This window comes from Pseudomonas sp. ITEM 17296 (assembly GCF_028895205.1).
In the GTDB taxonomy this organism is placed as follows: Bacteria; Pseudomonadota; Gammaproteobacteria; order Pseudomonadales; family Pseudomonadaceae; genus Aquipseudomonas; species Aquipseudomonas kermanshahensis.
This window is the reverse complement of record NZ_WJRS01000011.1, coordinates 114,292-170,696: the sequence shown is the minus strand read 5'-3', so window position 1 is coordinate 170,696 and position 56,405 is coordinate 114,292. Positions and strand designations below refer to the sequence as shown.

Annotated in this window: 53 protein-coding genes (2 of these 53 only partly in view); 29 read left to right on the top strand and 24 right to left on the bottom strand. The window is 63.2% G+C overall.

Going from position 1 to position 56,405, the window contains the following annotated elements; all coding sequences use genetic code 11:
- Positions 1–555 carry the 5' portion of a 5-oxoprolinase subunit PxpA gene (locus GIB19_RS14850; protein ID WP_027593498.1) on the bottom strand. It extends 204 nt beyond the left edge of the window, so only the first 555 of its 759 coding nucleotides appear in the window; it begins with the start codon at positions 553–555; its stop codon lies beyond the left edge, outside the window.
- 120 nt (positions 556–675) lie between these two features.
- On the opposite strand from GIB19_RS14850, the gene GIB19_RS14845 reads away from it, so the two are divergent.
- The 4 genes from GIB19_RS14845 to GIB19_RS14830 all read left to right on the top strand — a co-directional run bounded on the left by GIB19_RS14845 (position 676) and on the right by GIB19_RS14830 (position 5,232).
- Positions 676–1,593, top strand: a complete 918-nt coding sequence (locus tag GIB19_RS14845; RefSeq protein WP_027593499.1) for a LysR family transcriptional regulator — start codon at positions 676–678, stop codon at positions 1,591–1,593.
- A gap of 155 nt (positions 1,594–1,748) precedes the next feature.
- Positions 1,749–3,815, top strand: coding sequence for a maltose alpha-D-glucosyltransferase (gene treS, locus GIB19_RS14840; RefSeq protein ID WP_186680110.1), 2,067 nt, complete (start codon positions 1,749–1,751; stop codon positions 3,813–3,815).
- Positions 3,816–3,898: 83 nt separating this feature from the next.
- Complete coding sequence (locus GIB19_RS14835; protein ID WP_274887002.1) at positions 3,899–4,528, top strand: riboflavin synthase subunit alpha; 630 nt, start codon at positions 3,899–3,901, stop codon at positions 4,526–4,528.
- 2 nt (positions 4,529–4,530) lie between these two features.
- Complete coding sequence (locus GIB19_RS14830) at positions 4,531–5,232, top strand: YoaK family protein (protein ID WP_099429155.1); 702 nt, start codon at positions 4,531–4,533, stop codon at positions 5,230–5,232.
- Between the two features lie 42 nt (positions 5,233–5,274).
- Here the strand turns inward: GIB19_RS14830 and proP are convergent, their stop codons facing one another.
- The 6 genes from proP to glaH all read right to left on the bottom strand — a co-directional run bounded on the left by proP (position 5,275) and on the right by glaH (position 12,925).
- On the bottom strand, positions 5,275–6,777 hold the full coding sequence (proP, locus tag GIB19_RS14825) for a glycine betaine/L-proline transporter ProP (protein ID WP_027593503.1): 1,503 nt from the start codon (positions 6,775–6,777) through the stop codon (positions 5,275–5,277).
- Positions 6,778–6,919: 142 nt separating this feature from the next.
- Positions 6,920–7,894, bottom strand: coding sequence for a porphobilinogen synthase (hemB, locus tag GIB19_RS14820; RefSeq protein ID WP_027593504.1), 975 nt, complete (start codon positions 7,892–7,894; stop codon positions 6,920–6,922).
- Positions 7,895–8,111: 217 nt separating this feature from the next.
- Positions 8,112–9,005, bottom strand: a complete 894-nt coding sequence (locus GIB19_RS14815) for a PA4780 family RIO1-like protein kinase (protein WP_027593505.1) — start codon at positions 9,003–9,005, stop codon at positions 8,112–8,114.
- A gap of 119 nt (positions 9,006–9,124) precedes the next feature.
- Complete coding sequence (gene gabP, locus GIB19_RS14810; RefSeq protein WP_027593506.1) at positions 9,125–10,516, bottom strand: GABA permease; 1,392 nt, start codon at positions 10,514–10,516, stop codon at positions 9,125–9,127.
- A 158-nt stretch (positions 10,517–10,674) separates the two neighbouring features.
- Positions 10,675–11,925, bottom strand: a complete 1,251-nt coding sequence (gene lhgO / locus GIB19_RS14805; protein ID WP_099429153.1) for an L-2-hydroxyglutarate oxidase — start codon at positions 11,923–11,925, stop codon at positions 10,675–10,677.
- Between the two features lie 22 nt (positions 11,926–11,947).
- Positions 11,948–12,925, bottom strand: a complete 978-nt coding sequence (glaH, locus tag GIB19_RS14800) for a glutarate dioxygenase GlaH (RefSeq protein WP_085272973.1) — start codon at positions 12,923–12,925, stop codon at positions 11,948–11,950.
- Between the two features lie 196 nt (positions 12,926–13,121).
- Here glaH and csiR point away from each other — a divergent pair, with 196 nt between their 5' ends.
- Positions 13,122–13,820 (top strand): DNA-binding transcriptional regulator CsiR, encoded by a 699-nt coding sequence (gene csiR, locus GIB19_RS14795; RefSeq protein WP_027593509.1) that lies wholly within the window; start codon positions 13,122–13,124, stop codon positions 13,818–13,820.
- A gap of 4 nt (positions 13,821–13,824) precedes the next feature.
- On the opposite strand, the gene GIB19_RS14790 is transcribed toward csiR, so the two are convergent.
- The gene (locus tag GIB19_RS14790) at positions 13,825–14,256 is read right to left on the bottom strand and encodes a multidrug/biocide efflux PACE transporter (RefSeq protein ID WP_274886999.1); all 432 of its coding nucleotides are present in this window, start codon (positions 14,254–14,256) and stop codon (positions 13,825–13,827) included.
- A 93-nt stretch (positions 14,257–14,349) separates the two neighbouring features.
- Here GIB19_RS14790 and GIB19_RS14785 point away from each other — a divergent pair, with 93 nt between their 5' ends.
- The 4 genes from GIB19_RS14785 (at position 14,350) to GIB19_RS14770 (ending at position 20,467) form a co-directional block, all read left to right on the top strand.
- Entirely contained in the window at positions 14,350–15,204 is an 855-nt protein-coding gene (locus tag GIB19_RS14785; protein WP_238213438.1) for a LysR family transcriptional regulator, read from the top strand.
- Positions 15,205–15,517: 313 nt separating this feature from the next.
- Positions 15,518–17,263 carry a caprolactamase subunit beta gene (gene capB, locus GIB19_RS14780; RefSeq protein ID WP_027593512.1) on the top strand — a complete coding sequence of 582 codons (1,746 nt, stop codon included), beginning with the start codon at positions 15,518–15,520 and terminating at the stop codon, positions 17,261–17,263.
- Between the two features lie 13 nt (positions 17,264–17,276).
- Positions 17,277–19,361, top strand: a complete 2,085-nt coding sequence (gene capA, locus GIB19_RS14775) for a caprolactamase subunit alpha (protein WP_274886997.1) — start codon at positions 17,277–17,279, stop codon at positions 19,359–19,361.
- A gap of 149 nt (positions 19,362–19,510) precedes the next feature.
- Positions 19,511–20,467 carry an AraC-like ligand-binding domain-containing protein gene (locus GIB19_RS14770; protein WP_238213434.1) on the top strand — a complete coding sequence of 319 codons (957 nt, stop codon included), beginning with the start codon at positions 19,511–19,513 and terminating at the stop codon, positions 20,465–20,467.
- A 27-nt stretch (positions 20,468–20,494) separates the two neighbouring features.
- On the opposite strand, the gene GIB19_RS14765 is transcribed toward GIB19_RS14770, so the two are convergent.
- Both GIB19_RS14765 and GIB19_RS14760 read right to left on the bottom strand, forming a co-directional pair.
- The gene (locus tag GIB19_RS14765; protein ID WP_186680124.1) at positions 20,495–21,388 is read right to left on the bottom strand and encodes a DUF2950 domain-containing protein; all 894 of its coding nucleotides are present in this window, start codon (positions 21,386–21,388) and stop codon (positions 20,495–20,497) included.
- Positions 21,385–22,851 (bottom strand): DUF3300 domain-containing protein, encoded by a 1,467-nt coding sequence (locus GIB19_RS14760; protein ID WP_274886996.1) that lies wholly within the window; start codon positions 22,849–22,851, stop codon positions 21,385–21,387. Before GIB19_RS14760 ends, GIB19_RS14765 begins: the two co-directional genes overlap by 4 nt.
- A gap of 204 nt (positions 22,852–23,055) precedes the next feature.
- Here GIB19_RS14760 and GIB19_RS14755 point away from each other — a divergent pair, with 204 nt between their 5' ends.
- Positions 23,056–23,307 (top strand): hypothetical protein, encoded by a 252-nt coding sequence (locus GIB19_RS14755; RefSeq protein ID WP_027593517.1) that lies wholly within the window; start codon positions 23,056–23,058, stop codon positions 23,305–23,307.
- 81 nt (positions 23,308–23,388) lie between these two features.
- Positions 23,389–24,108 (top strand): TorF family putative porin, encoded by a 720-nt coding sequence (locus GIB19_RS14750; protein ID WP_027593518.1) that lies wholly within the window; start codon positions 23,389–23,391, stop codon positions 24,106–24,108.
- On the opposite strand, the gene GIB19_RS14745 is transcribed toward GIB19_RS14750, so the two are convergent.
- Both GIB19_RS14745 and GIB19_RS14740 read right to left on the bottom strand, forming a co-directional pair.
- A complete protein-coding gene (locus GIB19_RS14745) occupies positions 24,105–24,977 on the bottom strand; it encodes a DMT family transporter (protein ID WP_274886993.1) in 873 nt (290 codons plus the stop codon). The genes GIB19_RS14750 and GIB19_RS14745 overlap by 4 nt on opposite strands.
- Before the next feature lie 100 nt (positions 24,978–25,077).
- Positions 25,078–25,488, bottom strand: coding sequence for a RidA family protein (locus GIB19_RS14740; protein ID WP_274886991.1), 411 nt, complete (start codon positions 25,486–25,488; stop codon positions 25,078–25,080).
- A 191-nt stretch (positions 25,489–25,679) separates the two neighbouring features.
- Between GIB19_RS14740 and GIB19_RS14735 the strand changes: the two genes are divergently transcribed.
- Entirely contained in the window at positions 25,680–25,997 is a 318-nt protein-coding gene (locus GIB19_RS14735) for a hypothetical protein (RefSeq protein ID WP_274886989.1), read from the top strand.
- 50 nt (positions 25,998–26,047) lie between these two features.
- On the opposite strand, the gene GIB19_RS14730 is transcribed toward GIB19_RS14735, so the two are convergent.
- Positions 26,048–26,260, bottom strand: a complete 213-nt coding sequence (locus GIB19_RS14730) for a PLDc N-terminal domain-containing protein (protein WP_027593522.1) — start codon at positions 26,258–26,260, stop codon at positions 26,048–26,050.
- 228 nt (positions 26,261–26,488) lie between these two features.
- On the opposite strand from GIB19_RS14730, the gene GIB19_RS14725 reads away from it, so the two are divergent.
- Positions 26,489–27,496: a GlxA family transcriptional regulator gene (locus tag GIB19_RS14725; protein WP_027593523.1), complete on the top strand. Its 1,008-nt coding sequence runs from the start codon at positions 26,489–26,491 to the stop codon at positions 27,494–27,496.
- Between the two features lie 6 nt (positions 27,497–27,502).
- Here GIB19_RS14725 and GIB19_RS14720 read toward each other — a convergent pair whose 3' ends face one another.
- The gene (locus GIB19_RS14720) at positions 27,503–28,174 is read right to left on the bottom strand and encodes a TetR/AcrR family transcriptional regulator (protein WP_027593524.1); all 672 of its coding nucleotides are present in this window, start codon (positions 28,172–28,174) and stop codon (positions 27,503–27,505) included.
- 180 nt (positions 28,175–28,354) lie between these two features.
- On the opposite strand from GIB19_RS14720, the gene GIB19_RS14715 reads away from it, so the two are divergent.
- Positions 28,355–29,239: a DMT family transporter gene (locus GIB19_RS14715; protein ID WP_274886986.1), complete on the top strand. Its 885-nt coding sequence runs from the start codon at positions 28,355–28,357 to the stop codon at positions 29,237–29,239.
- Between the two features lie 8 nt (positions 29,240–29,247).
- Here GIB19_RS14715 and GIB19_RS14710 read toward each other — a convergent pair whose 3' ends face one another.
- Positions 29,248–30,132, bottom strand: a complete 885-nt coding sequence (locus GIB19_RS14710) for a hypothetical protein (protein WP_099429141.1) — start codon at positions 30,130–30,132, stop codon at positions 29,248–29,250.
- A gap of 217 nt (positions 30,133–30,349) precedes the next feature.
- Between GIB19_RS14710 and GIB19_RS14705 the strand changes: the two genes are divergently transcribed.
- The 5 genes from GIB19_RS14705 (at position 30,350) to GIB19_RS14685 (ending at position 35,402) form a co-directional block, all read left to right on the top strand.
- Positions 30,350–31,330, top strand: a complete 981-nt coding sequence (locus GIB19_RS14705; protein WP_274886984.1) for an aliphatic sulfonate ABC transporter substrate-binding protein — start codon at positions 30,350–30,352, stop codon at positions 31,328–31,330.
- Between the two features lie 16 nt (positions 31,331–31,346).
- Positions 31,347–32,738, top strand: a complete 1,392-nt coding sequence (locus tag GIB19_RS14700; RefSeq protein WP_186680174.1) for an LLM class flavin-dependent oxidoreductase — start codon at positions 31,347–31,349, stop codon at positions 32,736–32,738.
- 106 nt (positions 32,739–32,844) lie between these two features.
- Positions 32,845–33,681 carry a bifunctional allantoicase/(S)-ureidoglycine aminohydrolase gene (locus tag GIB19_RS14695; protein ID WP_027593529.1) on the top strand — a complete coding sequence of 279 codons (837 nt, stop codon included), beginning with the start codon at positions 32,845–32,847 and terminating at the stop codon, positions 33,679–33,681.
- Positions 33,682–33,782: 101 nt separating this feature from the next.
- A complete protein-coding gene (locus tag GIB19_RS14690; protein WP_027593530.1) occupies positions 33,783–34,388 on the top strand; it encodes an START domain-containing protein in 606 nt (201 codons plus the stop codon).
- Positions 34,389–34,478: 90 nt separating this feature from the next.
- The gene (locus GIB19_RS14685) at positions 34,479–35,402 is read left to right on the top strand and encodes a LysR substrate-binding domain-containing protein (protein WP_274886981.1); all 924 of its coding nucleotides are present in this window, start codon (positions 34,479–34,481) and stop codon (positions 35,400–35,402) included.
- Positions 35,403–35,450: 48 nt separating this feature from the next.
- Here the strand turns inward: GIB19_RS14685 and GIB19_RS14680 are convergent, their stop codons facing one another.
- Both GIB19_RS14680 and GIB19_RS14675 read right to left on the bottom strand, forming a co-directional pair.
- Complete coding sequence (locus GIB19_RS14680) at positions 35,451–36,869, bottom strand: amino acid permease (protein WP_274886980.1); 1,419 nt, start codon at positions 36,867–36,869, stop codon at positions 35,451–35,453.
- A 379-nt stretch (positions 36,870–37,248) separates the two neighbouring features.
- Positions 37,249–37,671: an Lrp/AsnC family transcriptional regulator gene (locus GIB19_RS14675; protein WP_027593533.1), complete on the bottom strand. Its 423-nt coding sequence runs from the start codon at positions 37,669–37,671 to the stop codon at positions 37,249–37,251.
- A 193-nt stretch (positions 37,672–37,864) separates the two neighbouring features.
- On the opposite strand from GIB19_RS14675, the gene GIB19_RS14670 reads away from it, so the two are divergent.
- Positions 37,865–38,917: an ornithine cyclodeaminase gene (locus GIB19_RS14670; protein ID WP_099429136.1), complete on the top strand. Its 1,053-nt coding sequence runs from the start codon at positions 37,865–37,867 to the stop codon at positions 38,915–38,917.
- A gap of 33 nt (positions 38,918–38,950) precedes the next feature.
- Positions 38,951–39,910 carry a citrulline utilization hydrolase CtlX gene (ctlX, locus tag GIB19_RS14665; RefSeq protein WP_172960355.1) on the top strand — a complete coding sequence of 320 codons (960 nt, stop codon included), beginning with the start codon at positions 38,951–38,953 and terminating at the stop codon, positions 39,908–39,910.
- 111 nt (positions 39,911–40,021) lie between these two features.
- Here the strand turns inward: ctlX and sodC are convergent, their stop codons facing one another.
- The 6 genes from sodC to pobA form a co-directional block, all read right to left on the bottom strand.
- A complete protein-coding gene (sodC, locus tag GIB19_RS14660) occupies positions 40,022–40,537 on the bottom strand; it encodes a superoxide dismutase family protein (RefSeq protein ID WP_027593536.1) in 516 nt (171 codons plus the stop codon).
- Positions 40,538–40,657: 120 nt separating this feature from the next.
- Positions 40,658–41,605 carry a FecR domain-containing protein gene (locus GIB19_RS14655; protein ID WP_274886979.1) on the bottom strand — a complete coding sequence of 316 codons (948 nt, stop codon included), beginning with the start codon at positions 41,603–41,605 and terminating at the stop codon, positions 40,658–40,660.
- Positions 41,602–42,117, bottom strand: coding sequence for a sigma-70 family RNA polymerase sigma factor (locus GIB19_RS14650; protein ID WP_085274256.1), 516 nt, complete (start codon positions 42,115–42,117; stop codon positions 41,602–41,604). The genes GIB19_RS14655 and GIB19_RS14650 overlap by 4 nt, the downstream gene beginning before the upstream one ends.
- A 53-nt stretch (positions 42,118–42,170) precedes the next feature.
- Positions 42,171–43,052 (bottom strand): LysR substrate-binding domain-containing protein, encoded by an 882-nt coding sequence (locus tag GIB19_RS14645; RefSeq protein WP_085274280.1) that lies wholly within the window; start codon positions 43,050–43,052, stop codon positions 42,171–42,173.
- Positions 43,053–43,122: 70 nt separating this feature from the next.
- Positions 43,123–44,928 (bottom strand): gamma-glutamyltransferase, encoded by a 1,806-nt coding sequence (gene ggt / locus GIB19_RS14640; protein WP_274886976.1) that lies wholly within the window; start codon positions 44,926–44,928, stop codon positions 43,123–43,125.
- Positions 44,929–45,207: 279 nt separating this feature from the next.
- Positions 45,208–46,395 carry a 4-hydroxybenzoate 3-monooxygenase gene (gene pobA, locus GIB19_RS14635; protein ID WP_027593541.1) on the bottom strand — a complete coding sequence of 396 codons (1,188 nt, stop codon included), beginning with the start codon at positions 46,393–46,395 and terminating at the stop codon, positions 45,208–45,210.
- Positions 46,396–46,567: 172 nt separating this feature from the next.
- On the opposite strand from pobA, the gene GIB19_RS14630 reads away from it, so the two are divergent.
- The 3 genes from GIB19_RS14630 to GIB19_RS14620 all read left to right on the top strand — a co-directional run bounded on the left by GIB19_RS14630 (position 46,568) and on the right by GIB19_RS14620 (position 48,832).
- On the top strand, positions 46,568–47,446 hold the full coding sequence (locus tag GIB19_RS14630) for a helix-turn-helix domain-containing protein (protein ID WP_099429132.1): 879 nt from the start codon (positions 46,568–46,570) through the stop codon (positions 47,444–47,446).
- Positions 47,447–47,513: 67 nt separating this feature from the next.
- A complete protein-coding gene (locus GIB19_RS14625; RefSeq protein ID WP_027593543.1) occupies positions 47,514–47,912 on the top strand; it encodes a MerR family transcriptional regulator in 399 nt (132 codons plus the stop codon).
- A 20-nt stretch (positions 47,913–47,932) separates the two neighbouring features.
- A complete protein-coding gene (locus tag GIB19_RS14620) occupies positions 47,933–48,832 on the top strand; it encodes a hydroxymethylglutaryl-CoA lyase (RefSeq protein WP_274886974.1) in 900 nt (299 codons plus the stop codon).
- Positions 48,833–49,361: 529 nt separating this feature from the next.
- On the opposite strand, the gene GIB19_RS14615 is transcribed toward GIB19_RS14620, so the two are convergent.
- Positions 49,362–49,892: an MgtC/SapB family protein gene (locus tag GIB19_RS14615; protein ID WP_238213352.1), complete on the bottom strand. Its 531-nt coding sequence runs from the start codon at positions 49,890–49,892 to the stop codon at positions 49,362–49,364.
- A gap of 154 nt (positions 49,893–50,046) precedes the next feature.
- Between GIB19_RS14615 and GIB19_RS14610 the strand changes: the two genes are divergently transcribed.
- From GIB19_RS14610 to GIB19_RS14590, 5 genes are all read left to right on the top strand, one after another.
- On the top strand, positions 50,047–50,286 hold the full coding sequence (locus GIB19_RS14610) for a DUF3203 family protein (protein ID WP_027593546.1): 240 nt from the start codon (positions 50,047–50,049) through the stop codon (positions 50,284–50,286).
- A 121-nt stretch (positions 50,287–50,407) separates the two neighbouring features.
- Positions 50,408–51,811: a cytochrome c oxidase accessory protein CcoG gene (gene ccoG / locus GIB19_RS14605; protein WP_274886972.1), complete on the top strand. Its 1,404-nt coding sequence runs from the start codon at positions 50,408–50,410 to the stop codon at positions 51,809–51,811.
- 52 nt (positions 51,812–51,863) lie between these two features.
- Positions 51,864–53,273, top strand: coding sequence for a GntR family transcriptional regulator MpaR (gene mapR / locus GIB19_RS14600; RefSeq protein WP_027593548.1), 1,410 nt, complete (start codon positions 51,864–51,866; stop codon positions 53,271–53,273).
- 57 nt (positions 53,274–53,330) lie between these two features.
- Entirely contained in the window at positions 53,331–54,986 is a 1,656-nt protein-coding gene (locus tag GIB19_RS14595; RefSeq protein ID WP_274886971.1) for a PAS domain-containing sensor histidine kinase, read from the top strand.
- 64 nt (positions 54,987–55,050) lie between these two features.
- Positions 55,051–56,405: the 5' portion of a hybrid sensor histidine kinase/response regulator gene (locus tag GIB19_RS14590; protein ID WP_274886970.1), read on the top strand. It continues 715 nt past the right edge of the window; 1,355 of the gene's 2,070 nt are visible here — the first part of the coding sequence; it begins with the start codon at positions 55,051–55,053; its stop codon lies off the right edge, out of view.

Here is a 56,405-nt window from a genome sequence, read left to right as displayed (position 1 = left end):
CACGTTGCGGGTGAACACGATGGAGCCGCTCATATCGTACTCGCGGTCGGCATAGAACTCGCGCACCACCGGCTGGCCAAGTTCTTCGGCAATACGGCAGATCACCGAGCCTGGCATGCAGTACAACAGCAATTGCGGCTCGACCACGCGCAGGTTCTGCACCAACAGCCGGGCCGCCACCTCATCGCGCGCCAGGTGCATGTACAACGCGCCGTGGGGCTTGATGTGCTGCAAGGTCACACCTTGCGCACGGGCGATTTCACGCAGCGCACCCAGTTGATACAGGATGTCGTCGACCAGCTCCTGGGCGGTGGCATTGATGTGCCGGCGGCCGAAACCGACCAGGTCACGAAAGCCTGGGTGTGCACCGACGCCCACGCCCAGCGCCTTGGCCCGCTCGACAGTGCGGCGCATGGTGCCGGGGTCGCCGGCATGGAAGCCGGTGGCGATGTTGGCGGAGCTGATAAAAGCCATCAGCTCGTTGTCGACGCCATCACCGATGGTCCACGGGCCGAAGCCCTCACCCATGTCCGAATTGAAATCCACCACCTGCATGAACGTATCTCCTGGCACTTGTGACTGCATGCAAGCCACGTTAGATTTTCCACACCCCCTTGGGAAGATCTATAAACAGATAGGGTGTCTTCTGAAAATCAGATACACCGGGAGCCAACCGTGTCATTGACCCTGCGCCAGGTCCGCTACTTCGTCGCCACTGCCGAGATCGGCCAGATTTCACAGGCGGCGATCCACCTGAATATTTCCCAGTCGGCGGTGACCACCGCAATCAAGGAACTCGAGGCGATGCTCGGCGTGCTGCTGTTCCAGCGCTCGGCCCAGGGCATGAGCCTGACCGAGGCGGGCCGGCACTTTCTGAACCGCGCCTACGTGATTTTGCGCAGCGTCGACGATGCGCTGAACAGCCCGCTGCCAGACGTGCGCGCCAGCGGACTGCTGCGCCTGGCGGCGAGCTATACGGTGATTGGCTACTTCTTGCCACACCACCTGCAACGCCTCGAACACTGGCACCCGGACGTGACCCTGGAAGTGCACGAGCAAGAGCGCAGCGCGATCGAGCAAGGGCTGCTGGAGGGGCGCTTCGACATGGCCGTGGTGCTCACCGCCAACCTCACCCACCCGGATATCGTCTCGGAAACCCTGTTCAACTCCGAGCGCCGGCTGTGGCTGCCCGGCCACCACCCGCTGTGCGAGCGCTCGGCGGTGAGCCTGGCCGATGTGGCCAGCGAACCGTTCATTCTGCTGACCGTGGACGAAGCCGAACAAAGTGCCATGCGTTACTGGGAGCAGGCCGGGCAGCGGCCCAGCGTGCGCGTGCGGACCAGCTCGGTGGAGGCCGTGCGCAGCATGGTTGCCAATGGCAGCGGCGTGGCGATCCTCTCTGATTTGGTGCACAGGCCCTGGTCGCTGGAGGGCAAACGGATCGAGACGGTGACCATCAGCGACCCGGTCACGCCGATGAGCGTGGGCCTGGCCTGGCATCGCGAGCGGGCGTTCAGCCCGGCGATGCAGGCGTTGCGCAACTACTTTCATGGTGCATTTCTGGCACCGCAGCAGTTGTCGGCGCGCCGTTGAACCGGGGGGCTGCTTTGCAGCCCAATCGCCGGCAAGCCGGCTCCCACTGGGGCGACGCAAGCTTGAAGATTGCAGCCACTCCGTTTCACGCCGAACGTTCCGCCTGCAACGCCGTCATAACTGTGGCCGGTGCCGACACGCAGAGAGGACGCGAGATGACCCAACCCGACCCGTCATACATCAAGTGGCTCGAAGACCGTTCCATGCTCAAGGCCTCCCAGGAACGGGCCCGCCTGTATTCGGGGCAATCGCGCCTATGGCAGAACCCCTACGCCGAAGCCCAGCCCCGCCGCGCCACTGAAATCGCCTCGGTGTGGCTGACGGTCTACCCAGACGCCATCATTGCCCCGGAGGGCGGCTCGGTGCTGGCGGCCTTGGCCCACGAGGCGCTGTGGAAGCGTTTGTCGGAAATTGGCATACAAGGCGTGCACACTGGCCCGATCAAACAGTCCGGCGGCGTGCGTGGCCGCGAGTTCACCCCCAGCGTGGACGGTAACTTCGACCGCATCAGCTTCGACATCGACCCGCTCTACGGCAGCGAGCAGGACTTGATCCAGATGAGCCGCATGGCCGCTGCGCACAACGCTGTGACCATCGATGACCTGATCCCTTCGCACACCGGCAAAGGTGCCGACTTCCGCCTGGCTGAGCTGGCCCACGGGGCCTACCCTGGGCTCTACCACATGGTCGAAGTGCGCGAGGAAGACTGGCCGCTGCTGCCCGAGGTGCCCGCAGGCCGTGATGCGGTCAACCTGTTGCCGGCTGTGTGCGACGAGCTCAAGGCCCGCCACTACATCGTCGGCCAGTTGCAGCGGGTGATCTTCTTCGAGCCAGGGGTCAAGGAGACCGACTGGAGCGTCACCCCGCCCATCACCGGCGTCGATGGCAAGACCCGGCGCTGGGTGTACCTGCACTACTTCAAGGAAGGCCAACCGTCGCTCAACTGGCTCGACCCAACCTTCGCCGCCCAGCAGATGATCATCGGGGATGCCCTGCATGCGCTGGACTGCCTGGGCGCGCGGGGCCTGCGCCTGGATGCCAATGGTTTTCTCGGGGTGGAAACGCGGCTCCAGGGCACCGCCTGGTCCGAAAGCCACCCGCTGTCGATCGTCGGCAACCAGTTGATTGGCGGCATGATTCGCAAGGCGGGCGGGTTCAGCTTCCAGGAGCTTAACCTGACAATCGACGACATAGCCCAGATGTCCACGGGCGGCGCCGATCTGTCCTATGACTTCATCACCCGCCCCGCCTACCAGCATGCACTGCTGACCGGCGACACCGAGTTCTTGCGCCTGATGCTCAAGGAAATGCACGCGTTTGGCATCGACCCGGCTTCCTTGATCCACGCCCTGCAAAACCATGACGAGCTGACCGTCGAACTGGTGCACTTCTGGACACTGCATGCCCACGACATGTACCTGTTCAAGGGCCAGACTCTGCCTGGCAGTATCTTGCGCGAGCACATACGCGAAGAAATCTATGAGCGCCTGTCTGGCGAACATGCCCCCTACAACTTGCGCTTCGTCACCAATGGCATCAGTTGCACCACCGCCAGCCTGATCACCGCCGCGCTGGGTATCCGCGACCTTGCGCAGATCGACGCAGCGGATATCGAGCGCATCCAGAAAATCCACCTGCTGCTGGTGATGTACAACGCCATGCAGCCCGGTGTGGTCGCACTGTCCGGCTGGGACCTGGTCGGCGCCCTGCCCTTGCCTGCCGAGGCGGTGGCCGAACGGATGCTCGATGGCGACACCCGCTGGATCCACCGTGGCGGCTACGACCTGGCCGGGCTCGCCCCCGACGCTGAGGCGTCGGTGCGCGGCATGCCCCGGGCGCGGGCGCTCTACGGCAGCCTCGACAGCCAGCTCGAGAACAGCGACTCGTTCGCCAGCAAGGTGAAAAAACTGCTGGCCGTGCGCCAGGCCTATGGCATCGCCACCAGCCGCCAAGTGCTGGTGCCCGAGGTCAGTAGCCCTGGTTTGCTGGTGATGGTGCACGAGCTGCCAGCGGGGCGCGGCATCCAGATCAGCGCACTGAACTTTGGCCAGACGGTCATTGCCGAGGAGCTGCTCTTGACCGGCTTCACACCGGGAACGGTGGTGGACATGATCAACGAGACGGTCGAGGGGGATTTGACCGAAGATGGGCGCTTGATGGTCAACCTGGAGCCGTACGAGGCGCTGTGCCTGCGCATCGTGAACAGCAGCGGGCATGTGTGAGGGGCAGCGGCCGCCTTGCTTTTACCGCTTCAGAGGCATAGCTTCCGGGGGACTTCATTTTCCCGTGCCCAGGAGCAATTTCCATGTACACCGGCATCGTCCAGGCCGTTCGCCCGCTGCTTGCTGTGACCCCTTACCCAGGCCACCGGCAGTTCACCGTCGACCTCACCCCTGAACTGCTCGACGACCTCAAGATCGGCGCCAGCGTCAGTGTCGAGGGCACGTGCCTGTCAGTCACCGAGATCGACGGCACCCAGGTGAAGTTCGACGCCATGAATGCCACCCTCGAACGCACCAACCTGCGCTGCCTGACGGCCGGCCAAAGCGTGAACATCGAGCGCTCGGCGAAGATGAACGCCGAGGTTGGCGGCCACCTGATGGCCGGGCACATCGCCACCACCGCCGAGATCGTCGAACAGGTGATCGAAGAGACCGGTGCGTTCATCCGTTTCCGCATGCCAGCGCAATGGGCCAAGTACGTATTCCCCCGCGGCTTCCTGGGGGTCAACGGTTGCAGCCTGACCGTCGCCGATGTCGATGACAACGTCATCACCATCAACCTGATCCCCGAGACCTTGCGCCAGACCACCTTCGCCCATTACAAGGCTGGCGAGCTGCTCAACATCGAAGTGGACCACCAGACCATGGTGCTGGTCGATGTGGTCGAGCGAACGCTCAAGGGCACGCTGGCCCGCGAAACACTGCCGCGCTGAGCATGCTGCCCAACGCACTGCCCGCCCGCAACGCACGACGGCTGAAGCTGCAGGCCCTGCGCGGTCGCGTGGGCCTGGGGCTGGTCGCCGCGCTGTCGGTACTGGCCGGCATGACGGATGCTATCGGCCTGCTGGCGCTGGGTGATTTCGTGTCGTTCATGAGTGGCAACACCACCCGTCTGGCAGTGGCCATCAGCGAGGCGGACCTGGCCATGGTGCTGCGCCTGAGTGGCGCGGTGCTCGGCTTTGTCGCAGGCAATGCCCTGGGCGTGATACTGGCCCGGGCTTGCCGACGCCGCGCCTGGCCGGTGCTGCTGGTGGTCGCCGTACTGCTTGGCATGGCGGCGGCCTGGCCCCTGCCCGCCACGTTTCCGGCGCTGCTGGCAGCGACGCTGGCGATGGGCATGATCAATGCCGTGGTCGAACAAGTGAATGGCCTGCCGATCGGCCTGACCTATGTCACCGGCGCCCTGTCCCGCTTCGGCCGCGGCTTGGGGCGGTGGTTGCTGGGCGAGCGGCGCAACGGCTGGCGGGTACAGCTGGTGCCTTGGGCTGGCATGCTGCTGGGCGCCGCACTGGGCGCCTGGCTTGAGCACCAACTGGGCCTGCAGGCGCTGGCAGGCAGTTGCGCGCTGGCGTGCCTGCTGGCCCTGGTGACACGGTTCATTCCGCGCTCTTGGCAACGCGGCTACATGCCGCGTTAACCAAACGCTGCGGGTAGCGCCGAAAAACCCTCGGCCCGTCCCTTAATCGATGCGCGGGTGTTGCTGCACCAGCAATTTGCGCTTGGCCTCAAGCTCGGCGATCTGCGTGTCGATGTCCTCGATCTTCTGCTCGATATTGTCGTGGTGCTCCTGCAACAGCTCGCGCGCTTCATCGATGTCCGACGCGGCAGGCGCTGCGCCGCGCAGCGGCTTGTTGGCGGTCTCTTTCATGGTCAGGCCAGTGATCAGGCCGATGGCCGCGATCACCATCAGGTAGTACGCCGGCATGTACAGGTTGCCGGTGCTTTCCACCAGCCAGGCCGCCAAGGTCGGGGTAAGCCCCGCGATCAGCACCGAGATGTTGAAGGCACTGGCCAACGCGCTGTAGCGGATATGCGTGGGGAACATCGCCGGCAACGTCGACGCCATCACGCCGATGAAGAAGTTCAGCAGCACGGCAATGATCAACAGCCCGGCAAAGATCAGCCCGAGCGCGCCGCTGTTGATCAGCATGAAGGCCGGGATGGCCAGCGCGAACAGGCCGACACTGCCGACCATGATGAAAGGCCGGCGGCCGAACTTGTCGCTGAGCAGGCCGATGATCGGTTGCACGAACAGCATGCCGACCATGATCGCGATGATGATCAGCACCCCGTGGTCTTCGCTGTAATGCAGGTTATGCGACAGGTAGCTGGGCATGTAGGTGAGCAGCATGTAGTACGTGACGTTGGTGGCGATCACCACGCCAATGCAAGTCACCAGGCTGCGCCAGTGTTGGGTGGCGACTTCCTTGAACGACACCTTGGGGCCGGAGGCCAGGCCTTCGCGGTCGCCTTGTTCGAGCTTCTCGACGTGTTGCTGGAACGCCGGTGTTTCTTCCAGCGCATGGCGCAGGTAGAGACCAATGATGCCCAGCGGCAGGGCCAGGAAGAACGGCAGGCGCCAGCCCCACTCAAGGAACTTCTCCTCGCCCAGCACGGTGGAAATCAACACCACCACACCTGCGCCGAGCACAAAGCCTGCGATCGAGCCGAAATCCAGCCAGCTGCCGAGGAAGCCGCGTTTGCGGTCGGGTGCGTACTCGGCGACGAAAATCGACGCCCCGGTGTATTCACCGCCCACCGAAAAGCCCTGGGCCATCTTGGCCAGCAACAGCAGGATGGGCGCCCAGATGCCGATGGTGGCGTAAGACGGTATCAGGCCGATGGCAAAGGTGCTCAACGACATGATCACGATGGTCGCGGCGAGAATCTTCTGCCGGCCGAACTTGTCGCCCAACGCGCCGAAGAACAACCCACCCAGCGGGCGAATCAGAAACGGTACCGAGAACGTCGCCAGGGCGGCGATCATTTGCACACTAGGGTCGGCGTTGGGGAAGAACACCTTGCCGAGCGCGTAGGCGACGAAGCCATAAACGCCGAAGTCGAACCACTCCATGGCGTTGCCCAGTGCGGCAGCGGTGATCGCTTTGCGCATCTTGGCGTCGTCGACGATGGTGATATCTTTCAAGCCAATTGGCTTGACGCTTTTCTTGCGAGATTTCATGCCCATTTCCTTGTCACTGAATGCTCTATGGCATCAGAGACAAAGGGACACAAAATAATTCAGCGCTTAGTAAATTTTTTGTGGCTAGAGGCCATCTCAGGGTAATCGCGGCCCTTGGAGGGCCGCGAATACCTTTTACTGATCAGATGCCTTCGCGGGCCAGGTCCATGGCGAAGTAGGTCAGGATCAGGTCGGCACCGGCGCGCTTGATGGCACCGATGCTCTCACGCACCACGCGCCCTTCGTCGATGGCACCGGCGAGGCCGCCGAACTTGATCATCGCGTACTCGCCACTGACCTGATACGCCGCCAGCGGCAGGCGCGAGGCCGCGCGGATGTCGGCGATCACGTCCAGGTAGGCACCGGCCGGCTTGACCATCAGCACATCGGCCCCTTCCTGCTCGTCGAGCAACGATTCGCGCACGGCTTCGCGGCGGTTCATCGGGTTCATCTGGTAGCTCTTGCGGTCGCCTTTGAGCGCAGTGCCGCCCGCTTCGCGGAAGGGGCCATAGAGCGACGAGGCGAACTTGGTCGAGTAGGCCATGATGGCGGTGTCATGGAAGCCTGCGGCATCCAGGGCGCCGCGAATCGCCTGGACCTGGCCGTCCATCGCCGCCGATGGCGCGATGAAGTCGGCACCGGCTGCGGCCGCGACCACGGCCTGCTTGCCCAGGTTGGCCAAGGTGGCGTCATTGTCCACGCCGTGGTCGTGCACCACGCCGCAATGGCCATGACTGGTGTATTCGCAGAAGCAGGTGTCGGACATCACGATCATTTCCGGCACGGTGTCCTTGCAGATCCGCGCCATGCGCGCCACCAGGCCGTTTTCGTTCCAGGTGTCACTGCCAACCTCGTCCAGATGGTGCGAGACACCAAAGGTCATCACCGACTTGATGCCGGCGCGGGCGTAGCGCTCGATTTCCTGCGCCAGCAGCTTTTCAGGGATGCGGTTGACGCCAGGCATGCTGGTGATCGGCACGAAATCGTCAATGCCTTCTTCGACGAAGATCGGCAGGATCAGGTCTTCAAGGCGAAACTCGGTTTCCTGGAAGATCGAGCGCAGGGATTCGTTCTGGCGCAGACGGCGCGGACGAACGGAGGGGAAACGGTTGGACATGACAGCTCCAGGGAATATGGACGGCGTACACCATATGCCTGTTGAGCTTCAGTGAAAAGGCTGAATGACGAGATTGTGTCTTGCGGTGGGGGTAATAGCGGGAGTTTGCAGCGCGTGTGCCGGCCCCTTCGCGGGTAAACCCGCTCCCACAGGGGTGGGGGCGCCCATCAGGTACAGCGCTTTGGGTAAAAGCGGCGCTGTACCTGTGGGTGACTGTTTACTGCAACCAGGGCGGTGGCGGTTCTTCGCCCTTGACCGGGCCGCGCTCGGCATCGGCCAGCGCCGCCCGGCGGCGGGCGTCGTCGAGCCGTGCGGCGTCGATTTCACGCAACACGCCATCCACATCGGCAGCCTCGTCATCCTCCTCGTACTCGCCGGTCAGCGGGCTGTCCGGTTTCAACTCGCCGGCCTCGTACAACGCCCACATTTCCTGCGCGTAACGGGTGCTCTTGAGCTCGGGGGCGAAGCGGCCGAAGTACAGCGCCATGTTGCCCACATCACGTTGCAACATGCTGAACGCATGGTTGTTACCGGCCGCATCCACCGCCTGCGGCAAGTCGATGATCACCGGGCCTTCCGGGCCAAGCAGCACATTGAACTCGGACAAGTCACCATGCACCAACCCCGCGCACAGCATCAACACGATCTGGCGGACGACGAACGCATGGAACTCGCGGGCCTCGTCGGCTTCCAGGTGCACGTCGTTAAGGCGTGGCGCGGCATCGCCATCGGCGTCCGTCACCAGTTCCATCAACAGTACGCCATCCTGGAAATCATAAGGCTTGGGCACCCGGACACCGGCACTGGCCAGGCGGAACAGGGCCGCCACTTCGGCGTTCTGCCAGGCATCCTCGGCCTCTTTGCGGCCGTACTTGGAGCCTTTGGCCATGGCCCGGGCCTGGCGGCTGTTGCGGACCTTGCGGCCTTCCTGGTACTCGGCGGCCTGGCGGAAGCTACGTTTGTTGGCTTCTTTGTAGACCTTGGCGCAGCGCACTTGGGTACCGCAACGCACCACGTAGACGGCTGCTTCCTTGCCGCTCATCAAAGGTCGCAGTACTTCGTCGACCAGGCCGTCTTCGATCAGGGGTTCGATTCTTTTTGGAGTCTTCATCAGGCTTGAGTTCTGGGGTCCTGTGGCCGAGCCGTGGAGGTGGCGGTCATCCTCTCACAGCCTGATGGATCTTGCTCGTCTGTGATGCAACGTTCGTCTGTTCAGGGTGTTTCGGGCGCCTAGGCGCCCTGCCCCACAGCACTGCCTTGCGCCACCCGCGCCCGTCGGCGGGTGATCAACAACCCCGAGCACACCACGAACACCGCCAGCACCATTGTCGAAACCACTTCAAGGCGATGATCCGGGCGGAACAGCATCAGCACCAGCACGCTGCTGATGAACAGGATCACGCCCCAGGTCAGCCACGGGAACAGCCACATGCGGTAGCTCAGCGTCTTGCCCTGGGCGGTCAGGCGCTTGCGCAGGCGCAGCTGGGAAATGGCGATAACCAGATAAACCAGCAAGGCAATGGCGCCGGAGCTGGCCATTAGGAAGCCGAACACCTTGGCCGGCACCAGGTAGTTGGCGATCACCGCCAGGAACGCCGCCCCGGTGGACAACAGCACCGCGACAATCGGCGTACCGCTGCGGCTGGTCACCTGGGCACAGGCCGGCGCGTCACCCCGGCGGCTCAACGAATAGACCATGCGTGAGGCGGTGTACAACGACGAGTTGAGGCAGCTGGTCACCGAAGTCAGCACGACGAAGTCGATGATGGCCTTGGCATGCGGCACGCCGAGCGTATCCAGCACCGTGACATACGAGCCTTCAGTGGCCAGCCGTGGGTCGGTCCAGGGCACCAGCGCGATGACGATGAAGATCGACAGGATGTAGAACAGCGTGATCCGCCAGATCACCGAGTTGGTGGCCTTGGAGATGTGCTTGCCCGCCTCGTCGGACTCTGCAGCGGCAATGGTCACCACCTCGGCCCCAAGGAACGAGAACATGGTGATCAGCATGGCGCTGAGCACCGCGCCAAAGCCGTTGGGCATGAACCCACCGGTATCCCACAGGCGCGAAACACCGCTGACACCGGAGCTGGGCAGCAGGCCGAAAATGGCACAGGCACCCAGAATGATGAAGGCGACGATGGCAATGACCTTCACCAGCGCCAGCCAGAACTCGAATTCACCGTAGTTTTTCACGCTGAACAGGTTGGTGGCGGTCAGCAGCAGCGTGATCACCAACGACAATACCCAGATCTCCATCTGCGGCACGTAGGTGTTGATGATGGTGGCGGCAATGTTGGCTTCGATGGGGATGATCAGCACCCAGAACCACCAGTACAGCCAACCGATGGTGTAGCCGGCCCACTTGCCGATGGCAAGGTCGGCATAGGTGGAGAACGAGCCGGTGTCCGGCGAGGCGACTGCCATTTCCGCCAGCATGCGCATCACCAGCACCACCAACCCGCCGGCCAGGATATAGGCCAGGATGGTTGCAGGCCCGGCTTCGGCGATGGCCCGCCCAGAGCCAACGAACAGGCCGGCGCCGATCACCCCGGCAATGGACAGCATGGTGACATGCCGCGATTTCAATCCATGACTCAAATTGTTCTTGTCTGTTTGCATGGTCTTACCTTCTTATTCTTGTCATGCCCGCGCTAGGCCGTCAGCACGCATGGCTAGCGAACGCGGGCGCGAAAAAGCCCGCCCTGCCCTAAATGGTGAGTAGGGCAAGGACGGGTTGAGTAAAACGAAACGCAGATCCGCCGGGGTTAGCTGCCGCCTCAGCCGGCAGCGCGCTGCTTGCCCGCCAGGTCAGGCTTGAGCGAGCCGCCCCCTTGGCGGCTGACTTGTTCGCAGACCTTCTCGACGATGTAGGCGCCGATCGGAATCGCAGAGGTGGCGGCAGGCGACGGCGCATTGCACACGTTCACGCTGCGCGCGGAGTTGACGAAGAGGAAGTCGTCGATGAGCTTGCCGTCGCGTGACACCGCCTGTGCCCGCACACCCGCCGGGTATGGCGTGAGGTCGTCCTTGGTGATGCTCGGGCAGTACTTCTGCACCTGCTTGAGGTAGCCGCCCTTGAACAGCGAGTTTTTCATCTCGATCAGGCCCGGCCGCAGGTTCTTGGCCAGCACCTTGAGGATGCCGGGTGTGGTCAGGGTCTGGAACATGTCGCCAAGGCTGACGTCGGACTTGCGATAACCTTCGCGCTTCATCGCCAGTACCGCGTTTGGCCCGACGGTAACGGTACCGTCGATCATCCGGGTCAGGTGCACGCCCAGAAACGGCATGGACGGGTCCGGAATCGGGTAGATCAGGTGGTTGACGATCTGGTTGTGCTGCTTGGGCAGCAAGTAGTACTCACCGCGGAACGGGCAAATCACGAAATTGGTCTGGATGCCCAGCATGCTCACCACGCGGTCGGCCATCAGCCCCGAGCAGGTGACCAGGAAGCGGCTGTGGAACTCATCGCTGCGGGTACGCACGATCACTTCACTGGCGCGCTCTTCCAGGCCAATCACCTCGGCGCTGTAGCGGATCTCGCCACCGGCACGCTGGAACTGACGGCCCATGGCCGCCGTGACCTCGGCGTAATTGACGATGCCGCTGGAGGGGACAAAGATCCCGCCCAGGCCGACGATGTTGGGCTCGCGCTCATGCAGCTCGGCAGCAGACAGCCATTCACGCTCCAGGCCATTGGCCGCGGTGCGCTCCCACAACGCCTTCATGCGTTGCATTTCCAGGTCGTTGGTGGCCACCAGCAGCTTGCCACACTCATCGAAGGCGATGCCGTGCTCGGTGCAAAAGGCCTTGGTCGCCTTGTTGCCTTCCAGGCAGAAGCGCGCCTTGAGGCTGCCAGGGGTGTAGTACACCCCGGCATGGATCACGCCGCTGTTGTGCCCGGTCTGGTGGCGGGCCGGGCCGGACTCTTTCTCCAACAGGAGAATCTTGGCGTCCGGGTACACCTTGATCAGGTGCATGGCAGTGGACATGCCCACAATGCCACCGCCGATGATGATGAAGTCGTACACAGTGTTACCTCCCGCGCCGTGTTTACTGGCCGCGCTGGTACAGCGGCTTGGGGAAGGCGACATAGCCGCGTTGGCGCATCAGCTCGCGGCGCAAGCCATCGTGCGGGGTGAAGCGGTCGCGGCCGTGGAGCCAGAACAGATTATTGATCAAGACGAAGCTGCCCACCGCCACCGGAACGGAAAGTTTCTTGTCGCTGCCCTCCAGCGATTCGGACAAGGCGTTCAGCCAGATACCTTCCTCGAAGTTTTCCGGCTGCACGAACTGGTCGATGTAGCGCATGGTCGGCCGGCCTTCGGTATCGGTATCGAACACCGAATGGAACACGTCCTCGGCCACTTTCTTGCTCGGTGGCGCGGTCCAGCGCATCTCGCGGCGCGCCATCGGGTGGCGGAAGAACGCGTCGCAGTCTTCCCAGTCGTCCAGGTGCAGCAGCAGCGAATTACCGCCTTCCATGTTCTTTTCGTCGATCTTCAGCATCAGCACATAGTCGGTGATCTGGTTCACGAAGGTGCCGTCGTTGTGCAGCTCCATGACGCGGTGTGGCTGGCGCAGGTAGCTGTCGGAGTTGTCGCTGTTCACCACCACGAAGCGGGCGTAGTACTGGCCGCTCATGGCGTCGTAGTTGGAGCGACCGATCAGGTGGGCGCAGGCGGTGGTGAACTTGACCATGTCCTCGGCCTGGCTCACGTCATCCAGCCCGACCGGGGTGATCAGCATGCCGCCGCTGGCGCGGTCGAGGATGGTGTTGAGCAATACCGGGCGCAGCGTGCCTTCGCACAGTTCATCCAGGATCTCGCCCACCCGGAAACGCAGGAACGACTTGTACTCCAACGCCTGTACCGGCCATTCGGCCACGGCCTTGACGAACGCCTCCACGGTCTCGCGGGCAAAGGTCAGTTCAAGCAGACGCGGCGACTGCTTCGAAGGGGCGATGGTGTAACCCCGCGGTTCGAGTGGCAACGGCATGACAAGTTCGTCGATCTGCGTAAAAGCGTTCATGGCTAGGTCCTGGCAGAAAAAGTGGGTGGCGCCGCCCAGTGTGTGATCTGGATCAGTGCAGGCGAAGCAAAAATATCGCCACTCAACAAAAATGTCTACATTTTTATAAAACGAAGATAAAGAGCGCGTATGTCCATTGTTTTTCGTCCGCCAGTGGTTTCGGTATGATCGGCAAAACGTTTTGAGGAACAGGACCTTGGAAGCGCTCGCGCCCCGACAAAATTCAGCATTCAGCGGGTATGAGAGGCTCAAGAAGGACATCATCCGTGGCGTGTTCAAGCCGGGGGAAAAGCTCTTGATGAGCACCCTCAAAGACCGCTACGAACTGGGTGTAGGGCCCCTGCGCGAGGCGCTCTCGCAGTTGGTGGCCGAGCACCTGGTGAATGCCATCAGCCAAAAGGGCTACCGTGTCGCCCCCATGTCACTGGCGGAGATGAACGACATCTACGATGCCCGCGCCAACCTGGAAGCCATGATCATCAGCCTGGCCATCGAACGCGGCGACGACGCCTGGGAGGCCTCGGTGCTGGCCTGTTCGCATACCTTGGCCAAAGTGGTGGAGGTGAAAACCCGCGAGCAGCGCCTGGACGTCTGGGACGAGCGGCACAAGGCGTTTCACACCGCCATCGCCTCCGGGTGCGGCTCCAAGCACTTGCTGCAGGCACGCACCTACCTGTTCGACCAGGCCGAGCGTTATCGGCATCTGTGGCTGACGCAGACGGTGTTTTCCGAGCAGGCCCTTGAACTCAAGCGCCAGGAGCACGCAGCGTTGGTGGAGGCGATTCTGGCCCGCGACGCCAAGCGCGCCAGCGCCATGATGCACTCGCACCTGATGACCCCCGTGCCGATCATCGCGCAGATCATGCATGCCGAGGGCATCGGGCGCGGGGAGTAGGCCGTTAGGCGGCAGCCTGGCGCTGGACCACATAGTGCCGGGCTTTGTCGAACGCCCAGTTGTACACCACGGTGTAGGGCAGGATGATCACGAAGAAGCCCAGCTCGACCATGAACGCCTGAAGCAGCGAAATATCCAGCATCCAGGCCGCCACGGGGAGGCACCACACCACCAGGCCTGCCTCGAAGCCCAGGCCATGGGCGACACGCGTCCAAGGCTTCCAGGCAACCCGTTCGGTTTGCACGACGCGTTCGATCAGTGCGTTATAGGCCACGTTCCAGGCCATGGCGATGACCGACAGGGTCACCGCCAGCCCCCCGGCCGTTGCCAACGACTTGCCCAGCACCCAGGACAACAGCGGTGCGCACAACAGCACAGCGAACACTTCATAACCTACGGCATGGACCATGCGTTCGGTGAAAGAGACCTTTTTCATCTTGAATTCCATCATTTGCTTGAGACGTGCTTCCTATTTTCTTTGATGGAACAGATACTCGCGACATAGCTCCTATCGGTTTTATCAATACCTATGCGCTACTCACCTGAAGCCTTGCTTGCCTTTGTCGAAGCCGCCTCGCTGGGCTCGTTCTCTGCGGCGGCCCGCAAACTGAAGAAAAGCCAGTCCACCGTCAGCATTGCGATAGCCAATTTCGAGGCGGATATCGGCTGCCCCCTGTTCGACCGCGGCGGGCGCCACCCTACGCTCAATGCTGCCGGGCGCCAGGTATTGCCCCATGTCGAAGCGATCCTTGACGCCAGTGCCGGGCTCGACGCCCTGTCACTGAGGCTGGCTGAGCACGTTGAAGCGTTGGTCTCGGTGGTGATGTCGGACAGCTACAGCGTTACCTTCCAGAGCGCGGTCATGGCCGGCTTCGCACACAGCTACCCACATACCGAGCTGCGCTGTGGGCCCTCGGAAGACGCTGACGTGATCGAGTTGGTGCAGCAGGACATGGCCCAGATTGGCATTCTTGCCGCGCAGCGCCAGTACCCCGCCGATGTCGCCGTGGCGCGCCTGCCTGAGCAGGCGGAGTTTTGTGTGTACGTGAGCGCCGAGCACCCGCTGGCAGCGCTGCGCACGGTGCAGCGCCAGCACTTGGAGACCGAACGCCAGCTGTACATCAAGACCTACGCCTCCAGCCTGCACCACGATCGCGGCCAAGCCTGGTCGGCGCCCGACTACCTGACCTTGCTGGAGTTCGCCGCCCGTGGCTTTGGCTGGGCAGAACTGCCCAAGGCCCTGGTCACGCGCTTTGGCAGCGGCCTGGTGGAATTGCAGGTGGCCGGTTATCCGCGCCGCGTCGACATGGACATCGCCTGGTCCCGCCGCCGCGCCCTCGGCCCAGCCGGGCAATGGCTGGTGCAGCAGTTGCTGGGCGTGTAGGAAATCGACCAGACAATAGTGAACATTGTGGGAGCGGGCTTGTCCCGCGAATGGGGCTACGCGGAGCTTGGCACTGGCTTCGCCGGTGTTCGCGGGGCAAGCCCGCTCCCACTTAATGCGTCAATTTTTAGAAAGGGCGCAAGACAGTTGCTCCCACAGGATGATGGGCTAAAGCCGCCCAAACAGTGCACCCAAGCGCAACAAGCAGTACACCCACCGACAAGTCAGCCACCCCGCTCGCCCCGTAGCCTGTCACCACGCGCCGATCACTGCGGCACGCACCCAAAAGCACAAGAACAAACGTTGGTGACCTATGAAAACAGTAGATCCGATCACCCTTGCGGTGGTCCGGGGTGCGCTGGAAACAGCGCAGCGCGAAATGACCTTGACGTTGGAAAAGACCGGCCGCTCCAGTGTGTTCAACCTGGCCCATGATTACTCGAACTCGTTGTTCGACCACCTCCCCGAAATGATCCTGCAAGGCCAGGACATCCCCATCCACCTGGGTTCACTGATCCCCGCCATGAAGTGCGTGGCCGAGTTTTTCGGTGACGATATCGCCGAAGGTGACGTGATCTACCACAACGACCCGGCGTACAAGGGCAGCCATATCCTCGACTGCTGCATGTACAAGCCGGTGTACTACCAGGGCGAACTGGTGTTCTGGACTGTATGCAAAGGCCACCTCACCGACATCGGCGGCCCGGTACCGGCCGGCTACAACCCGGACGCCAAGGAAATCTACGCCGAAGGCCTGCGCATCCCACCCGTGAAGCTGTGGGAAAAGGGCAAACGCCGCGAAGACGTGATCAACTTCATGCTCACCAACATGCGCGCCCGCCCCTATCAGGAGGGCGACCTCAACGCCCAGTACGGCGCCTGCAAAGTCGGTGAGCGGCACCTGCTCGACCTGCTCGACAAGTACGGCGTGGAGCAGGTGCGTGCCTGCATCGCCGAGCTGAAGAACATGGCCGACCGCCACATGCGCGCCTTGCTGCGTGACGTGCCGGACGGCCACTACCGTGGCACCGCCGTGCTCGAAGACGCCGGCCACGGCCTGGGCGAACTGGCCATCACCGCGCATGTCGAGATACGCGGCGAGCAAGCCCATGTGCGTATCGAGAGCCCGCCGCAGGTGCCCTACTTCATCAACTCCTACGAGGGCAACTCGGTGTCGGGTGTGTACCTTGGCCTGATGATGTTCGCCCAGGTCGCACCGCCCTACAACGAAGGCCTGTATCGCTGCGTCACGGTCGATGTCGGCGCCAAGGGCACGCTGTGCAACGCCCAGGAACCGGCGCCCCACGTCAACTGCACCACGACTCCGATGGAAACCTTGGCCGATGCCGTGCGCACGGCACTGGAGCAAGCCTCGCCGCAGCGGGTCACGGCCTCCTGGGGCCATACCAGCGGCATCAACATCGCCGGCCACGACCCACGCAACGGCAACAGCGAGTACGTGACCATGGTCCTGGCCTCGATCATTGCCGGCGCGGGGGCCAACAAAGTCATGGATGGCTGGCATGCCTGTGGGCCGCTGTGCTGCTTCGGCGCCTTGATGAGCGGTGACATCGAGCTGCTGGAGCACGCCTACCCGATACTCATCCACCGCTACAGCCTGATGGCCGACAGTGGCGGCGCCGGTGAATTTCGCGGCGGCTCCGGCACCCGCCTGGAGATCGAGCCCCTGCAACACGCGATGACCGTGGTCGGCTTCGGCGAAGGCCGCCAACTGCCCACCGCCGGCGCCGCCGGGGCCCGCAATGCCCTGCTGGAGCCCAAACTCGGCCGCCTGATCCACCGGCACGCCGATGGCTCGGAAGACCACTACACCCAGAACCCCATGCTCACCCTCCAGCCCGGCGAGCGGATCATCAACATCAACCCGGGGGGCGGCGGTTATGGCGACCCCCTGCGCCGCCCGGTAGCCGCCGTGCTGCAAGACCTGCGCAACGGCCTGGTCTCGCCCCACGGCGCCGCCCTGGAATACGGCGTGGTCGTCGATGCTGACGGCCACCTCGACGAAACCGCCACCCGCCTTGCCCGCGACCTGCACTGACCGGAGACCCATCATGCGCAATCAATATCGCCTGGGCATCGACGCCGGCGGCACCTTCACCGATTTCATCCTGGCTGACCGCGATGGCGGCGTGCAGCTGTTCAAAGCCCCTTCCACGCCGCAGGACGGCACCTTGGCCATCCGCGCGGGCCTGGCGCAAATCGCCGACGCCACCGGCCGCACGCCGGCCGAGATCATCGCCAACTGCGACCTGTGCATCAACGGCACCACGGTCGCCCTCAACGCCCTGATCGAGCGCACCGGGGTCAAGGTCGGCCTGCTGTGCACCGAGGGCCACGAAGACAGCCTGGAAATCCGCCTGGGCCACAAGGAAGAGGGCCACCGCTATGACGCCCACTACCCGCCGGCGCACATGCTCGCCCCGCGTCATCTGCGGCGCCCGATCGGTGGCCGGATCCTCGGCGATGGCCGCGAGCACAGCCCGCTGGACGAGCGCGCGGTGCGTGAGGCTATCGACTACTTCCGCGCCGAAGGCGTGGAAGCGGTGGCCATTTCCTTCCTCTGGTCGGTGCGCAACCCCAGCCATGAGCAGCGTGCCGCCGAGCTGGTCAGGGCAGCGCTGCCCGGGGTGTTCGTTTGCACAGGCGTTGAAGTGTTCCCGCAAATCCGCGAATACACCCGCACCTCCACCACCGTGGTCAACGCCTACCTGAGCCCGGTGATGGCGCGCTACGTGGCGCGTATCGACAGCCTGTTCGAGGCGTTGGGCGCCCAGCAACCGGTGCGCTACTTCCAGTCCAACGGTGGCCTGGCGCCCGGCCACCTGATGCGTGAGCGCGCGGTCAATGCCATCAACTCCGGCCCGGCTTCGGCGCCCCAGGCGGGGCTCTCGGTCGCCCGCCCGTTTGGCATCGACAACGTCATCACCGTGGACATGGGGGGCACCTCGTTCGACATCACCCTGACCAATGCCGGGCGCACCAACTTCAGCAAGGATGTGGACTTCCTGCGCCAGCGCATCGGCGTGCCGATGATCCAGGTGGAGACACTGGGTGCCGGCGGTGGCTCCATCGCGCACCTCGACGAGTTCGGCATGCTGCAGGTCGGGCCCCGTAGTGCGGGCGCCAAGCCTGGCCCGGTGTGCTACGGCAAAGGCGGCAGTGAACCCACCGTGACCGACGCCAACCTGGCCCTGGGCTACCTGCCAGACCGTGCGTTGCTGGGCGGCAGTATTACGCTGAATCGCCAGGCTGCGCTGGAGGCCATCCGCAGCAAGATCGCCGAACCGCTGGGCATCAGTGTTGAGCGCGCCGCGTTTGGCGTTACCACCCTGGTCAACCTGAACATGGTCAACGGCATCCGCCGTGTCTCCATCGAACGCGGCCACGACCCGCGCGACTTCGCCCTGATTGGCGCGGGTGGCGCAGCGGGTATGCACGTGGTGCGCCTGGCCGAAGAAATTGGCATGCACACCGTGTTGATCCCCAAGGTGGCCTCTGGCTTGTGCGCCTTCGGCCAGATCCTTTCGGATGTGCGCTACGATCAGCTCACCAGCCTGTCGATGCGCCTGGACGCCGAACACGCCGACCTCGCGCAGCTCAACCAGGCCCTGGCCGAACTGCGCCAGCAAGGCTTGGCGAACCTGCGTGAAGACGGCTTCGGCGACCAGGCCGGCAGCTGCCACTACACCCTGGAAATGCGCTACAGCGGGCAGATCCATGAGTGCAGCGTGGAGCTGGAGCGCCACAGCCTGGACAGCGAGGGGCTGGCAGCGTTGATCGAGTCCTTCCACGCTCGCCACCAGACGCTGTACTCGTACAGTGAGCCCGACAGCCCGGTAGAACTGGTCAACCTGGAGTGCTCGGTGATCGGTCACCTGCCGCGCCCACCACAGCCAGAACTGCAGGGGCCGGCCCAGCCACCTGCTGCAGTCCCAGCGGGCGAGCGCCCGATGCTGTTCAGTGCCGACGGCGAGTGGCAGCACACCCCGGTGTTCAACGGTAACCACCTGCTGCCCGGGCAGACGGTGCAAGGCCCCTGTGTGATCGAGGAGGACACCACCAACATCGTCGTGCCGCCAGGCTGGCAGGCCTGCCTGGAACCTTCGGCCACGTACCGGGTGACACGCGGGGCTTGATCAAAGGGTCGGCACGCGCCGATCATGGGCGTGACACCCGCCCGGCAGCGTTGCGCTGCCGGGCGTTTTTGCACAATAACAAGAGCTGCTTGAGTAGCTTGCCTGCAGTTCCTTTTTTCAATGCTGCCCTCTTTGAAAAAGGACATCCCATGCCCACAGAACTGTCGACCCACGGCTGGCCGCAACCCGAACGCCAGGCGCGCTGGGCCGAAGCCATCAACGACACTTACTTCCCCTTGAGCCTGGAATTTGCCGCCGAGCAACCTTTCGATGGCCATCTGCAGCGCTGGAGCACCCCCAGTACGCCGCTGAGCCTGTCACGCCTGCGTTCCAGCCAGCTTGGCTATTCCCGCAGCAAGGCGCACATCGGCCAGGACACTGACGCGTTCTACCTGGTCACCGTGCCCAGCCGCAGCGAGGTGCACTTCGAGCAGGATGGCCACCCATTGAGCTGCCGCCCGGGCGGTTTCATCGTCGAGCGCGGCGACGCGCCTTACCGCTTCCACTACCGGGCCGAGAACGACCTGTGGGTGCTGAAACTGCCTGAACGCGCGCTCAAGGCCAACTTGCTCGGGCACAAGCGCTACACCCGCCACTGCTTCGACGCCAGCCAAGGCCTTGGGCGGATCTTTGTCGAGCAACTGGACCTCTGCGCACGCCACTTCGACGCCAGCCCCGCAGCCGCCCGCCACCTGTTGCTGGAGCAGGCCAGTGCGACCCTGCTGCTGGCCTTGCAGCAGGACGAACGGGTGCTGGGCAGTGAAGGCTCCAACCTCAGCACGCTGCACCTGACCCGTGTCGAGCACTACGTGCTGCAAAACCTCGGCGACCCCGACCTGTCACCGCAAGCCGTCGCCACGGCCTGCGGCCTGTCATTGCGCTACCTGCACAAGCTGTTCTCGATCACGCCCTATACCCTGGGCGAATGGGTGCGCCAACAGCGCCTGGAGGCGGTGCATCGCCAACTGCGCGACCCGTACTGCCATCTGTCTATCGGCCAACTGGCGTTTCGCTGGGGTTTTGCCGACCAGGCGCAATTCACCCGGGCCTTTCGCCAGCGCTATGGGTGTACCGCCCGCGAAGTGCGCGCGGCGCGCGCGCACTGAAAGCGGCGGCGCAAGGATGCGCCGTGTTCACTCGATCGCCGTGGTATCGACCTCTTTCCAGCTGTCATCCGGGTCGAAGCGTTTCATCTCCTTGGCCAGCCTGTCCCCGTGTGGCCCGAGGTCTTTCTCGAAGACCTGGCCGTCATGGCTGATCATGAAGCTCATCACCCCAGTGTCGTCATACTTCGCTGGCCAGGCGATCAGGGCAAAGCCGCGGCTCATCTGGTTGCCAATCAGGTAACTGTAAGCGCCACCGGGGGCCGACGGGCCTTGCGCATCGAGGATGCGGAAGTGGTAGCCATACCAGTCGTCACCCACCACATCCTGGCCAAACAGCGGCCCCAGCGGGCTGACCTGCCCATCACCTTCATCGTCCCAGTACAGGCCGTCATGCTTGCCAGGCTCGCTGAAAATTTTCTGCGCGTATTCCAGCGCACCATTGCCGTTGCGGTCTTGTGAGGCGTAGTCCATCTGCGCGTCGTGGTAAGCCAGCATCGACTGCAGGGCACCCAGCTCGTTGCGGCCAATGCGCCGGGCGCGGATTTCAGCACTGCCGGCCTTGAGGTCGAAGCGCCAGCCCTGGCTGCTTTTGCTCAGGGGTATAGGCAACGTCCAGTGATCACTGCCCACCGCCAGTATGGCCTTGCCCTGGGCCGTCATGTCGATGCTGTGCTGCGCGCGATACTGCTCCAGGAACGTGTCCACATCACTGCGTTGCACACCCCCACGCGGGATGTAGGTACGCCAATCATCGCCCAGCAGTTGGGCCAAGCGCGCTTCATCCGCTTTCTCTTGGCCCAGCGCCGCGACGAAGGCCTCCACGGCCTTCTCCGGTGTCGGAAAAGCGTCTTGCGCAGCGGCCAGGGATGACCAGGCCAGGCCTGCAGTGAGCAGCAATGCCCCGAGTAATGGACGGTTCATCGACGGCCACCTCCCCCGCGGCGTGCAGGCGCACTGGGCCGGGAGATCTGGTGCCCGGCGGCACGCGATGCGTTCGGCCGCTGGGCGAACGACTGGCTGGTGCGGCCGCGGCTGGCCTGCGCGCTGGTGCGCGACGGCGAGCGCACGCCATCGAAGGCATTGTTACGCGCCCGGCCTGCGGTATTGGCGGGGCGGTTCTGCGCCCCTTGCCGCGCCTGGCCTTCGCCTTGTCTGCGTGGGCTCACCTGGTTGTTCTGCTGCCGGCCTTGGGTATTACGTGTGTCCTGTCGGCGGTCGGCTGGCCGTGCCGCGTCGTTACGCGATTGCATGCGATTGCCGACCGAATTGCCCGCCTGCGCCTCGCGCACCTGCTGGCGGGCCTGGCGGTTGCTGGTGGCCGGCCGCTCGATGCCAGCCCGGTCCATTGAAGCCCTGGCGTTGTTGCGTGCCTGGGCACGCTGGGCGTCGTCGCCACGGAACGCGGTACGCTGGGTAGCACCGTCCAGCTGGCGACCATATTGCTGGCGGCTGCGGGCATCGCGGTAAGGCACACCCTCGCGGTTCGCGGCGTTGTGCTGCCATTTGTTCTGGTTGTTGGTGATGCGGTTGTTGCCGTTGATGTTGTTGTAGCGGTTGACGTCGATGTCGATGTCATTGTTGCCCCAGTCACAGTCGCCCCACAGCGAACTGACAATCGCCACGCCCGTACCGAAGGCCAGGCCCGCCACCAGCGCGGAACCGGCGTAGTACATCGGCGGTGGCGGGTAGTACACCGGCGGCGAGGCCGGGTAAGCCCAGGTGCCGTAGGTGGTGGTGGGGTTGTAGCTGGGCACGTACACCACTTGCGGGTCGGCCGGCTCGATAATGATGGTGGTGGGCGGGCTGCTGGCCGGCGCAGCCTGCTTGCTGCTACCACCGCTGGAAGCCGGCGCTGCCGCCGGAGCCGCCTGCACGGTCACGTTCTGGTACTGGTTGCTCTGAAGGTTGCCGGCCGCCTGCGCTTGATGACGCAAGCGCTGCACGCCGGCCATGACATCGTCGGGTTGCGCAAGAAAGGCGTCGCCCAGGCGTTGTACCCACACGGGGTCCTGGCCCAGGGTCGCCAGCAACTGCGGGAAGGCCACCAGCGCCTGCACGCTCGGGTCCCACGGTTGTTTCGCCACTTGCTTGACCGCATCGTCGCCAGAGGCCTTGGGGTTGGCCTTGGACCAGGTCACGGCTTCACTCACCTGCCCCGGGTAGGTGGCGGCCATCAGCACCTGGGCCAGCAACGCGTCGGGGTACAGCGCGATGGGTGCGAGCATCTGGTCCAGTTGCTCCTGGGTGAACACCGCCTCCTTGGCCGCGAGCGTGTCGGCTTGTGGGGCCGGGTCCGGCGCGGGTACATCTTGTGCCAGCACCCGGCCGGGTGCAGCGCTCAGGCACAGCACCGCCGAAAGGACGGCAATCAATGGCATGCGCATCGCTAATCCCCATGAGGTCAGACCGCGTGGGTTAAGGGTAGCAATGGCAATCCGTTTGACCAGCAGAGAGGGCGCTAACTTTTCGCACTGATGGTTGTATCGATAGTGACTATCGAACGAGGCAATTTCTACTGATCGGCCCGGCCCAATAACCTAGCGCCATTGATTCGAACTTGGCGAATCCCCGCACCCCGGAGCTACCCGATGAATACCCTGGCCCGCCTCTCGCTCACTGCCCTGGCCGCTACCGCCATCGCCCTGTTGGCCGGCTGTGCCAGCCACCCCGAACTGCGCCCGTACAGCGCCGAAGAAACCCGCCAACTGCAACTGGAAGCCTTGCAACGCCGTGGCCTGTCGCTGGACGACTATGAACAGCAACGGCGGGTGATCCAGCGTGCCAACGACCTGCCTGTAGTCACTGAAGCCGCCGACGCTGCCCCTTCGACCAAAGGCTGAAGGCCATAGCCAACGGTTCCCTCCTCCCGCCTGCGCAGGTATCCTTTACCGCTCAACCGCAAGCCTTCCAGGACGGAGACCATGACCAGGCCCCTTCTGTTGCTGAGTGCTGCACTGCTCTTCAGCCCCCTGCTGCTGGCCCAGCAAATGAAACGCGAACTGGGCGACATCGACTTCACGCTAGGCACCACACCCTCCCGCAGCATGGCCCAAGGGCTGATTTCGCCCAGCGCCATCGGCGCATTCCATGGTGGCCTCGACCTCAGCCACCGCAGTGGCTGGTACCTGGGCCAATACGCCCCGAGCATGGGCGTCACCCCGAACTCCACCCTGCGGTTGGACAGCTACCTGGGCTACAAGCACCACTTCGACAGCAGCCTGGGTTACGAGGTGGGTTTGATTCATTACAGCCAGCCGAATGTCGCAGGCCCCGACAGTTATGCACTGTACGGCGGCGTGTCGGTGCTGGGCAGCCGCTTTGGCGGGGCGCTGCGCGACAACCCCGACAACCGCACCGGCACCCTGTTCGCCGACTTCGGCCAATTGCCGCTGTTCGACGTCGACCTCACCGTCAAACTCGCCCATCACCGCTTGGGCACGCCGTTCACCATTGGCGATGGCAGCCAGGTGAATGCCTTTTCCGACTGGTCGCTGGAACTGTCGCGGCCTTGGCTGGGCATCGACCTGAACCTGATCTACAGCAACTCCAACCTCAGTGGCGGCGGTTGTGATGCGTATTCGGGGATCAACACGTATTGCGAAAGCGTCGTCACGCTCAAGGCGCAGCGCAGCTTCTTTTAACGGCGCGGTGCCAGGGCCAGCGCGATACCGCCCAGCACCACGGCACACGCCACCAGCAAGCGAATCGACAGCGGTTCACCAATCAGGCAAACCCCGCCCACTGCGGCAATCACCGGCACACTGAGCTGCATCGTTGCCGCCTGTTGTGCGCTGACCTGCCTGACCACGCCGTACCACACGGCATAACCCGCCCCCGAGGCCAGCACGCCCGAGGCAAGCGCATACAGTAAACCGGGTGCGGTCAACTGCGTGCCGCCACCTACCCACAGCACGGGTGCCAGCAGCACCAGGCATGGCAGGCTGCGGGCAAAGTTGCCGGCGGTATCCGCCAACGGCCTGGGTGAGCCTTTGCCCAACAGCGAATACACGCCCCACGCCACGCCCGAGGCGGCCATCAGCAAGGCGCTGGGCAAGGGTGGCGCCTCGGCACCGGGCAACAACAGCACCAACAGGCCAGCGAAGGCGATGAGCATGCCCAGCAGCATCCGCGGGGTGATGCGCTCGCCTTTGTACGCGGCAAAACCAAACATGGTGATCTGCACAGCGCCGAACAACAGCAACGCACCTGGGCCAGCGCCCAGTTGCAGGTACGCCGCAGAAAACAGGAATGCATAAAGGAACAGCGCCAGGCCGCCTCTCCAACTGCCGCCCTGGGGGATTGCGAGCTTGCGCAACCGTATCAGCAGCATGAGGAACAGCGCACCACTGGCCAGCCGCACCACCGTGAACGATGCGGGGTCGATGGCCCCGTCGCGCAGTGCCAACCGGCAAAACACCGAATTGGCAGCGAAGGCCACCAGGCTGAACAGTGCGGGCCAGAGCCAGGCCCTGGCCTTGCGGTCGGTAAGCGTGGTGGTGCCGGTGCTCATGGTGGGGTCACCTCTGAGAGGGTTATTGTTGTTATATCGGCCCTGCAGCTACCGATATACAACAGAGTGTTTCCCTGGCGCCACCCCCGAGTGGCAGCCGCTACAGCGCTGCCACCGCGTCGATCTCCACCAGCATGCCGCCCAGCGCTAGCCGAGGCACGGGTATCAGTGTGCAGGTCGGTTTCATGAGCGGGCCCCAGGCCCTGTCAGCCTCGGCCACCCATTGCTGCAGCCGCGCCTCGCTGTGATCGACGATCAGCAAGGTCAGCTTGAACACCTGTGCCAGGCTGGCGCCTTTGGAGGCCAGGGCCGTCTCGAGGTTGGCCAGGGCCTGTCCCGCCTGGTCGGCGAATGCCGGCGACAGATGCCCGCTGACGTCCTCGCCGCCCTGGCCGGCGATATACAGCAAACGGCTGCCGGCAGGCACTTCTGCGACATGGGAATAGGCATTGCCACTGGGGTCATACAGCCCTGCAGGGTTGGACAGCTGGAAAGGTGCTGAACGGGACACGGTGAATACTCGCACGGAGAAAAGTGCCGCCGAGTATCAGACCTCGAGTTAGCTTGAGGTCAAGCGCGCTGTAGGACTTTTCACATGACGCGGTCAGCGTGTTGAACCACGTGTGTGTTTTCAGCGGCGTCTGCCTGCCGCTAGAGTGCAAAACCCGGCACGGAGGCCTGCCCGCAACAAGGAAAGCAACAATGACCAAGCACCACTTTCAACTTGCCTACACCATTAACCCACGGCATGACGGCGATGACGACGAGGCCGCCCGCGCCCGGCTGCACTTGCGCAAAATCGGCTGGGACACCGTGGACCACATCGAAACCACCCTGCTAGGCGTGGTCCAGCTTTACCAAGGCACCCCGGCAGCCCGTGTCGATGAAGCCGAAAAGCAGATTCGCGACCGCATACACGAAGAGCTCAAAAGCCTGCGTGTGGTGTCGCGGGTGAAGTTTCACGGCAGCCTGATGGTCGACGGCCTGGGCCAGGCCATTCACTTCAGCATCGTGCCCTGAGCCGCGAGCAGTGACCGCACCAGGCGCCCCCGCGCCTGGTGCCATGGTCATCACTTTTCTTGCAGCACTGCCCTGCCCTTCACCGCTCGCGGCCCGCGCCACGCCCAGAACAACAGGCCGGGGAACGGCGCATAGACCACGAAGACGACCCACAGCATCTTGCGCTCGGCGCGGCGGTCACTGCCGATGATGTGCCAGATGGCCCAGATTTCCAGCAGGATCACAAAGGCCGCGATGATGATCCAGATCGTTCCGATTTCCATGAGCGCTCTCCCATTTGGCATGTAATGGGTTGGGTTGCCTTGGGCGCTGAGGGTTCAGATTGATTTCCCGGGGAGCGTGTTTTTGGGTTTGCAGCGCCTGCACCTCACAACCACCCTTCAACCCATTGCCTGAACACGACCTGAAATACGACAGGCCCACCCGAGAGATTGTCTTTCCCACGGCCACCCGCCACACTCCGCCTGGCCAGCCAGGAAGCGGAGTCCAGAGTGCCCACCCCACGCCAGTTCAGCAAGAAGACCAGCACCAGCAACATGCTGAGGCTAAAGTCCACCACCGGAAATGCCCAAGCGCCCTATCGGGTCGACTTCGTATTGCTCGAACACTTCTCCATGGCCAGCTTCACCGTGGCCATGGATGTGCTGGTCACGGCCAACCTGCTGCGCGCCGACAGCTTCCAGTTCACCCCACTGTCGCTGGACGGCGACCGGGTGCTGAGCGACCTGGGGCTGGAGCTGGTCGCCAGCGAACTGTCCGCCGAAGCGCTCAAGGAACTCGACCTGCTGATCATCTGCGGTGGCCTGCGCACCCCGCTCAAGTACCCTGAACTCGACCGCATGCTGGACGACTGCGCCGCCCATGGCATGGCCCTGGGCGGCCTGTGGAACGGCGCCTGGTTCCTGGGCCGCGCAGGCGTGCTGGACGACTACGGGTGCAGCATCCACCCCGAGCAACGCGCCAGCCTCTCCGAACGCAGCCCGCAAACCCGCATCACCCCGGCCAGCTTCACCCTCGACCGCGACCGCCTCAGCGCCGCCAGCCCCAATGGCGCGATGGAGCTGATGCTCGGCCTGGTCCGCAGGCTGTACGGCGATGGCCTGGCCGAAGGCGTCGAAGAAATATTGTCGTTCTCCGGCGCGCGCTATCGCCAGGTCGGGCCCGGGGCGAAAAAGTCCATGAGCCTGCACATGCGCACCATCGTCGAGCTGATGGAAAACAACCTCGAAGAAACCCTCAGCCTCGATCAACTGGCCGCCTACAGCGGGCGCTCACGCCGGCAGATCGACCGCCTGTTCCAGGCCCAGCTGGGCACCTCGCCGCGGCGCTACTACATGGAATTGCGCATCACCAAAAGCCGCCGGCTGCTGCAGTATTCCGACCTGTCGGTGATGGAAGTGGCAGTGGCCTGCGGATTCGTATCGGTGTCGCACTTCAGCAAGTGCTATGCGGCGTACTTCGGCTACCCGCCGTCACGCGAGCAACGGCTGGGCGAATGACCCCGCTCAGGCGCGGATGTAGCGGATGACTGCGTCACAGATCATGTTCTTGTGGCGCTGCTTGATCTCGTCGTCGGCGAGGTCTATTTGGAAGATCTCGCCGAAGGTGTGGCGGTTCGACACCCGATAGAAGCAGAACGAACTCATCAGCATGTGCAGGTCGATGACCTCGATCCCGGAACGGAACACGCCTTCCTGCTCGCCCCGACGCAGGGTGCTGCCGAGCGCTTCGAGCACCAGGCTGCTCATCTCGCGGATGACCGGCGACTGCTTGACGTACTCGCCATAGTGAATGTTTTCGGTGCAGATGATGCGCACGAAATCGACATTGCGGTCGTGGTGATCGAAGGTGAACTCCACCAGGCGACGGATCGCCTGCTCGGCCGGCAGCGACTCCAGGTCCAGGCTTTGTTCGGTCTTGCGAATATCACCGTAGAGCTTGACCAGGCACTCGACGTACAACTGCTCCTTGCTGCCGAAGTAGTAGTAGATCATGCGTTTGGAGGTGGCGGTGCGCTCGGCGATGGCATCGACGCGCGCGCCGGCCAGACCCTGCTGGACGAACTCGTTGATGGCGGCCTGAAGGATGTCCTCGCGCGTTTTCTCGGGGTTGTTCTTGCGCGACTTGCGCACCCCTTCGATCTCAGGCTGGCCGAGGCTGACTACGGAATCACTCATACCCACTCACAGGCTGTTTATTGGAATGAGGGGATTATCCGTGAGCGCGGCCATGCAGGGAAGCACGCTGTTGGTCGGGTAGCCATCAAAGGGCATTACAGGCAAACCACTGGCGGCGCTTGTAGTCACGCCCTTCAACCCGCTAGCCTGCGTTCCTCTGCCTCGGACGGACCCTGCCCCATGCAACCGCGTGACCTTGCCGCTTACCTGTTTCTGGCCATTGCCTGGGGCTTTTCCTTTCTGGTGGTGCTCAAGACGGTGCACGCCTTTGGGTGGGTCGGCGCGGTCAGCCTGCGCTCGCTGATTGCCGGCAGTACCTTGGCCGTGCTGGGCGCGGTGTGCGGCCGTGCCTTGCGCCTGCGACCGTTGCTGAAACCGCTGCTGGTGATCGGCGCCACTACCGTGGCCGGGCAGTTGATCGGGATGTCTTACGCCACGCCACGGATCGGCACCGCCATGGCGGCGATCTTCGTGGCCACCATCCCGCTGTTCTCGATGATCATCGGCCGTGTCTGGGGGCTGGAAAAAATCACTCTGCAAGGCCTCATCGGCCTGCTGCTGGGCTTTGTCGGCATCGCCATGCTGGTGGGGTTTCCGGCCCAACCGGTCAACGACGTCTTCATCCACGGCTGTATCGCGTCGCTGTTCGGTGCCTTGAGCGCTGCGTTCGGCAGCAACTACGCCAGCCTGCACGTGCGTGGCCAGGACCCATGGACGGTGACCGGCGGCGCATTCCTGGCCGGCGGCCTGATGACCTTGCCGCTGTTGCTGGTGGTGCCCGTGCCTAGCGAGCCCCAGGCCAGCGACTGGATTTACCTGCTGATCAGCGGCGGGGTCATGAGCGCTACCACGTATGTGCTGTTTTTCGGCCTGGTCGCCCGTATCGGTGCCACCCGCACCATCAGCGTAGAGTTCGTGGTCACCCTGGTGGCGGTGCTGGTGGGGGCGTTGTTCCTCGATGAAACCTTGAGCCTGCTGCAGGTCGCCGGCGGTGGGGTGATCCTGCTCGGCTGCATGCTGGTGCTGGGCTTGCTGCCCGGGCGCAAGCAACGCCTGCCGAGCTGAACGATTGGTCAGTCACGCTGCGCGGTGCTGCGCTCCACCGGTGGGGTCAGGTGCAGCACGCGGTTGCGCCCGCCCTCAGCCAGCAGGTAGCCGCCCTTGCCATCGGCGACGATTGACTGGGGCGCCTTGAGGAACGACAGCACAGTCTGGCGCGAGCCATCGGCGTCGATACGCAGCAGGCGGGCGCGGTGCGTGTTGTCTTCGCTGATCCACAAACCGCGCTGGTCGCAGAACAGGAAGGTTGGGTTACGCAGGCCATCGACCACCACCGGGTCCTGGCCGTCTTCGGACAACGCGCGGACCTTGCCGTTGGCTTTCTCGGTATACAGCAGGCGGCCATCGCTGCAGCGGGTCAGGCCTTCGGTTTCGGTAAGCCCGGAACGCAGCACGTCAAGCTGGCCAGTGCGCCAGTCATAGCGCATCAAGCGGCCATTACCCTTGCGGTCCTCGATGGCATAGAGGTGATCGCCCTCGTTCCACAACCCTTGCACGCTTTCGCCGTCGAACAGCCGGGTCACCTGGCCATCACGCGACAGGCTGACCGGCGCGAACCCCCCTTCCTGGCTGAACACCCAGCCGCCGTCGACGGCGACCATGCCGTCAGGTTTGGACAGGTTGTCGATCACCACGACCCGGTCGCCCTGGGCGGTGATCTTGAGGATGCTGCCTTTGCCGTCGTCCAGTTCGCGGCTGACCAGCAGGCTGCCGTCGGCTTGCGGCAGCAACGAGGCTGCTTTGGCCACGTCGCGGTGCAACACCTCGACGTCCCAGCCGCTGGCAGCCTGGACCGGATAGAAACTCTGCCAGGCAAAGAAGCCAAGCGTGGCCGCGAGCAGGCTGGCAGTAGCGGTCAGGGCGATGCGGGTGCTGCGCTTGCGCAGGGTGTGCGGCATGAAAAAGGCTCCTCAAACGTGATCGGGATCCTAACAAAGAGATGTGAAAAAAAAGTGATGGCACAGTGCCCTTATGTGCAAGCGCATGCCTCTAAACTACAAAAAGGATATAAAAATAACTAAACATTCTAACCAAATGGAATTAAAAAATTGAAAGCCAAACGCCACCTCCTTAGTCTGGGCGCACGGATTATCACCCTATTCCAGGAGCCCCCTCATGCCCACCCGTGCCTTTTCCCCCTTGCGCCGCCTGCTGATCGGCGGCCTGTTGGCCAGTGTCGCCAGCGCTTTGCTGCCCTGGTCCAGCGCCCTCGCCGAAGACGCCAAAACCCTGCGCATCGGCTACCAGAAATTCAACAGCATCAATATTCTCAAGGGCAGTGGTGCCCTGGAGAAGGCCCTCGCCCCGCAAGGGGTGACCGTCAGCTGGCACGAGTTCGCCGCGGGCCCGCAACTGCTCGAAGCGCTGAGCACCGGCGCTATCGACCTCGGCCACGCCGCCGACGCCCCCTCGGTCTTTGCCCAGGCCGCCGGCAAGCCAGTGGTTTACCTGGCCGCCGAGCAACCTTACCCGCGCGGTATCGGCCTGGTGGTGCGCGAACAGGACCACCTCACAGGCGTGCAGGACCTTAAAGGCAAACGGGTAGCCACCGGCCGTGGCTGGAACGCGCAATACCTGTTGGCCGTCGCACTGGAGCAAGCTGGCCTGAGCTACCAGGACATCACCCCCGCCTACGTCAATAACGCGGCTGATGCCGTGGCCGCCCTGCAATCGGGCAGCGTCCAGGCCGTGACCCTGTGGGACCCGTTCCTCGCCGCGGCAGAAAGCCAGCCGGGCCTGAAGAACCTGCGTGACGGCAGTGGCTTGTCCAATAACCGCACCTTCTACCTGTCCACCGCGGCATTCGCCGACCAGCACCGCGCCCTGCTGAAGACCTTCTTCGCCGAGCTGGGCAAGGTCAGCCAATGGGCCAACGCCAAGCCCGCCGACGTCGCCGCGCTGCTGGCGCCGCAGTTGGGGATCAAGGCTGATGTGCTGGAAGTGGCCAGCGAGCGCCGTAACTACAACGCCGTCGCCATCACCCCGCAGATCGTCGCCGAACAGCAAAAGCTGGCCGACACCTTCCAGGGCCTGGGCCTGATCCCGCGTAAGTTGCAGGTAGCCGATGCGGTCTACCCGGCTTCCGTGCTGCCGTGACCGGAGAATGACCGCCATGCCCCGCCCGATCCGCTTCAACGCGTTCAGCATGAACGCCGCCAGCCACCAGTCCCCCGGCCTGTGGCGCCACCCGCGTAACACCAGCGTGGCCTTCAACCGCCTGGGCTACTGGACCGACCTGGCCCGCCTGCTGGAGCGCGGCCTGTTCGACGCGCTGTTCATTGCCGACGTACTGGGCATCTACGACGTCTACCAGGGCGGCCCTGAAGCGGCCTTGCGCGGGGGTGTGCAGGTGCCGGTCAACGACCCGCTGCTGCTGGTCCCGGCCATGGCCGGCGTAACCGAGCACCTGGGCTTTGGTGTGACTTTTTCACTGACCTACGAACACCCCTACCCCTTTGCCCGGCGCATGTCCACGCTCGACCACCTGAGCAATGGCCGTGTCGGCTGGAACATCGTCACCGGTTACCTGGACAGCGCCGCGCGCAATCTGGGCCTGGCCCGCCAACTGGGCCACGACCAGCGTTACGACCTGGCCGAGGAATACCTGCAGGTGCTGTACAAACTGTGGGAAAAAAGCTGGGACGACGACGCGGTGGTGCTGGAGCGTGACAGCGGCCGGTATATCGACCCTTCCCGGGTCCACCCGATCGGTCACGTCGGCGAGCATTTCCAGGTGCCCGGCACGCACCTGTGCCAGCCCTCGCCGCAACGCACGCCGGTGTTGTTCCAGGCTGGCGCCTCGGCACGCGGCCAGCAGTTTGCCGCGCAGCATGCCGAGTGCGTGTTCATCAGCGGGCCGACGACCACGGTACTGCGCCGCTATGCCGATGGCATTCGCCAGGCCAGCGAAGTGGCCGGGCGTGGCCGCGACGAGGTGTTGATCTACGCCCAGGCACTGTTGATCGTCGCCCCCACGCGTGAAGAGGCCGAAGCCCGCTTTGCCGAGTACCGGGGCTATGTCGACCTGGACGCCGCGTTGGCCCTGCTGTCGGGCTGGACCGGTATCGACTTCGCCGGCCTCGACCCCGACGCACCGATCGAGTATGTCGAGAACGATGCCGGCCGCGCCGCCCTGGCCGCCTTCACCGCCGCCGACCCTAACCGCCGCTGGACCGTGCGCGAAGCGGCCGAATTCGTCGGCCTGGGGGGCCGTGGTCCGGTCCTGGTCGGCGCTGCCACTGACATCGCCGACCAGTTGGAAACGTGGCTGGACGAGACCGGCATCGACGGTTTCAACCTCACGTACGCGGTGCAACCGGATGACCTGGCCAACGTCGTCGAGCTGCTGGTGCCCGAGCTGCAACGCCGCGGCCGCTACCCCTTGCACTACCAGGACGGCACCCTGCGCCACAAGCTGTTCGGCCAGGGCGACCGCTTGCCGGAGCAACATGCAGGGCGCCAAGTTAGCATTCAGCAAGCAAATACCGGGTATTCCAACATTTAATTTGTAGATGGCACGCGCTCGACCCTATTCTGTCGGCACATCCCCTGCGCCGCACCGGCCGGTGCGGTTCACGGCACGGGGAGAGAACAACAAGTCGAGATCGTCCATGTCGAATCATTCCTACTTCGCCCCTCACGGTGGGCACCCGGCTCAAACCGAGCTGCTGACTGACCGTGCCATGTTCACCGAAGCCTATGCCGTCATCCCCAAGGGCGTGATGCGTGACATCGTCACCAGCCACCTGCCGTTCTGGGACAAAATGCGCATGTGGGTCATCGCCCGCCCATTGACCGGCTTTGCCGAGACCTTCTCGCAATACATCGTCGAAGTGGCCCCGGAAGGCGGCAGCGAGCGCCCAGAGTTGGACGTAAACGCCGAAGCCGTGGTGTTCGTGGTCGAGGGTGAGCTCGACATCACCCTGGAAGGCAAGCACCACACCCTGAAGCAAGGCGGCTACGCCTTCATCGCCCCAGGCGCCGAATGGAGCCTGCGCAACCACAGCAAGGCCAACGTCACCTTCCACTGGCTGCGCAAGCACTACCAGAAGGTTGAAGGCCTGGACCTGCCAGAGTCCTTCGTCACCCACCGTGACAACGCCACCGTCATCGAGATGCCAGGCACCGAAGGCCGCTGGAAAACCACCCGCTTCGTCGACATGGCCGACATGCGCCACGACATGCACGTCAATATCGTGACCTTCCAGCCGGGCGGCGTGATTCCGTTCGCTGAAACCCACGTCATGGAACATGGCCTGTACGTGCTGGAAGGCAAGGCGGTGTACCGCCTGAACCAGGACTGGGTCGAAGTCGAAGCCGGTGACTTCATGTGGCTGCGCGCCTTCTGCCCGCAAGCCTGCTACGCCGGTGGCCCAGGCAACTTCAGCTACCTGCTGTACAAGGACGTCAACCGCCACGTGCACCTGACGCTCAACCCACAGCGCTAAGCGTTTAGTTAAGCCCAGCCTGTTGGACCGAAGCCCGCCTCCCTGGCGGGCTTTCTGTTTGCCGCTCATACTGAACAATCCTGCCCTGCGCGGTGCTCATCATGAACCGCTACCGCCTGCTTGCCGCCTTGTTGCTGGCGCTGTCCAGTACCGTTCAGGCGACCGACGACTGGAACCTGGCCTACGACAGGGAAGGCATCCGTGTCTACCTCAGCGGCGACGGCGATTCCCCCTACCAGCAGTTTCGCGGTGTCAGCACCATGAAGGCCAGCGTACGCACGTTGACAGACCTGCAGGAAAACCTGCGCGTGGCCTGCAAATGGCTGTATGCCTGCGCCGAGATGCGCTTGCTGGAGGTCGACGGCGACAGTACCTGGGTCTACCTGACCACCAACCTGCCGTGGCCGACCCTGCCGCGGGACATCGTGGTCAAGGTGACCACCGAACAGCGCGACGACGGCACCCTGCTGCGCCACCTGAGCGCCGACCCTGGCAAGATCCCCGAAGTGGAGGGGCTGATCCGCGTGCAGCGCCTTAGTGGCCAGTGGGTGATGAAACCGCTGGGTGACAAGCAGACCGAAGTCACGTACCAGCTCAAGGCAGACCCGGCCGGGGATGTGCCGGGGTGGCTGGCCAACCGCTTTGTGGTGGATGCACCGGTGGTGACGTTGCGCACGCTGCGGGCGGTGGCCGAGCGCCAGCACTGAAGGCCTGCTGGCGACTACCACCCTGGCGGTTTTTCTGCCACTGTCTGGGCGCGACGCGGACCAGCGCGTCGCGCCTTGCCAGGACGTCGCATGAAAACACAAGAATACGGCAACAAGCACAAAGGCTACCGGCGCATCATCCCGTCGATGACGGCACTGCTCGAATTCGAAGCCGTGGCCCGGCACAACAGCTTCACCCTGGCCGCGCAGGAGTTGGGCGTGACCCAGGCAGCGGTGAGCAAACAGGTCAAGCAGCTCGAAGAAACCCTCGGCAGCCAGCTGTTTCAGCGCCTGCACCGGGGCGTGCGCCTGACCAGCGAGGGCCAGGCCCTGTATGCGGTCATTTCCGATTCGCTGCAAAAGATCGCCTCGGTCTTCGACCGCCTCAGCGAGGGTGGCAACGAGCAAGAACTGGTGCTGAGCTGCACCGCGACGTTTTCCCAGCTGCGGGTCATGCCGCGCCTGGGCACCTTGCGCACCGCCCTGCCCCACGTGCGCCTGCGCCTGGCCACACAGATGTTCATGGGCGACCTGCGCAATCACGATGTCGATCTGCTGGTGCGCTATGGCAACGGGCGCTGGGAAGACGGCACCGCGGTGCAGCTGTTCGAGGAAGAAATATTTCCGGTGTGTTCACCCGACTGGCTCACCCGCAACAGCCTGCCGGAGTCACTAGAAGGGCTGTACGGCGCCGACTTGCTCGATGCCGATGCCACGACCGAGGGCTGGATGACCTGGCCTACCTGGTTCCGCGAAGCGGGTGGGCACCCGCCCAAACTTCGCTACAGCCTGCGTTGCCACCTGTACGCCGACACCGTCCAGGCCGCGCTGCATGGGCATGGTGTGGCGCTGGGGTGGGGTCGAATGGTCGATCACCTGTTGGCGTCCGGTGAGCTGGTGCGCCTGACCGAGCTGGTGGTCAAACCCCGCGAGGCCTACTACTTGGTAGTGCCCCATGGCCGCAGCACTACCCCGACCACTCTGGGCTTGGTGGACTGGCTGCGCGACAGCTGAAAGCGGCAATGGCCGTGGGCGTTACCCCACGGCCAACTGCACTGCGTTTCAGGAAGCCGTAGCCGCTACTTGCCGCGCGCACACCTTAACCCGGTGCCGGTAGGCGAGCAGCAAACCGATGTACCACAGCGGCATCACATACAGCGCGGTGCGAGTGTCAGGCTCGAGCGCCAACAGGCACAACACGAAGATCAGGAACAGCTGCGCCGATGCCGCCGTCACTTTGCCCCCTGGCAGCTTGAACCTGGACTGCTCATGCGCCTTGGGGTTCTGGCGCCGGTAGGCAAAATAGGACATCAGGATCAGCGACCAGGTGACGATGATCATCACCGCCGAAATGGTCGACACCAACGTGAAGACCGTCATGACCTCCGGGATCACGAACAACAGCGTCAGCGCAATCGCCATGCACACCCCCGAAAACACCAGCGCCCTGACCGGCGTACCCGACCCGGACAGCCGCCCGAACGCAGTCGGCGCCTGTTGCTGGTGGGACAGGCCGTAAAGCATCCGCGACCCCGAATACACACCGCTGTTGGCCGACGAGGCGGCAGACGTCAGCACCACGAAATTGATGATGCCGGCCGCAGCCGGCAGGCCGCCCAGCAGGAACAGCTCGACGAACGGGCTGCGGTTTGCCGGCACATTCGCCCACGAGACCACGCTGATGATGCACACCAGCGAGCAGATGTAGAACAGCAGGATGCGCACGGGAATGGTGTTGATCGCTTTGGGCAGGGTCTTTTCCGGGTCCTTGGCCTCTGCGGCTGCGGTACCGATCAGTTCGGTGCCCACGAACGAGAAAATCGCGATCTGGAAGCCGGCGAGGAAGCCGAGAATGCCATGGGGCATGACCACGCCGGGTGCCACCAGATGGCTGAAGGACGCCGTGACCCCGGCTGGCGACGTGTAAGACGTGGCCACCATCACCAGCCCCGTGAGCACCAGCAGCACGATCGCGACAATCTTGATCAGCCCGAACCAGAACTCGACCTCGCCAAACGCCTTTACCGCTAGCATGTTCAGGCCCAGCAGCAGGAACATCGTGGCAAATGCCGGTAGCCAGGTGGGCACATCGGGGTACCAGTACTGGAAGAAGCCTGCCACCACGACCACATCACCCACCGCCGCGACCACCCAACTGAGCCAGTAGGACCAGCTGAGGATGAAACCGGCGCGCGGCCCCAGGTAGTTGTGTACCAGGTCTGCGAACGACTCCATGTGCAGGTTGGCCAGCAGCATCTCGCCCATCGCACGCATGATGCAGAACACGAAAAAGCCGATGATGGCGTACACCAGAATGATCGATGTGCCGGAAAGCGCGATGATCTTGCCCGAGCCCATGAACAGCCCGGTGCCGATCGCACCACTGATCGAAATGAGCTGAATGTGCCTGTTTTCCAGCCGTCGCTTCAGCGTACGGCCAGGCTGCCCAGTCGCGTCTTGCGAGTTGCACGTTTGCTGCATAGTTGACCTCTTATTCTTTTTCTGTGAAACCACATCCCTTCACTGCGCACTTTAATTGGTACGCACGTGCACACGTGTTGTAATAACAAGCGCAGCAGGCATGGGTATTAACGCAGACGGAAATACACGCCCCGATGAAACTTCTCATCAGGCTTAATTAATTATGAAAGCCCATCACACGTGCACGCCGATTAATCTGGTCATGCCCGGCAAGACGTTTAAACGTGAAACACAGGGTGCTGACGCTGTTTCATTTTGCCAGCCGTTGTGGTCAATCGGAACGCTACAGACTGCACACACGAAATGGGATTTGTTGCACTGTGAAAGGCCGGGGTGACAGTTTGCGCCAGGCGCCTGCCCATTCCGGCTATCGCAGTGATCACATCTTGAAGGTGGAGAGCAAAATGCTGGTCTCGGTGTTCTCGATGTGTTGTATCGAGCGAATCGTGTTCAACGCTCGGTCGAAGGCCTCAAGGGTGTCGGCCCGCAGCTCGGCCATCAGGTCCCAGCGGCCATTGGTGGTGTGAATGGCCACCACGTTGGGGTGCCCGCGCAGCGCGTGCTTGACCTCCGCAGCATGATGGCCGCTGATGCCGATGCTGGTAATTGCCCGTACGCCTTGCTCCAGGGCATCTGACCTGAGGCGAATCGTGTAGCCCATGATCACCCCTTGTTCCTCAAGCTTGGTGATGCGGTTCTGCACCGTTGCCCTGGCAACCTTGAGTTTCTTGGCAAGGGTGAGGATCGGCGTGCGTGCATTATCACGCAACAGCGCGATCAGTTCCCGGTCTACAGTGTCCATGGTGCCTGCCCATTAATCAGATTGTTATTCTGGGGTCGCAGATTGTCTAGAAAGATGACGAAACTGGCAACCTGCTCTCTTCAATTTGACGCAACCTTTCATCAAACTCTTCGTGCTGGCAACCCCTCAACAATCTTAAGCGTTCACCCTGCAGGCCTTGAGGTGAGAGCGCGCGCATAAAAGGTGCAAGAGCATGACGTATTTCATTGATGTTCCAACCATGTCCGATTTGGTCCATGACATTGGCGTAGCGCCCTTCATTGGCGAACTGGCCGCGGCCCTGCGCGAAGACTTTAAACGTTGGCAGGACTTTGATAAGTCCGCCCGTGTTGCCAGCCATTCGGAAGTGGGTGTGATCGAATTGATGCCAGTCGCCGACACGCATCGCTATGCGTTCAAATACGTCAACGGGCACCCTGCCAATACAGCAAAAGACCTTCATACCGTCATGGCCTTTGGCGTGTTGGCCGACGTGGCGACCGGTTACCCGGTGCTGTTGTCTGAACTGACCATCGCCACCGCCCTGCGCACTGCCGCCACATCGTTGATGGCCGCCCAGGCACTGGCCCGGCCGAACGCGAAAAAAATGGCGCTGATCGGCAACGGCGCGCAAAGCGAATTCCAGGCACTGGCCTTCCACAAACACCTGGGTATCGAAGAAATCGTCGCCTTCGACACCGACCCGCTGGCCACCGCCAAGCTGATCGCCAACCTCAAGGAGTACAGCGGCCTTACCATTCGCAAGGCCCGCTCTGTTGCCGAGGCGGTCAAAGGCGTCGACATCATCACCACGGTGACCGCCGACAAGGCCTACGCGACCATCATCACCCCCGATATGCTCGAACCCGGCATGCACTTGAACGCAGTGGGCGGCGACTGCCCAGGCAAGACCGAACTGCATGCCGATGTACTGCGTAAAGCCCGGGTGTTCGTCGAGTACGAACCGCAGACCCGTATCGAAGGTGACATCCAGCAATTGCCAGGCGACTTCCCGGTGGTCGACCTCTGGCGTGTACTGCGAGGTGAAACCGAAGGCCGCCAAAGCGACAGCCAGGTAACCGTATTCGACTCGGTGGGCTTCGCGCTCGAAGACTACACCGTACTACGGTATGTACTACAGGAAGCCGAAAAACGCGGCCTGGGTTCAAAAATCGACCTGGTGCCCTGGGTGGACGAAGACCCGAAAGACCTGTTCAGCCACACCCGCGGCCGCGCTGCCAAAAGCCGCATCCGACGCGTTGCATAACCCTACGGTCAGCTCTTAATTTCGGTATTCCAGATGGCATTTCCAACGCGTTCGATTCAAGCACCTGCGGCAGTGGTCATGGTCAGGCCGCACGCCTTCACCCCCAACCCGGAAACAGCGGCAGACAATTCGTTTCAGAGCACCCACCCTGACGTCGCCGCGCACGCCGTGGCCGATGTGGCGCGCGACGAAGTCACCCAGGCCGCGGGGCGGCTTGAAGCCGAGGGCGTGCGGGTGCACCTGTTCGACGACTTTGGCGAGCAGAACACGCCGGACTCGGTGTTCCCGAATAACTGGTTTTCCACCCACCCGGGCGGCCACATCGCGATCTATTCGATGTACTCGCGCAACCGCCGCCGCGAACGGCGGGCGGATGTCATCGAGATGCTCAAGCATGAGTACCGGGTGCAGGATGTGATCGACTATTCCGGGCTGGAACAGGACGAGCTGTTTCTCGAAGGCACCGGGGCAATGGTGTTCGACCATTTGTCCAGGGTCGCCTATACCGCCCGCTCCAACCGCGCCGACCCGATCGCCCTCGAGCGTTTCAGCACGCACTTCAACTTCGAGCCCATGGTGTTCGACACGGCCGACGAACAAGGCACGCCGATTTACCACACCAACGTCCTGATGTGCGTGGCGACTGAGTTTGCACTGGTGGGGTTTGACACGTTCACCAACCCGAGCCGTGCACAGGAGGTGCGCATGCGCCTGATCGAGTCAGGCCGTGATGTGATCGACCTGAGCAACCAGCAGATCAGCCAGTTTGCCGGCAACGCCATCGAGCTTTCTGGCCGCGATGGTCGAATCCTTGCGCTTTCGCGCAAAGCGTTCGACAGCCTTACGGGGGAGCAGCGTCAACGCATCGAGCGTTCGGCGCGGTTGGTACCTTTGGATGTGCCGACCATCGAGATGGCCGGGGGCTCGGTGCGCTGCATGATCGCCGGGATTCACCTGTCACCGAGAAGCTCACGCCCGCTTTCGATCAATTAATTGAAAGCCACCTGTAGGAGCAGCCTTGTGCTGCGAAGAGGCCGGTACAGCTGTTGCAGATGATGTGCCTGCAATGGCCTCTTCGCAGCGCAAGGCTGCTCCTACCCGCCGTTACTGCACAACCCCGCATGCCATCCGCGCACCACCACCGCCCAGTTTTTCCGGGTGGTCACTGTGGTTGTCGCCACCGGCATGCACCATCAACGCATGGCCTTTGAAGTCCGCAGCCTTGAGGCGTGGCGCGAGCACCGGATAGCTGGCCTTGCCATCGGCACCCACGTACAGCGCCGGCAAGTCACCCCGGTGGCCGCTGTCATCGTAGGGGCCTTTATGCGCCTGGGTCGAATCCGGGTCCCAGTGGCCACCCGCCCCGCCAGCAGGCACCGGCTTGCCGTTCTCCTCCGTGGGAGCACACGAGGCATTCTGATGCAGGTGGAAGCCATGCACGCCGGGTGGCAGGTCCTTGAGATCAGGGGTCAGAAGGGTGCCGTATTGGTTTTGCTCGATGCTGATGGTCCCGATCGACTTGCCTGGGCCGTCGGGGCCTGCCAGCTTGAGTTCCACCGTCTGGGCGGCCTGCGCAAGGCCGGTACTGGCCAGCAATGCAACGAAAAGCGCTGCTTTCATGTTGGTTCTCCATGGCGTGGGATGACGGGTGTCGTACCCAGGTAACAGTTGGGACTGCGCAGCCCGCCAGGTATTCCATTTGGCCACAGACTGAAACACTTACACGTGTGCGGTGTACCCTCAGGCAGGTTGCTTGCGCGGTGTCAGCGACACCCAGTAGCGGGTCCGGTAATGCACCTGCAGCGGCAGGCTGGCAGCCAACAAGGCAAGGATGCGGTCGTTGTCGTCGAGCTGGAAGGTGCCGGTCACGCTCAGGCGCTCCAGGGCCGGGTCCCAACGCAGCAGCCCGGGGCGATAGCGGTCGAGTTCGCGCAATACATCGCCCAAGGGCTGGTTGTCGACCATCAACAGGCCTTGCTGCCAACCCGGTAACTGCGCGTCGAACGCCTCTATAGGCCCTGCCCCGCTTGCAGCAAGGGTTACCCTCTGCCCAGCCTGCAATGACAGCGCGCCGCCCTGGGCCGTTTGCAGGCGCACGGCGCCATCGCTGACCGACACGCGGTAGTGCTGCCCTTGCTGACGCACGCAAAAACTCGCCTGGGTAGCAAAGACAGCGCCTTGGGCGGTCTGCACCTGCAACGGGCCGACGCAGTCCACGGCAATCTCACCCCGTACCAGTTGCACAACGTGCTGGCCGCCCTGCACAGATAGGTTCACCGCACTGGCAGTGTTCAAATGCACGCGCCCTCCGCCTGCTAGCACGTGGCCACGCCGTTCTCCGGTGGCGGTGTGCAGGTCGGCGCGCCAGCTGTCCACGGGTAGCTGACGGTAGCCATACCAAGCTAGCGGCGCCAGCGCGCCGATCGCCAGGGCCTGGCCCAGCAACTGGCGGCGGTCGGGGTCCGGGCGGTCCAGGCAGGCCACGGCAAGCGACGATGGCACAGCGGAAAACTGCGTGCGCAGGGCCTCGGCCTTTTGCCACAGCGCTTCATGGGCCGCGCTGCGTGCACGCCAGCGCTGTAGCGCGTCGACCTGGCCATCATCCAGTGGGCCAGCGTCCTGCAAGGCCAGCCACTGCGCGGCCTCGCGGGCCAGTTGACGAGCGCGAGCGTCGACGGGCGCGCTCACAACGCCACCAACAGGCAATGCGCGTACGCCTTGACCATATAGCGTTTGACCGTACGCTCAGAAACCTGCAAACGCTCGGCAATGGTTGCGTAGTCGACCCCTTCCAACTGCGCCCACAAAAAAGCCCGGCGCACGGCGCGTGGCAGGCCGTCGAGCAGTTCGTCCAGGGCCTGCAAGGCTTCAAGCAGTATCCAGCGTTGCTCCGGCGAGGGCGCCAGCGCTTCGGGCAGGTTGGCCAGGGCTTCCAGGTAAGCGCGCTCCAGGCTGCGCCGCTTGTAATGGTTGATCAGCAGCCGCTTGCCCACGGTCAGTAGATAGGCCCTGGGCTCACGCAGACTGGGTAGCGTCTGCCCGGGGTGCGCGGCGAGCACCCGCAAGAAGGTGTCCTGGGCCAAGTCGGCGGCCTCCCAGGCATCGCCCAGGCGGCGCGAGAGCCAGCCTTCCAGCCAACTGCGATGGTCGCGGTAAAGCGTGCCGAAGGAGGTTTCGTCTGCCGGGGTGGAGTCGGTCATTCAAGGGCACGCTAGCGGGCTAAAGGTATGAATGCGACTGATTCTAATTGCTTTTAGATCCCACCTCCAGCCAACAATTGCGTCATCACCTCGGCCAGTGCCTTGACCATCACGTCTGCGGTGGGCCGATGGACGATGACAATTTCGTAGCTGTCGACCTCGGGCAACCCCTGCTCGCCCCCCAGCACCCGGTGCTCGCGCGTTGCCGCCCGCGGCGGTAGCAGGCTGATGCCCATGCCATCGGCGACTGCAGCCTGGATGCCGCTGAGGCTGGAACTGGTAAAACTGATGCGCCAGCGCCGGCCCATGCCTTCGATGGCGGTGATCATGTCATCGCGGTACAGCCCGCGTGGCGGAAAGGTCACTAACGGGATCGGGTCGAGTTCAAAAGCCGGCGTGCGCGCACTGTCGATCCACTGCAGACGCTCAGGCCAGCAGGCCACCCCTTCGCGGCTGTTGCGCCGCTGCTTCAGCAGCACCAGGTCGAGCTCGCCATTGTCATAGGCTTGGCTGAGGTCGCGGCACAGCCCGCTGGTCACTTCCAGTTTGACCTGCGGGTGCAGCCGGCTGAACGCCGACAGGGCGTTGGTGGTGCGCCCACCGACGAAATCCTCGGGCACGCCAAGGCGCACGGTGACACCGACCATCGCCCCTGCCAGCGCTTCGAGCATCTGGTCGTTCAAGGCCAGCATATGGCGGGCATAGCCGAGCAAGGTCTGCCCGGCATCGGTGGGCAGCACGTCACGGTTGCCGCGCACCAGCAAACGGTGGCCGACCATTTCTTCGAGTCGGCGCACCTTCTGGCTGATGGTGGACTGGGTCGAGTGCAGGCGCGCGGCGGCAGTGGTGAAACTGCCGCAATCGGCCACCACGACGATCGCGCGCAGCAAGTCGAGGTCGAACAGTGCTCTATTCGATTTCACGCTGATGGACATCTGGGTATTCAACTTCTGAATGGCAAGGTAGCGTTCTATCACGCCACCTCACACCCCGCAACGCGCTTGCTCAATCGCCGAGTGCCGCGCCTTCGCGTCGCGGGTCGGCGCCCCCGGACCAGCCAGTGCCAGTGCGCTGGATGATCTGCATGCCGCTGGTCATGGTCATGGGCGTGACCTCGTGCCCCCAGGCCGCCAGTTGCCGGATCAGCGCCGGGCTGGTCAGCCCCGCTTCCACCTCGGTACCGGCATTACGGCTGCCGAAATTGGGCAGGTTGCTGGCTTGTTGCGGGTTTAGTTGCCAGTCAAGCAGGCCGACCAGCGCTTTGTTCACGTAGCCGATGATCTGCGAGCCGCCGGGGGAACCGAGGCTGGCCACCAGTTCACCCGATGACCGCGAAAACACCAAGGTCGGCGCCATGGCCGACAAGGGGCGCTTGCCCGGCTCGACCCGGTTCGCCACGGGCTTACCTTGCTCCTGTGGCAAAAACGAGAAATCGGTCAGGTGGTTGTTCAGCAAAAAACCTTTGACCATCAAATGCGCCCCGAACGCCGCCTCCACTGACGTGGTCATGGCCAAGGCCTGGCCACTGTCGTCCACGGCAGAGAGGTGCGACGTGGAAATACGCAGCGGCGAACGGTCGGGGGCCATGGCCAGGTTGGCGCCCTGCGGGGTACCGGGGCGGGCGCGCTTCATGCTGTAGGTGCCGATCTGGGCGGCACGCCCAGCGAGGTAGGCAGGGTCGATGAGGGCTTTGACCGGCACCGGCACGTAGTCGCTGTCGGCCAGGTATTGGGCGCGGTCGGCATAGGCCAGGCGTTCGGCTTCGGCGATCACGTGAACCGCCAGCGGCGTGGGCTCCAGGCCGGCGGGCGATGACGTGGCGCGTGGCGCACGTTTCGCCAGGTCATAGTGCGGCGACGCGCGCTGTAGCGCTTCAAGGATGCCCAGTGTCTGCAGTACAGCGACCCCGCCCGAAGAAGGCGGCGGCATGCCACAGATACGCCACAGTTTGTACGGACCACAGACCGGCTCCCGCTCGCGCGCCCGGTACTGGCTCAGGTCCTGCAATGACAGTTGCCCGGCATTGGCATGCCCACGCACCTGGGCAACGATCGCTTCGGCCACCTCGCCGGTGTAGAACGCATCAGGCCCCTGCGCGGCGATGCGCGCCAGGGTCTGCGCAAGCTCGGGGTTGCGCAGCATCGTGCCGACCGGCAGTGGCTTGCCGTTTTCGCCAAGGAAGTAGCGGGCCATGCTGGGTGAGCGGGCGACATAAGGGTCAGCTGCCAGCAAGGTGTGTAGACGCTCAGAGACTGGAAAGCCCTTCTGCGCCAGCGCTATCGCAGGCGCGAACAAATCCTGCCACGGCAGCTTGCCATGCTGTTCATGGGCCAGTTTAAGCGCCCGCAGCACGCCAGGAACGCCGACCGCGCGCCCACCGATTTGCGCCGCCCTGAATGGCATCGGCGATCCGTCGGCTTGCAGGAAGAGTGATTCCGTGGCCGTTGCAGGGGCCGCCTCACGGCCGTCGAACGCCTGCACACGCTTGCCGTCCCAATAGAGGATGAAGGCCCCACCACCAATGCCACTGGATTGTGGCTCGACCAGGGTGAGCACCATCTGCATGGCGATCGCCGCATCGATGGCACTGCCACCGGCACGCAGCATCGCACGCCCCGCCTCGCTGGCCAGCGGGTTGGCAGCTGCGGCCATGTGCCGGCTGGCGTGGACGGGTTGCAAGGCGCTGCGGTAGCCGGACTGCAACTCGGGGGGTGGGGGTAGTACCTGGTCGGCCCAGGCTGGGCCAGCGGTGGCGGCCAGGCACAGGGCGGTTATCAGTTGCCGGGGGAGTGATGAGAGGCTTGAGTGCATGGCGATGGATTGATTTCGCTTTTGAGATCGAGCGCCGCCCGCGCGGCGCATCGCGAGCAACGCTCGCTCCTACGTTTGTTTCGGGCCAATTATGCCTGTGATGGCGGCGCGCGACCGCCTTGTTTTTCCAACTCGATATCGAGGCGGGCACCAAGGGGCGCGCGCGCCCATGCCATAGGACTCACTGGCCCGAAACAAACGTAGGAGCGAGCGTTGCTCGCGATGCGCCGCGCGGGCGGCGCTCGATTTTGCAGGCGCTGAAAATCTTCAGCCCTACCCCTACGCCACCTCTTCGAACGGCAAGCCCACATAGTTCTCGGCAATGTTCACCAACCCCGCCGGCGACGACAGGAAGTACTCGCGGTCAGCCTCCTGCATCTTCTGGTCCCAAGCGTCCTTGTGCGTGCCAAAGTCATGCAGCAACTGGGTCATGAACCAGCTGAAACGCTCGCCTTTCCAGACCCGGCGCAAGGCCAGCGGCGAGTACTGCTGCAACAGGTCGGTACGCCCTTCGTGGTAGACCTTGACCAGGATCCGGTACAGGTAATTGACGTCCGATGCCGCCAGGTTTAGGCCCTTGGCACCGGTAGGCGGGACGATGTGGGCGGCATCGCCGACCAGGAACAGGTGCCCGTATTGCATCGGTTCGACCACCAGGCTGCGCAGCGGGGCAATGCTTTTTTCCAGCGCAGGGCCGGTCACCAGGCTCGCCGCCACGTCCTCGGGCAAGCGGGCCTTGAGCTCGTCCCAGAAACGCTCGTCGGACCAAGCTTCGACCTGATCGTCCAACGGCACCTGCAGGTAGTAGCGGCTGCGCGTCTGCGAGCGTTGGCTGCACAGCGCGAAGCCCCGCTCGTGATGGGCATAGATCAGCTCGTGATTGACCGGCGGGGTGTCCGACAATAAGCCCAGCCAGCCAAACGGATACACTCGCTCGTACTGCTTGAGCACACCCTCGGGAATGCTCTGCCGGGAAACGCCATGGAAGCCATCGCACCCGGCGATGTAGTCACAGTCCAGTCGATGAACCTGCCCGTCCTTCTCGAACGTGAGGTACGGACGCTCGCCTTTGAGCTCATGCGGCTGCACATTGCTCGCCGCGTAGATGATCGGTGCACCACTGGCTTCACGCGCTTGCATCAAGTCACGGGTGACCTCGGTCTGGCCGTAGACCATCACCGTCTTGCCACCGGTCAGGGCCTTGAGGTCGAGGCGCTGGCGACGCCCGCCGACCAGCAGCTCGACGCCTTCATGCACCAGGCCTTCGCGGTCCATGCGCGCAGCCACGCCGGCCTCACGCAACAGGTCGACCGTGCCTTGCTCCAGCACGCCGGCACGGATGCGGCCGAGCACGTATTCGGGGGTCTGGCGTTCGACGATGACGGTCTCGATGCCGGCCTTGTGCAGCAACTGGCCGAGCAGCAGGCCGGACGGACCTGCACCGATGATTGCAACCTGAGTTTTCATTGTTGTTGTCTCTAGTCGGGCGATGCCGGCCCTGGACTGGCAGTGGCATGGCATCTGCTGTTAGGGTTTACACCTGCATTTTTACTGGCAAAGGCTGCCGGTTAAGTGTGCTATTCCATGCAAAATCTGCACTTTTACAAAAAACGTTCGATTAACGGACAGGCAAAACCGCATGAAATCCACCCTCCCCGGCATTCCGTTGTTCCAGCTGTACGGCGAAAACCAGGCGTGGCCCGGCACCGACCTGTTGCACTGCGAGTCGATCCCGGCACGCAGCCGCTTGCACCACTGGGAGATCAAGCCGCACCAGCATGCCGAGCTGTTCCAGTTGCTGTATGTGCAGCGTGGCCAGGCCGAGGTGGAGATCGAAGGTGTCCGCAGCTCGATCAGCCAGGCCGCCATCCAGGTGGTACCGCCACTGACCGTGCACGGCTTTCGCTTCAGTGCCGACATCCAGGGGCATGTACTGACCTTCGGCACCGCGCTGGTGGCCGAACTGGAACAGCAACTGGGCGCGCCGCTGGGCATGCTGGCCACGCCGGCGTGCTATGCGTTGGGCAAGGACCGCCAGCGTTTACGCAGCCTGATCGACACGCTGCAGCAGGAATACCAGGGCAATGCCCCGGCACGGGCGACGATGCTGCAGGCGCTGGTGACCGCATTGATGGTCTGGATCAGCCGCCGGCAGCAACTGGGCCAGGCGCCCCGTAACCGTGACGAACGGGACCGGCTGTTGCTCGGGCAATACCTGCGCCTGGTCGAGGCCCATTACCGCGAGCATTTGTCCGTGGAGGACTTTGCCGCGCGCCTGAACGTCTCGAGCCTGCAGCTCAACCAGCTGTGCCGGGCACTGAGCGGGCAAACGGCTTTGCAGGTGGTGCATCAGCGGCTGCTGCTGGAGGCGCGGCGCAACCTTCTTTATACGCGCATGAGCATTGGGCAATTGTCGGATAGCCTCGGGTTTACCGACCCCACCTACTTCGCGCGGTTTTTCAAGCGGCTGAGCGGGCAGACGCCCAATGGTTATCGCCGGGTGGGGGTGCCTGAATAGCGCCCCTGCTTGACGTAAACGTCAACCTGCATTCAGGATAGCCCCATACCCCACGCCGAGCCCCCGCATGAGCCTCCAGACCTACAGCATCTCCGACCTGTCCCGCGAGCTGGACATCACCACCCGTGCCATCCGCTTCTACGAGGAACAGGGCTTGCTGAGCCCCGAGCGACGTGGCCTGGAACGCATCTACTCGGCACGTGACAAAGTCAGCCTGAAGCTCATCCTGCGCGGCAAGCGCATCGGTTTTTCCCTCGCCGAATGCCGTGAACTGATCGAGCTGTATGACCCCACCAGCGGCAACCTGAAACAGCTCAACAGCATGCTGGTGAAAATCGCCGAACGACGTGCCCAGTTGGAGCAGCAGATGCTCGACATTCATCAGATGCAACTGGAGCTCGACACCGCCCAGGAGCGCTGCGAGCAGGCCCTTGCCGCGACCTTGAACAACAAAGACAACCGTTGACCCGCCACAGGAAACCCGCCATGCCCTTGCCTAAAGAAGTCCGTCTGGTCGAAGTAGGCCCCCGCGACGGTCTGCAGAACGAAGCCCAGCCCATCAGCGTCGCCGACAAGGTGCGCCTGGTTGACGACCTCACCAAAGCAGGCCTTGCCTACATCGAAGTCGGCAGCTTTGTCTCGCCCAAGTGGGTACCGCAGATGGCCGGTTCCGCAGAGGTGTTCGCAGGCATCGTGCAGCGGCCAGGTGTTACCTATGCCGCCCTGGCGCCGAACCTGCGCGGCTTCGAGGATGCCCTGGCTGCCGGGGTGAAAGAGGTGGCGGTGTTTGCCGCAGCATCCGAGGCGTTCTCGCAGCGCAACATCAACTGCTCGATCAGCGACAGCCTCAAGCGCTTCGAGCCGATCATGGAGGCAGCGCGCAGCCACGGCGTGCGCGTGCGTGGCTATGTGTCGTGCGTCTTGGGCTGCCCTTATGAAGGCAAGGTCAGCGCCGAACAGGTCGCCCCGGTCGCCCGCGCCCTGCATGACATGGGCTGCTACGAGGTATCCCTGGGCGACACCATCGGTACCGGCACTGCAGGCGATACCCGCCGGCTGTTCGACGTGGTGTCGGCCCAGGTGCCCCGCCAGCAGTTGGCCGGGCACTTCCACGACACCTATGGCCAGGCCTTGGCCAACGTCTACGCCAGCCTGCTTGAAGGTATCAATGTATTCGACAGCTCGGTGGCCGGGCTGGGTGGCTGCCCCTATGCCAAGGGCGCCACCGGCAATATCGCAACCGAAGACTTGGTGTACCTGTTACAGGGGCTGGGTATCAAGACCGGCATCGACCTGGACCGCCTGATCGCCGCAGGGCAACGCATCAGCACGGTGCTGGGCCGCGCCAACGGGTCGCGAGTGGCACGCGCACGCAGCGCGCACTAGTCACACGGGTGTCACATGAATGTGGGTGGAGTGTTACCTCCCCCACGTTTCGCAGCAAAAAATCGGGTAACAGGGAAACAAATCGACAAAATTTCAGGTCGAGCGTTTTTCACCAAAACACCTAAGTGCTTGATTTTAAAGGATTTGAAAAAGTTGGCACGGGCCATGCTATATCTTTGGTACAAGAACAAAAAAAATGTGACACCCAATAAAAACAACAGGTAACGGCTCTGACATAACAAGAACAACACGGCAGAGGCGTAGCAAGCAGATTTTTTTGGAGTAGACACGCTTTTCAGGGGTACGCCCCGCGGTCTGACACAGAACAATAAAACTACCTCAAGGTAGCGGCAGTCAGCATCGGATCAGTCATGATGAAAGCAGGTCAGCGCTCAAAAAAATACGTTTGTTCTTGACCCCGCATGGGGGTCGCCCGCGACACAAAGACAGGCTGACAAAAACAACAAAAGGCCGTCTTCAATAATAAAAAGAGCAGGCAACAACGCTTTGGGGGGAGCTTCGGCTCCCCTCAGTGCTTCCTGCCCTCCTCCTCGCTCTGTTTCTCCTCATCCTGTTTCTCGACCTTGTCCACCAGCATAGGCATCGTGCCCAGCACCAACAGTGCCAGCACCGTGCTGATCAATGCCGTGGCTTCGCGCCCCATGCCAGCGGCCGTACCGATCGCGGCGGTCATCCACAGCCCTGCTGCGGTAGTCAGCCCTTTCACGTGGCTGGTGTCCTGGCCGTTGCCCTTGAGAATGGTACCCGCGCCCAGAAAACCGATACCGGCGACAATGCCCTGGATCACCCGGCTTAGCGCCTGCTCGTCGGCCCCGGCCATGCTCGGCGCCAACACGAACAGCGCAGCGCCCAGCGAGACCAGCATGTGGGTACGCACGCCGGCAGACTTGCCTTTGTGCTCACGCTCAAAACCCAGCACCGCACCCAGCACGGCCGCCATCAGCAGGCGCACCAGCACCTGCGTGACTTCGCGCTCGTCGCCAAGGTCGGCGAACTCGGCCTGAATGGTTTGCCAAATCGGATGCCACCAAGGGTTCATCGTGACGCTCCTGATCAGAATGCGCTGGGGCTGCCTCTGTGAGAGTTGACTCGCGCAGCGCCGGCAAGTGCGATACATCCCGCCCAGCGGATCGATGCAGCAACCACCTCTGCACAGTGGTCACAGCTGTAACCGCCACCAAGAGGACATTCCCATGCCGGTTGAAATCGACGAAAGCACCCGCCGTTGCACGCTCATCGGCGACCATGTGCACCTCGAAGGCGATGGCCCTGCCATTGAAATCATCACCGATGAACAGCTGCGCATGTCGGTGGCGGTGCTGGCGGGGGAACGGGTGCCGATCACCGAAGCAGAAGCTGATGCCCTGACCGTAGCGGGTGCGGTGGATAGCCGCAGGCATCTGAAGACCAGCGTGCCAGGCTCGGTAATCTAAGGCCTGGCGTGGTTTTGCTGATCATCTGATACGGTTTTTATCGCCAAACCTGAGCCTGTGCTGATAACAGCTCGGGGGCCATAGTGCTCATGCCTGATCGAGGCCTGATGAGCACCGAGCCATGAACGATAGAATCCCCTTTACCGAGATCGCCGCGCCCGCAAGTTCAGCCGCCAAACGCCACGTTGACAGCGGCCTTCACACCCGCAGTTTCACCGGGCTGTACCGCAACCTGCGGATCGGTTTTGCGGGGGCGTTGTTCGCACTGTTCTTCGGCACCGCCTGGCTTACCTGGAACGGCCGCCAGGCAGTGCTCTGGGACTTGGGCAGCAGCAAGTTCCATATCTTCGGCGCAACGTTCTGGCCGCAGGACTTCATCCTGCTGTCGGCGCTGTTGATTATCTGCGCCTTTGGCCTGTTCGCCATCACGGTCTACGCCGGGCGCGTGTGGTGCGGGTACAGTTGCCCACAAAGTACCTGGACCTGGTTGTTCATGTGGTGCGAAAAGGTCAGCGAAGGTGACCGCAACCAGCGCATCAAGCTTGCCGCTGCCCCCTGGAGTTTGGAAAAACTGGCCCGTCGGGCGCTCAAGCACAGCCTGTGGCTGGCCATCGGCTTGCTCACCGGCCTGACCTTCGTCGGCTACTTCACCCCGATACGGCCCCTGGCGGTAGAACTGTTCACCTTGCAGTTGGGTGGCGTCGCGCTGTTCTGGGTGTTGTTCTTCACCGCCGCCACCTACATCAATGCCGGCTTGCTGCGCGAGGCGGTGTGCCTGCACATGTGCCCTTATGCCCGCTTCCAAAGCGTGATGTTCGACAAGGACACCCTGGCGGTGGCCTACGACCCGCGCCGCGGCGAAACCCGTGGCCCGCGCAAGAAAGGCAGCGACGCCCACGCCCAAGGCCTGGGCGACTGCATCGACTGCACGATGTGCGTGCAGGTCTGCCCCACCGGCATCGACATCCGCGATGGCCTGCAAATGGCCTGTATCGGCTGCGCGGCCTGCATCGACGCCTGTGACGGGGTCATGGACAAGATGGGGTATGCGCGCGGCCTGATCGGTTACAAGTCTGAACACAGCCTGCAGGGCGGCACCACCCACTGGTTGCGCCCGCGCCTGTTGGGTTACGCCGCGGCACTGGTGGTGATGATCGGCGCGCTGGTAGTTGCCTTGCAACTGCGCCCGATGGTGTCGCTGGACGTGATCAAGGACCGCGGCCTGTTCCGCGAGAACGCCCAAGGCCAGATCGAGAACATCTACCTGCTCAAGGTGATCAACAAGACCGAAAGCACCCAGCGCTATCACCTGCGTCTGCTGGACGCTGACGGCTTCACCCTGCAGGGCAAAACCGAGTTCATCATCCCGGCTGGCGAAATGAGCGAACTGCCGGTCTCGGTGGCGATGCTTGCAGAACGCCCGACCAGCAGTTCGCAAACCTTGAGTTTCGAAGTGCAGGACAGTGACGAACCTGCCGTGCGCAGCGTGGCACAAAGCCGCTTCGTCGCACCGATGAACCGCTGATCCCTTACACTGTTTTTCCACCTTGCCTGCCAGGCTTCGACAGAAGGCCAGAATGAAACGCTACGAACGATTCGCCGATGACATTGCCGAACTGATCCGCTCGGGTGTGCTAGGCCCTGGCCAGCGGGTGCCGTCGGTGCGCTATGCCAGCCAGACCCACGGGGTCAGCCCATCCACGGTGTTCCAGGCCTATTACCTGCTGGAACGGCGCGGGTTGATTCGCGCGCGCCCGCGTTCGGGGTACTTCGTCAACGCCCATGCACCGCGCCAGTTCTGCGAACCACAGGCCTTACAGCCGGTCAGCGAGTCCACCGATGTCGACGTCAGCGCGCTGGTGTTCTCCATCCTCGACTCGATAAAGGACCCCAACACGGTGCCGTTCGGCTCGGCCTTCCCGAGCCCCGAACTATTCCCATTGCAGCGCCTGTCGCGCTCGCTGGCCAGTGCCAGCCGCGCGATGGACCCGCGCATGGTGGTCACCGACCTGTCGCCCGGCAACCCCCAACTGCGCCGGCAGATTGCCCTGCGCTACATGGTCGGCGGGCTGATGCTGCCGATGGAAGAACTGCTGATCACCAACGGCGCGCTGGAAGCCCTGAACCTGTGCCTGCAGGCCGTGACCGAACCCGGCGATCTGGTGGCGATTGAAGCACCGGCCTTCTATGCCTGCCTGCAAGTGCTGGAGCGGCTCAAACTCAAAGCCGTGGAAATTCCCGTTCACCCGCGCGAAGGCATGGACCTGAGCGTACTGGCGCAGACCCTGGAGAAGCACCCGGTCAAGGCCGTATGGTGCATGACCAACTTCCAGAACCCGGTAGGCGCCAGCATGCCGGAGGCCAAGAAGCAGGCGCTGGTCGAGTTGCTGGCACGCCACCAGGTGCCGCTGATCGAAGACGACGTCTACGCCGAACTGTATTACGCGCAACAGGCACCCAAGCCCGCCAAAGCCTTCGACACTCAAGGCCTGGTGATGCACTGCGGTTCGTTCGCCAAGAGCCTGGCGCCCGGCTACCGCATCGGCTGGGTGGCCGCCGGGCGTTTCGCGCAGAAGATCGAGCGCCTCAAGTTGATGACCTCGCTGTGCGCATCGATGCCGGCCCAGGCGGCCATTGCCGACTACCTGCAACACGGCGGCTATGACCGCCACTTGCGCAAACTGCGCTACGCGCTGGAAGGCCAGCAAGCCAACATGCTCGCCGCCATCTCCCGCCACTTCCCGGCGCAGACGCGGGTCAGCCAACCGTCTGGGGGCTACTTCCTGTGGCTTGAACTGCCAGAGCAGATGGATGCGCTCAAGCTGTTCCACATGGCCTTGGCCCAGGGCATCAGCATCGCCCCCGGCCCCATCTTTTCACCGACCCGTCGCTTCGGTAATTGCATCCGCCTGAACTACGGCAGCCCCTGGCATGACGGCGCCGAAAAGGCCATGGAAACCCTGGGGCGAATCATTCGTTCGTTTTGATAGCTGTCAGCCTGCGTCGCGACTATAGTTGCCCGATCCGCTCACCGGTTCGCCACCATGCAGCCAGTCACGCAAGCTTCCTACGAGCAACTGCAGGCGCGTGTCGCAGAGCTGGAAACCCTGCTGGGCCAGCGCGGTGACATTGCGCAGGCAAACAACAATCTGCTCGGCGAACTGGTCGATAACAGCTTGGCCAACGTGTTTGCAGCCGACCGCAAAATGCGCCTGCTGGCGATCAATCGCACAGCCCGCGAAACCTTCCAGCGGTGGCGCGGTTTTGTGCCGCAGATCGGCGATTACATCCCGCAGTTTCTCGCCAACCAACCGGACATCATGGGCCGCTTGGCCCCGGTGTGGCCGCGCCTACTGGCCGGCGAAGCGTTTATCGATACCATCGCCCTCGGGCCACCTGACGCCCTGCGCCACTATGAAATCCGCTATCACCCGCTGCTCGACGCGCAGCAGCGCATCCAGGGCGGCTATATGTTCGCCTACGACATTACCGAGCGCATTGCCGAACAGGAACGCTTGCACCAGACCGAAGAAGCACTGCGCCAATCACAGAAAATGGAAGCCGTCGGCCAATTGACCGGTGGCATTGCCCATGACTTCAACAACCTGCTTGGCAGCATCCTCGGCGCACTGGAGCTGGCCGGGCAACGCCTGAGTCAGCATCGCGTGCTGGACACCGCCAGGCTGCTCGAAATCGGCAAAGATAACGCGCTGCGCGCAGCCTCGCTGGTGCAGCGTCTGTTGGCTTTTTCGCGCCAGCAAACACTGCTGCCGCAACCGGTCGATGTACAGCGGTTGGTGGCCGGCATGCACGACCTGATCCGCAGTTCGATCGATTCGCACATCGACTTGCAGGACCGGACACTGGCCGGCCAGTGGTCGATCCGCATCGACCCTCAACAGCTGGAAAACGCCCTGCTGAACCTGTGCATCAACGCCCGCGATGCCATGCCCCTGGGCGGCACCCTGCGCATTGGCTGTGAGAATGCCGAGCTCGACGACGAGCAGGCCCGCCGCCTGGACGTGCCGCCAGGGCAATTTTTGCACATACGGGTGGACGACACTGGCATGGGCATGAGCAAGGACGTGATGCAGCGTGCCCTCGACCCGTTCTTCACAACCAAACCCATGGGCCAGGGTACTGGCCTGGGGCTGTCGATGGTCTATGGCTTCGTGCGCCAGTCTGGCGGGCAATTACGCATCGACAGCACGCCTGGGCAAGGCACCAGCCTCCACCTGTATTTGCCCCGGGACGAAAGCACCACCCACGAGCATCCTTGCACTGCACCTGAACATGCTGACGCCAGGCCGCTTCACAGGCCACACCGGATCATGCTGGTAGAAGACCAAGCGACCCTGCGCCTGGTACTCGGCGAAGTGCTGAAAGAGCTGGGCCACGAGGTCCAGATTTTCGAGGATGGCCGCAGCGCACACGCGGCGTTGCAGCACGGCCCATTGCCTGACTTGTTGATCACCGATGTCGGCCTGCCCGGCGGCATCGACGGCAACCAGCTCGCAGAGGCCTACCGGGGCCTTGCCACCGAAGCCCCGGTGATACTGATCACCGGCTACGACATTGCCAGCAGCATGGCCCGAGGCTGGCCTGCAGAGCGCACCGAGGTGCTGTCCAAGCCCTTCGAGCTCAAGGCACTGGGTGAGCGCATCGATCGCTTGCTGGGCGTGGCTGCGCATTTGCGTTAAGGGTGTTTTCGCCCTTGGGGCGAACACGTTAGAGTTTGGGCCTTTAATTTCGTCGGACGTCGGCATGCCTTCCCGCGACCTGCTTTCCCTGCGCCAACACGTCGAAGACCTGGAGCGCCGTAACGCACTGCTGAAGTCGCAGTTGGCGAGCTACCAGGAACACGATCAGATTCTCTATCGCTCCTTGTTCGACACCATGGACGAAGGGTTCTGCATCATTGAGTTCTTCGATGGGCCACATGGCCCCTTGAGTGACTACGTGCATGTCGTAGCCAATGCAGCGTATGCGAAACATGCCGGCATCCCCAACGTGGTCGGGCAAAAACTGCGCGAGATGGTCCCCGACGAGGCCGACGTTTGGGTAGCCCGCTACGGCGAAGTGCTGCGCACCGGCGAGCCGCTGCACTTCGAACAGGAGTTGGTTGCCACTGGCCATGTCCTGTCCGTCACCACCTTTCGCGTCGAACCCGCTGAGCGGCGCCAGGTGGCGGTGCTGTTCAAGGATGTCACCGAACGGCGTCGTGCAGAGCTGGCCCTGCAGCGGTTGAACGAAGAGCTGGAGCAGCGAGTCAGTGCCGCGCTGGCGGAACGTCAGCTGTTTGCCGAGCTGGTCGAGCACAGCCTGGCCAACGTGCACATGATCGACAGCAACTTGCGCTGGCTGGCGATCAACCGGCAGGCCAAGCTGGAATTTCATTACTTGTATGGCGCCACCCCGGAAGTGGGCGACTCTGTGCCCGCGCTGATGGGCGATAACCTCACCGACCTGAACGTGATCATGCCGATGTGGCAGCGTGCACTGGCGGGCGAGCAGTTCACGATAACCCAGCGTTTCGGCAAGGGGGCTGCACAACGGCATTACGAGCTGCGCTTCAACTGCCTTCGCGACCCTGATGGCGCGATTCTTGGTGCCTACTTGTTCGCGTATGACATCAGCGAACGCGTCGCCGCCCAGCAGCGCCTGCTCAACGCTGAAGAGGCACTGCGGCATGCACAGAAAATGGAGGCCGTGGGGCACCTGAGTGGCGGCATCGCCCATGACTTCAATAACCTGCTGGGTAGCATTCTGGCGGCCCAGGAATTGATGCAGCAACGCTTGCAACAGGCGCGTCACGACCAACTCGGCAGCTTGCTGGACGTTGCCAGTGGCGCGGCGCAGCGTGCCGCCGCTGTGGTGCACCGCCTGCTGGCGTTCTCGCGCCAGCAGACGCTGCAACCCCAGCCCACCGATGTCACCCGCTTGGTCAATGGCATGGAGCAGCTGGTCCGTGGCAGCATCGGTCCGTCCATCCAGTTGCACAGCCACTTCCCGCAGCACCTGTGGCCAACGTTCATCGACCCGCCACAGCTGGAAAACGCCCTGCTCAACTTGTGCATCAACGCCCGAGACGCACTGCCTGAAGGTGGGGCAATTACCCT

What these genes read in the sequence shown, in the direction of transcription:
- GIB19_RS14690 (WP_027593530.1), top strand. Translation starts at nt 33,783, where the DNA reads ATGAACCGCTACCGCCTGCTTGCCGCCTTGTTGCTGGCGCTGTCCAGT.
- GIB19_RS14830 (WP_099429155.1), top strand. Translation starts at nt 4,531, where the DNA reads ATGCTGCCCAACGCACTGCCCGCCCGCAACGCACGACGGCTGAAGCTG.
- GIB19_RS14770 (WP_238213434.1), top strand. Translation starts at nt 19,511, where the DNA reads ATGCCCACAGAACTGTCGACCCACGGCTGGCCGCAACCCGAACGCCAG.
- ccoG (WP_274886972.1), top strand. Translation starts at nt 50,408, where the DNA reads ATGAACGATAGAATCCCCTTTACCGAGATCGCCGCGCCCGCAAGTTCA.
- GIB19_RS14835 (WP_274887002.1), top strand. Translation starts at nt 3,899, where the DNA reads ATGTACACCGGCATCGTCCAGGCCGTTCGCCCGCTGCTTGCTGTGACC.
- GIB19_RS14785 (WP_238213438.1), top strand. Translation starts at nt 14,350, where the DNA reads ATGCGCTACTCACCTGAAGCCTTGCTTGCCTTTGTCGAAGCCGCCTCG.
- GIB19_RS14815 (WP_027593505.1), bottom strand. Translation starts at nt 9,005, where the DNA reads ATGAAGACTCCAAAAAGAATCGAACCCCTGATCGAAGACGGCCTGGTC.
- GIB19_RS14755 (WP_027593517.1), top strand. Translation starts at nt 23,056, where the DNA reads ATGAATACCCTGGCCCGCCTCTCGCTCACTGCCCTGGCCGCTACCGCC.
- capB (WP_027593512.1), top strand. Translation starts at nt 15,518, where the DNA reads ATGAAAACAGTAGATCCGATCACCCTTGCGGTGGTCCGGGGTGCGCTG.
- GIB19_RS14745 (WP_274886993.1), bottom strand. Translation starts at nt 24,977, where the DNA reads ATGAGCACCGGCACCACCACGCTTACCGACCGCAAGGCCAGGGCCTGG.
- GIB19_RS14710 (WP_099429141.1), bottom strand. Translation starts at nt 30,132, where the DNA reads ATGCCGCACACCCTGCGCAAGCGCAGCACCCGCATCGCCCTGACCGCT.
- GIB19_RS14680 (WP_274886980.1), bottom strand. Translation starts at nt 36,869, where the DNA reads ATGCAGCAAACGTGCAACTCGCAAGACGCGACTGGGCAGCCTGGCCGT.
- ctlX (WP_172960355.1), top strand. Translation starts at nt 38,951, where the DNA reads ATGGCATTTCCAACGCGTTCGATTCAAGCACCTGCGGCAGTGGTCATG.
- sodC (WP_027593536.1), bottom strand. Translation starts at nt 40,537, where the DNA reads ATGAAAGCAGCGCTTTTCGTTGCATTGCTGGCCAGTACCGGCCTTGCG.
- GIB19_RS14705 (WP_274886984.1), top strand. Translation starts at nt 30,350, where the DNA reads ATGCCCACCCGTGCCTTTTCCCCCTTGCGCCGCCTGCTGATCGGCGGC.
- GIB19_RS14695 (WP_027593529.1), top strand. Translation starts at nt 32,845, where the DNA reads ATGTCGAATCATTCCTACTTCGCCCCTCACGGTGGGCACCCGGCTCAA.
- GIB19_RS14685 (WP_274886981.1), top strand. Translation starts at nt 34,479, where the DNA reads ATGAAAACACAAGAATACGGCAACAAGCACAAAGGCTACCGGCGCATC.
- gabP (WP_027593506.1), bottom strand. Translation starts at nt 10,516, where the DNA reads ATGCAAACAGACAAGAACAATTTGAGTCATGGATTGAAATCGCGGCAT.
- GIB19_RS14720 (WP_027593524.1), bottom strand. Translation starts at nt 28,174, where the DNA reads ATGAGTGATTCCGTAGTCAGCCTCGGCCAGCCTGAGATCGAAGGGGTG.
- proP (WP_027593503.1), bottom strand. Translation starts at nt 6,777, where the DNA reads ATGAAATCTCGCAAGAAAAGCGTCAAGCCAATTGGCTTGAAAGATATC.
- mapR (WP_027593548.1), top strand. Translation starts at nt 51,864, where the DNA reads ATGAAACGCTACGAACGATTCGCCGATGACATTGCCGAACTGATCCGC.
- GIB19_RS14760 (WP_274886996.1), bottom strand. Translation starts at nt 22,851, where the DNA reads ATGCGCATGCCATTGATTGCCGTCCTTTCGGCGGTGCTGTGCCTGAGC.
- GIB19_RS14650 (WP_085274256.1), bottom strand. Translation starts at nt 42,117, where the DNA reads ATGACCGACTCCACCCCGGCAGACGAAACCTCCTTCGGCACGCTTTAC.
- GIB19_RS14790 (WP_274886999.1), bottom strand. Translation starts at nt 14,256, where the DNA reads ATGAAAAAGGTCTCTTTCACCGAACGCATGGTCCATGCCGTAGGTTAT.
- GIB19_RS14630 (WP_099429132.1), top strand. Translation starts at nt 46,568, where the DNA reads ATGAAATCCACCCTCCCCGGCATTCCGTTGTTCCAGCTGTACGGCGAA.
- GIB19_RS14700 (WP_186680174.1), top strand. Translation starts at nt 31,347, where the DNA reads ATGCCCCGCCCGATCCGCTTCAACGCGTTCAGCATGAACGCCGCCAGC.
- GIB19_RS14620 (WP_274886974.1), top strand. Translation starts at nt 47,933, where the DNA reads ATGCCCTTGCCTAAAGAAGTCCGTCTGGTCGAAGTAGGCCCCCGCGAC.
- glaH (WP_085272973.1), bottom strand. Translation starts at nt 12,925, where the DNA reads ATGAACGCTTTTACGCAGATCGACGAACTTGTCATGCCGTTGCCACTC.
- pobA (WP_027593541.1), bottom strand. Translation starts at nt 46,395, where the DNA reads ATGAAAACTCAGGTTGCAATCATCGGTGCAGGTCCGTCCGGCCTGCTG.
- GIB19_RS14730 (WP_027593522.1), bottom strand. Translation starts at nt 26,260, where the DNA reads ATGGAAATCGGAACGATCTGGATCATCATCGCGGCCTTTGTGATCCTG.
- GIB19_RS14750 (WP_027593518.1), top strand. Translation starts at nt 23,389, where the DNA reads ATGACCAGGCCCCTTCTGTTGCTGAGTGCTGCACTGCTCTTCAGCCCC.
- GIB19_RS14615 (WP_238213352.1), bottom strand. Translation starts at nt 49,892, where the DNA reads ATGAACCCTTGGTGGCATCCGATTTGGCAAACCATTCAGGCCGAGTTC.
- GIB19_RS14595 (WP_274886971.1), top strand. Translation starts at nt 53,331, where the DNA reads ATGCAGCCAGTCACGCAAGCTTCCTACGAGCAACTGCAGGCGCGTGTC.
- GIB19_RS14715 (WP_274886986.1), top strand. Translation starts at nt 28,355, where the DNA reads ATGCAACCGCGTGACCTTGCCGCTTACCTGTTTCTGGCCATTGCCTGG.
- ggt (WP_274886976.1), bottom strand. Translation starts at nt 44,928, where the DNA reads ATGCACTCAAGCCTCTCATCACTCCCCCGGCAACTGATAACCGCCCTG.
- hemB (WP_027593504.1), bottom strand. Translation starts at nt 7,894, where the DNA reads ATGTCCAACCGTTTCCCCTCCGTTCGTCCGCGCCGTCTGCGCCAGAAC.
- treS (WP_186680110.1), top strand. Translation starts at nt 1,749, where the DNA reads ATGACCCAACCCGACCCGTCATACATCAAGTGGCTCGAAGACCGTTCC.
- GIB19_RS14610 (WP_027593546.1), top strand. Translation starts at nt 50,047, where the DNA reads ATGCCGGTTGAAATCGACGAAAGCACCCGCCGTTGCACGCTCATCGGC.
- GIB19_RS14675 (WP_027593533.1), bottom strand. Translation starts at nt 37,671, where the DNA reads ATGGACACTGTAGACCGGGAACTGATCGCGCTGTTGCGTGATAATGCA.
- GIB19_RS14645 (WP_085274280.1), bottom strand. Translation starts at nt 43,052, where the DNA reads ATGTCCATCAGCGTGAAATCGAATAGAGCACTGTTCGACCTCGACTTG.
- GIB19_RS14625 (WP_027593543.1), top strand. Translation starts at nt 47,514, where the DNA reads ATGAGCCTCCAGACCTACAGCATCTCCGACCTGTCCCGCGAGCTGGAC.
- GIB19_RS14735 (WP_274886989.1), top strand. Translation starts at nt 25,680, where the DNA reads ATGACCAAGCACCACTTTCAACTTGCCTACACCATTAACCCACGGCAT.
- GIB19_RS14765 (WP_186680124.1), bottom strand. Translation starts at nt 21,388, where the DNA reads ATGAACCGTCCATTACTCGGGGCATTGCTGCTCACTGCAGGCCTGGCC.
- capA (WP_274886997.1), top strand. Translation starts at nt 17,277, where the DNA reads ATGCGCAATCAATATCGCCTGGGCATCGACGCCGGCGGCACCTTCACC.
- GIB19_RS14670 (WP_099429136.1), top strand. Translation starts at nt 37,865, where the DNA reads ATGACGTATTTCATTGATGTTCCAACCATGTCCGATTTGGTCCATGAC.